Origin of the sequence: Helicobacter pylori, from assembly GCF_009689985.1 — a bacterium.
GTDB lineage: Bacteria > Campylobacterota > Campylobacteria > Campylobacterales > Helicobacteraceae > Helicobacter > Helicobacter pylori_CG.
In genome coordinates this window covers 115,344-164,713 of the sequence record NZ_QBAW01000005.1, presented here as the reverse complement: position 1 = coordinate 164,713, position 49,370 = coordinate 115,344, and the positions used below count along the sequence as shown (strand labels likewise).

Annotated in this window: 45 protein-coding genes, 1 tRNA gene and 3 pseudogenes (1 of these 49 only partly in view); 32 read left to right on the top strand and 17 right to left on the bottom strand. The window is 38.9% G+C overall.

Annotated elements, in window-relative coordinates:
* The first annotated feature begins 351 nt into the window (after positions 1 to 351).
* Positions 352 to 495 carry a hypothetical protein gene (locus DBU79_RS07795; protein ID WP_167599592.1) on the top strand — a complete coding sequence of 48 codons (144 nt, stop codon included), beginning with the start codon at positions 352 to 354 and terminating at the stop codon, positions 493 to 495.
* A gap of 321 nt (positions 496 to 816) precedes the next feature.
* Here the strand turns inward: DBU79_RS07795 and DBU79_RS05420 are convergent, their stop codons facing one another.
* The gene (locus DBU79_RS05420) at positions 817 to 1,548 is read right to left on the bottom strand and encodes an NYN domain-containing protein (RefSeq protein ID WP_064437453.1); all 732 of its coding nucleotides are present in this window, start codon (positions 1,546 to 1,548) and stop codon (positions 817 to 819) included.
* Between the two features lie 129 nt (positions 1,549 to 1,677).
* On the opposite strand from DBU79_RS05420, the gene ruvC reads away from it, so the two are divergent.
* Positions 1,678 to 2,151: a crossover junction endodeoxyribonuclease RuvC gene (ruvC, locus tag DBU79_RS05415; RefSeq protein ID WP_058338072.1), complete on the top strand. Its 474-nt coding sequence runs from the start codon at positions 1,678 to 1,680 to the stop codon at positions 2,149 to 2,151.
* On the opposite strand, the gene DBU79_RS05410 is transcribed toward ruvC, so the two are convergent.
* Positions 2,152 to 4,527, bottom strand: coding sequence for a TonB-dependent receptor (locus DBU79_RS05410; RefSeq protein ID WP_154411780.1), 2,376 nt, complete (start codon positions 4,525 to 4,527; stop codon positions 2,152 to 2,154).
* Positions 4,528 to 4,843: 316 nt separating this feature from the next.
* Here DBU79_RS05410 and DBU79_RS05405 point away from each other — a divergent pair, with 316 nt between their 5' ends.
* The 3 genes from DBU79_RS05405 to DBU79_RS05395 all read left to right on the top strand — a co-directional run bounded on the left by DBU79_RS05405 (position 4,844) and on the right by DBU79_RS05395 (position 7,687).
* Positions 4,844 to 6,361, top strand: coding sequence for a catalase (locus DBU79_RS05405; RefSeq protein WP_154411779.1), 1,518 nt, complete (start codon positions 4,844 to 4,846; stop codon positions 6,359 to 6,361).
* A 150-nt stretch (positions 6,362 to 6,511) separates the two neighbouring features.
* Positions 6,512 to 7,387: a twin-arginine translocation signal domain-containing protein gene (locus tag DBU79_RS05400; protein WP_154411778.1), complete on the top strand. Its 876-nt coding sequence runs from the start codon at positions 6,512 to 6,514 to the stop codon at positions 7,385 to 7,387.
* 84 nt (positions 7,388 to 7,471) lie between these two features.
* On the top strand, positions 7,472 to 7,687 hold the full coding sequence (locus tag DBU79_RS05395) for a hypothetical protein (protein ID WP_001206619.1): 216 nt from the start codon (positions 7,472 to 7,474) through the stop codon (positions 7,685 to 7,687).
* A gap of 57 nt (positions 7,688 to 7,744) precedes the next feature.
* Here DBU79_RS05395 and DBU79_RS05390 read toward each other — a convergent pair whose 3' ends face one another.
* The gene (locus DBU79_RS05390) at positions 7,745 to 8,074 is read right to left on the bottom strand and encodes a zinc ribbon domain-containing protein YjdM (RefSeq protein ID WP_154411777.1); all 330 of its coding nucleotides are present in this window, start codon (positions 8,072 to 8,074) and stop codon (positions 7,745 to 7,747) included.
* A 268-nt stretch (positions 8,075 to 8,342) separates the two neighbouring features.
* Here DBU79_RS05390 and cdh point away from each other — a divergent pair.
* The 15 genes and pseudogenes from cdh (at position 8,343) to gmhA (ending at position 21,643) form a co-directional block, all read left to right on the top strand.
* Positions 8,343 to 9,160, top strand: a pseudogene (gene cdh, locus DBU79_RS05385) (CDP-diacylglycerol diphosphatase).
* Positions 9,161 to 9,362: 202 nt separating this feature from the next.
* A complete protein-coding gene (flgE, locus tag DBU79_RS05380; RefSeq protein ID WP_079294914.1) occupies positions 9,363 to 11,519 on the top strand; it encodes a flagellar hook protein FlgE in 2,157 nt (718 codons plus the stop codon).
* 58 nt (positions 11,520 to 11,577) lie between these two features.
* The gene (gene hypA, locus DBU79_RS05375) at positions 11,578 to 11,931 is read left to right on the top strand and encodes a hydrogenase/urease nickel incorporation protein HypA (RefSeq protein ID WP_000545282.1); all 354 of its coding nucleotides are present in this window, start codon (positions 11,578 to 11,580) and stop codon (positions 11,929 to 11,931) included.
* Between the two features lie 3 nt (positions 11,932 to 11,934).
* Positions 11,935 to 12,396, top strand: coding sequence for a nickel-binding protein Mua (mua, locus tag DBU79_RS05370; RefSeq protein WP_154411775.1), 462 nt, complete (start codon positions 11,935 to 11,937; stop codon positions 12,394 to 12,396).
* Entirely contained in the window at positions 12,396 to 13,478 is a 1,083-nt protein-coding gene (gene lpxB / locus DBU79_RS05365; RefSeq protein ID WP_140477084.1) for a lipid-A-disaccharide synthase, read from the top strand. Before mua ends, lpxB begins: the two co-directional genes overlap by 1 nt.
* Positions 13,479 to 13,518: 40 nt before the next feature.
* Positions 13,519 to 14,013, top strand: a complete 495-nt coding sequence (greA, locus tag DBU79_RS05360) for a transcription elongation factor GreA (RefSeq protein ID WP_154411774.1) — start codon at positions 13,519 to 13,521, stop codon at positions 14,011 to 14,013.
* Positions 14,003 to 14,440, top strand: coding sequence for a dUTP diphosphatase (dut, locus tag DBU79_RS05355; RefSeq protein ID WP_000694155.1), 438 nt, complete (start codon positions 14,003 to 14,005; stop codon positions 14,438 to 14,440). The genes greA and dut overlap by 11 nt, the downstream gene beginning before the upstream one ends.
* The gene (locus DBU79_RS05350) at positions 14,437 to 15,093 is read left to right on the top strand and encodes a hypothetical protein (RefSeq protein ID WP_000022994.1); all 657 of its coding nucleotides are present in this window, start codon (positions 14,437 to 14,439) and stop codon (positions 15,091 to 15,093) included. Before dut ends, DBU79_RS05350 begins: the two co-directional genes overlap by 4 nt.
* 4 nt (positions 15,094 to 15,097) lie before the next feature.
* Complete coding sequence (pgbB, locus tag DBU79_RS05345; protein WP_154411773.1) at positions 15,098 to 16,774, top strand: plasminogen-binding protein PgbB; 1,677 nt, start codon at positions 15,098 to 15,100, stop codon at positions 16,772 to 16,774.
* 4 nt (positions 16,775 to 16,778) lie between these two features.
* Positions 16,779 to 17,450, top strand: a complete 672-nt coding sequence (locus DBU79_RS05340; protein ID WP_154411772.1) for a type III pantothenate kinase — start codon at positions 16,779 to 16,781, stop codon at positions 17,448 to 17,450.
* Positions 17,441 to 18,178: a sulfite exporter TauE/SafE family protein gene (locus DBU79_RS05335; protein WP_154411771.1), complete on the top strand. Its 738-nt coding sequence runs from the start codon at positions 17,441 to 17,443 to the stop codon at positions 18,176 to 18,178. The genes DBU79_RS05340 and DBU79_RS05335 overlap by 10 nt, the downstream gene beginning before the upstream one ends.
* Complete coding sequence (gene gmhB, locus DBU79_RS05330) at positions 18,165 to 18,689, top strand: D-glycero-beta-D-manno-heptose 1,7-bisphosphate 7-phosphatase (protein WP_154411770.1); 525 nt, start codon at positions 18,165 to 18,167, stop codon at positions 18,687 to 18,689. The genes DBU79_RS05335 and gmhB overlap by 14 nt, the downstream gene beginning before the upstream one ends.
* Positions 18,690 to 18,697: 8 nt before the next feature.
* Positions 18,698 to 19,690: an ADP-glyceromanno-heptose 6-epimerase gene (gene rfaD / locus DBU79_RS05325; protein WP_154411769.1), complete on the top strand. Its 993-nt coding sequence runs from the start codon at positions 18,698 to 18,700 to the stop codon at positions 19,688 to 19,690.
* A complete protein-coding gene (gene rfaE1, locus DBU79_RS05320; RefSeq protein WP_154411768.1) occupies positions 19,687 to 21,072 on the top strand; it encodes a D-glycero-beta-D-manno-heptose-7-phosphate kinase in 1,386 nt (461 codons plus the stop codon). Before rfaD ends, rfaE1 begins: the two co-directional genes overlap by 4 nt.
* Positions 21,065 to 21,643 carry a D-sedoheptulose 7-phosphate isomerase gene (gene gmhA / locus DBU79_RS05315; RefSeq protein ID WP_021303093.1) on the top strand — a complete coding sequence of 193 codons (579 nt, stop codon included), beginning with the start codon at positions 21,065 to 21,067 and terminating at the stop codon, positions 21,641 to 21,643. Before rfaE1 ends, gmhA begins: the two co-directional genes overlap by 8 nt.
* Before the next feature lie 2 nt (positions 21,644 to 21,645).
* Here gmhA and DBU79_RS05310 read toward each other — a convergent pair whose 3' ends face one another.
* From DBU79_RS05310 to guaC, 4 genes and pseudogenes are all read right to left on the bottom strand, one after another.
* The gene (locus tag DBU79_RS05310; protein WP_154411767.1) at positions 21,646 to 21,888 is read right to left on the bottom strand and encodes a hypothetical protein; all 243 of its coding nucleotides are present in this window, start codon (positions 21,886 to 21,888) and stop codon (positions 21,646 to 21,648) included.
* A 194-nt stretch (positions 21,889 to 22,082) separates the two neighbouring features.
* Positions 22,083 to 22,685 carry a hypothetical protein gene (locus DBU79_RS05305; protein ID WP_154411766.1) on the bottom strand — a complete coding sequence of 201 codons (603 nt, stop codon included), beginning with the start codon at positions 22,683 to 22,685 and terminating at the stop codon, positions 22,083 to 22,085.
* A 69-nt stretch (positions 22,686 to 22,754) separates the two neighbouring features.
* Positions 22,755 to 24,317, bottom strand: a pseudogene (locus tag DBU79_RS05300) (MBOAT family O-acyltransferase).
* 186 nt (positions 24,318 to 24,503) lie between these two features.
* On the bottom strand, positions 24,504 to 25,481 hold the full coding sequence (guaC, locus tag DBU79_RS05295; RefSeq protein WP_195834235.1) for a GMP reductase: 978 nt from the start codon (positions 25,479 to 25,481) through the stop codon (positions 24,504 to 24,506).
* A 248-nt stretch (positions 25,482 to 25,729) separates the two neighbouring features.
* Here guaC and DBU79_RS05290 point away from each other — a divergent pair, with 248 nt between their 5' ends.
* Together DBU79_RS05290 and DBU79_RS05285 are read left to right on the top strand one after the other, a co-directional pair.
* Entirely contained in the window at positions 25,730 to 27,331 is a 1,602-nt protein-coding gene (locus DBU79_RS05290) for an ABC-F family ATP-binding cassette domain-containing protein (RefSeq protein ID WP_154411764.1), read from the top strand.
* Positions 27,328 to 28,260 carry a COG2958 family protein gene (locus tag DBU79_RS05285; RefSeq protein ID WP_154411763.1) on the top strand — a complete coding sequence of 311 codons (933 nt, stop codon included), beginning with the start codon at positions 27,328 to 27,330 and terminating at the stop codon, positions 28,258 to 28,260. The genes DBU79_RS05290 and DBU79_RS05285 overlap by 4 nt, the downstream gene beginning before the upstream one ends.
* A 19-nt stretch (positions 28,261 to 28,279) precedes the next feature.
* On the opposite strand, the gene DBU79_RS05280 is transcribed toward DBU79_RS05285, so the two are convergent.
* Positions 28,280 to 28,966, bottom strand: a complete 687-nt coding sequence (locus DBU79_RS05280) for a phosphatase PAP2 family protein (protein WP_154411762.1) — start codon at positions 28,964 to 28,966, stop codon at positions 28,280 to 28,282.
* A gap of 164 nt (positions 28,967 to 29,130) precedes the next feature.
* On the opposite strand from DBU79_RS05280, the gene DBU79_RS05275 reads away from it, so the two are divergent.
* From DBU79_RS05275 to thiE, 6 genes and pseudogenes are all read left to right on the top strand, one after another.
* On the top strand, positions 29,131 to 30,720 hold the full coding sequence (locus DBU79_RS05275) for a type I restriction-modification system subunit M (protein WP_154411761.1): 1,590 nt from the start codon (positions 29,131 to 29,133) through the stop codon (positions 30,718 to 30,720).
* Positions 30,713 to 31,988 (top strand): annotated as a pseudogene (locus DBU79_RS05270) (restriction endonuclease subunit S). Before DBU79_RS05275 ends, DBU79_RS05270 begins: the two are co-directional and overlap by 8 nt.
* Before the next feature lie 3 nt (positions 31,989 to 31,991).
* On the top strand, positions 31,992 to 35,009 hold the full coding sequence (locus DBU79_RS05265) for an HsdR family type I site-specific deoxyribonuclease (RefSeq protein ID WP_195834234.1): 3,018 nt from the start codon (positions 31,992 to 31,994) through the stop codon (positions 35,007 to 35,009).
* A 92-nt stretch (positions 35,010 to 35,101) separates the two neighbouring features.
* Complete coding sequence (thiM, locus tag DBU79_RS05260; protein WP_154411760.1) at positions 35,102 to 35,881, top strand: hydroxyethylthiazole kinase; 780 nt, start codon at positions 35,102 to 35,104, stop codon at positions 35,879 to 35,881.
* The gene (thiD, locus tag DBU79_RS05255; protein WP_154411759.1) at positions 35,878 to 36,687 is read left to right on the top strand and encodes a bifunctional hydroxymethylpyrimidine kinase/phosphomethylpyrimidine kinase; all 810 of its coding nucleotides are present in this window, start codon (positions 35,878 to 35,880) and stop codon (positions 36,685 to 36,687) included. The genes thiM and thiD overlap by 4 nt, the downstream gene beginning before the upstream one ends.
* The gene (thiE, locus tag DBU79_RS05250) at positions 36,680 to 37,333 is read left to right on the top strand and encodes a thiamine phosphate synthase (RefSeq protein ID WP_154411758.1); all 654 of its coding nucleotides are present in this window, start codon (positions 36,680 to 36,682) and stop codon (positions 37,331 to 37,333) included. Before thiD ends, thiE begins: the two co-directional genes overlap by 8 nt.
* Before the next feature lie 107 nt (positions 37,334 to 37,440).
* On the opposite strand, the gene DBU79_RS05245 is transcribed toward thiE, so the two are convergent.
* The 9 genes from DBU79_RS05245 to der all read right to left on the bottom strand — a co-directional run bounded on the left by DBU79_RS05245 (position 37,441) and on the right by der (position 45,953).
* The gene (locus DBU79_RS05245; RefSeq protein WP_154411757.1) at positions 37,441 to 38,178 is read right to left on the bottom strand and encodes a hypothetical protein; all 738 of its coding nucleotides are present in this window, start codon (positions 38,176 to 38,178) and stop codon (positions 37,441 to 37,443) included.
* Positions 38,178 to 39,455 (bottom strand): bifunctional phosphopantothenoylcysteine decarboxylase/phosphopantothenate--cysteine ligase CoaBC, encoded by a 1,278-nt coding sequence (coaBC, locus tag DBU79_RS05240; protein ID WP_154411756.1) that lies wholly within the window; start codon positions 39,453 to 39,455, stop codon positions 38,178 to 38,180. Before coaBC ends, DBU79_RS05245 begins: the two co-directional genes overlap by 1 nt.
* The gene (pseB, locus tag DBU79_RS05235) at positions 39,452 to 40,435 is read right to left on the bottom strand and encodes a UDP-N-acetylglucosamine 4,6-dehydratase (inverting) (protein ID WP_167599634.1); all 984 of its coding nucleotides are present in this window, start codon (positions 40,433 to 40,435) and stop codon (positions 39,452 to 39,454) included. The genes coaBC and pseB overlap by 4 nt, the downstream gene beginning before the upstream one ends.
* A gap of 21 nt (positions 40,436 to 40,456) precedes the next feature.
* Positions 40,457 to 42,220, bottom strand: a complete 1,764-nt coding sequence (locus DBU79_RS05230; protein ID WP_154411754.1) for an OmpP1/FadL family transporter — start codon at positions 42,218 to 42,220, stop codon at positions 40,457 to 40,459.
* Entirely contained in the window at positions 42,217 to 42,834 is a 618-nt protein-coding gene (locus DBU79_RS05225; RefSeq protein WP_154411753.1) for an HP0838 family lipoprotein, read from the bottom strand. The genes DBU79_RS05230 and DBU79_RS05225 overlap by 4 nt, the downstream gene beginning before the upstream one ends.
* Before the next feature lie 19 nt (positions 42,835 to 42,853).
* Positions 42,854 to 43,459 (bottom strand): LPP20 family lipoprotein, encoded by a 606-nt coding sequence (locus DBU79_RS05220; protein WP_001236606.1) that lies wholly within the window; start codon positions 43,457 to 43,459, stop codon positions 42,854 to 42,856.
* Positions 43,460 to 44,004: 545 nt separating this feature from the next.
* Positions 44,005 to 44,081, bottom strand: a tRNA-Arg gene (locus DBU79_RS05215).
* A 57-nt stretch (positions 44,082 to 44,138) separates the two neighbouring features.
* Positions 44,139 to 44,423: an HU family DNA-binding protein gene (locus tag DBU79_RS05210; RefSeq protein WP_045004700.1), complete on the bottom strand. Its 285-nt coding sequence runs from the start codon at positions 44,421 to 44,423 to the stop codon at positions 44,139 to 44,141.
* A 141-nt stretch (positions 44,424 to 44,564) separates the two neighbouring features.
* On the bottom strand, positions 44,565 to 45,953 hold the full coding sequence (gene der / locus DBU79_RS05205; RefSeq protein WP_154411752.1) for a ribosome biogenesis GTPase Der: 1,389 nt from the start codon (positions 45,951 to 45,953) through the stop codon (positions 44,565 to 44,567).
* A 76-nt stretch (positions 45,954 to 46,029) separates the two neighbouring features.
* Between der and DBU79_RS05200 the strand changes: the two genes are divergently transcribed.
* The 4 genes from DBU79_RS05200 to gatA all read left to right on the top strand — a co-directional run.
* Positions 46,030 to 46,911, top strand: coding sequence for a hypothetical protein (locus tag DBU79_RS05200; protein ID WP_154411751.1), 882 nt, complete (start codon positions 46,030 to 46,032; stop codon positions 46,909 to 46,911).
* 86 nt (positions 46,912 to 46,997) lie between these two features.
* On the top strand, positions 46,998 to 47,786 hold the full coding sequence (locus tag DBU79_RS05195; RefSeq protein WP_154411750.1) for a spermidine synthase: 789 nt from the start codon (positions 46,998 to 47,000) through the stop codon (positions 47,784 to 47,786).
* Between the two features lies 1 nt (position 47,787).
* The gene (coaE, locus tag DBU79_RS05190; RefSeq protein ID WP_154411786.1) at positions 47,788 to 48,378 is read left to right on the top strand and encodes a dephospho-CoA kinase; all 591 of its coding nucleotides are present in this window, start codon (positions 47,788 to 47,790) and stop codon (positions 48,376 to 48,378) included.
* 58 nt (positions 48,379 to 48,436) lie between these two features.
* Positions 48,437 to 49,370: the 5' portion of an Asp-tRNA(Asn)/Glu-tRNA(Gln) amidotransferase subunit GatA gene (gene gatA / locus DBU79_RS05185; RefSeq protein WP_154411749.1), read on the top strand. The gene runs 428 nt beyond the window's last position; 934 of the gene's 1,362 nt are visible here — the first part of the coding sequence; the start codon lies at positions 48,437 to 48,439; its stop codon lies beyond the right edge, outside the window.

Genomic DNA, 49,370 nt, shown 5'->3' with positions numbered 1-49,370 from the left:
ACAAAACTTAATAACCTATACAAAAATTATAGTGTTTTATGGATTGTTATAGGATTTTAGTTGCTGTTTGTAGCCCTCTAAGGGGCAACCATAGGTTGAGTTCCTATAGCGATGTCTGTAAAGATGCTACCATAAAAACCTTAGCAAAGCCAAATAACGACCTAAATCTTTTCAAGGAGAACGCAAGGAGAATAAATGAAAAACAAAAAACGATGTTAAAGCAGAGATTGACAAGGCAGACATTATCCACTCTTTCATTCCGCAGGATAGCTGAAAATGCTAAAAAGCAATGAGTGGGCTACCATTGAAACTATAAAACAAAAAATTGAAAAAGTCAAGGAGTAAAGAAAGATGATTAAAAAGCCTCACCCACTCAGTCAAAAAGAGAAATCTTTTTCGTTAGGGACTTTTGGCACACATACGGCTAGCTTTAAGTGTTTTTATCAAGTTTATCAAGGTTTAGAGCAGAGGTTTTCTAAACCAAGGCTTGAATGATAGGAAAGGTGAGACCTTAAATAATAGGTGGGTTATTACAAGCTATGAAGCAGATAAATCAAGGAATGGGCTAATTGAGTCGCCTTTAGCACCAAATTACAAGGGGAAAGATACTAATCCCCTAAACCTTGATAACCCCAATCCTACCACAAAAGAATAAGCAAGGCAATAAACTACCCAGACTTACCCATTCAGTATGAGAAAAATAAGCCTAAAAACCCCTTTAAAAATTCTGGCTTTGTTCTGATCAAATGCCAATAATTGAGTTTTTAAAAAATGATTTTTTAAACTCTATAAAAATGAAATAACCCTTTTTATGGTTTAGTTTAAAGCCCAGTTGGTTTTAGTGAGATTTTCTCTGATTGAAAAAAGCTTGTCTTTAACTTCGTTGCTGCTCAATTTCCTCACTTTATCCGAATTGTATTTCAAATCCTGGCTAAGGAGAGACAATCGGTTAGACAAATCGGCAATATCCACCCTTAGCCCCTCATCTCTAGCTAATTTGAGCGCGGGGATTAAATCCGTATCTTTTGAAAATATAAGAATCCTATCGGCTATTTTTTTAAAGGCTATTCTTTGAATGTCAAGACCCATGAGCATATCCACCTGCTTTTGTTCTAATAACGCCCTATAACTCCCATCAAACTCCACTCTTATTGCGTTTAACTTAGTCCTCCCCAACCTCAATTCTACTTGATCCAATGAAGCTAGATCGTGTTGGAAATTTTCCACATCGCTATAAATCTTCTCCCATTTGGTCGCTTCACTGCTTTGTAAGATTTCTTCAATGTCGCTGCTGGTGAAGATTTTCATTTCTGTTCCCGGATTTTTTTCATTTTGGAGGGTGTCATTCCTCTTATCCCATAACGCATGTTCAAAATCAAAGGGTGGGGTGGTATAAAAGTAAATACGACTGATCTTCTCATCATCTAGTAAAAAAGCCCTAATGGTAACGATCACATCTAAAGCGATATTATAATTAACGCATTTTGTTTGTTTAATATCGCGCCTGAAATTCTCCCAATCCACTAGTATGATTGTGTTTGCTTTCATTTATTGCTCCCTTATTTACATGCTAAATTTTTAAAAGTTCTTAATGCAATCTTGTATTTTGCGCTAACAAGAAACATGGATATAATAATAGCGTTTTTTAAACCTTGCGATAAATAACAGGAATGGTTGATGCGTATTTTAGGAATAGATCCGGGCAGTAGGAAATGCGGGTATGCTATCATTTCTCACACTTCTAACAAGCTTTCTTTAATCACGGCCGGGTTCATTAACATCACCACGACACGCTTGCAAGAACAGATTTTAGACTTGATAGAAGCCTTAGATTGCTTATTGGATCGTTACGAAGTCCATGAAGTAGCGATTGAGGATATTTTCTTTGGGTATAACCCTAAAAGCGTGATCAAGCTCGCGCAATTCAGGGGGGCGTTGTCCTTAAAGATTTTAGAAAGGGTTGGTAATTTTAGCGAATACACACCCCTACAAGTCAAAAAAGCCCTAACCGGTAACGGGAAAGCCGCTAAAGAGCAAGTAGCCTTTATGGTCAAACGCTTGCTTAACATCACAAGCGAAATCAAGCCTTTGGATATTAGCGATGCGATAGCCGTCGCTATCACGCATGCACAACGCTTAAAGCTCCACTAACTACCATTTGTAAGCCACTTCAAAGCGCGCGTTAAACCCGGGTTCTGCGATCGCTCTTTTAATAGCGTCAGTGCCTGGCATATCCGGACTCATGATATAAGGGCTTGTTTGATCCACATAGAATTTGTTGAAAACATTATTAAACACGGCTGAAAGCAACAAACCTTTCCAGCGGCTTTTGGTTTTAGGACTCCAATTGATATAAAAATTACTCACGCCATAGCCCGGTTTATGCATATGCACTAACCCTAATTGGGATCCGCATTTGGCTAAATCGGTAGGGGTTTTGGGTTTTTCAGCCGTTCCGTAATCAGGCAAGTAAATATCAAACCCGCAATAATCTAAACCGGTAACAAAACGGCTAAGCCATGCAAGATTGATCCCTGTTTTGGGAATGGTGTAATCCAATTTAATGATAAAAACATTACCGGTGCTTGCGGCAAGCTCATAGCTGTCTGCCATTAAATACCCCCTAGTGGTGGGCCAAGTGCGTGAGATCCCCACATTCAAACTCACGCCCTTGTATTTGAAAGTCCCACCCACTTCATAGCCATAAATCCTAATCGCTTGACTCAAATTGGTTACAATCAAATTTTGCGCGTATTGTGAGATGAAATTATCCAAAGCTTGATAAAACGCCGCAGCCCTCCCGCTAAAATACTGGCTTGAATAATCAATATTAAATTCAGCGTTAGAGCCCACTTCAGGCTTGATATTTTTAGCGTATCTTAAATCGTTTTGGCGCATATACACGCCATCTCCTGGCATAACCCCCCTTGTAACTTGAGAATAAGTGATTTTTAACGATAAAGGCTCAATGGGGCTGATCACAAGAGCTGCACTAGGGCTAAAGCCTTGAGTGTAGCGGTGGTTCCAGTCTTTATCATAAAGCGTGTATGCGTCCCACCTTACCCCGGCTCCAAAAGTGATGATTTTATGAGGCGAGTAATTCGCTTGCACATAGCCTCCATAAATATTCCCGTTCGCTTTCCCTCTTTGGCATAAAGTAGGGTCATTGGGGTTATTATCCACAAGAGAGCAAGCGATTTGTTTTTGTCCTTTATCATCAGTATAAACTTGATTAGGCCTGTATAATTCTGATTTAGGGATGCGAGCGTCAAAAACGCTTAAATTTTGGTAGTTGAATCCATATTCAAAAAGGCTGTCTGTGGCTTCATCAATCACATGCGCGACTTTAAGGTTTAAGCCGGTGTTGTTTAAAAACAAATCCCTAGGCTGTGAACTTGGTTTATCCACATCTGAAAAGCTTGGGGTGCAATACCCGCCTTCAACGCATGGGTAATTTTCTCTTTCCCATGCGCTCGCTAAAGAAGTGGGGAATCTAGCATAAACGCCATTAGGATCAAATAGGGGATCAAACTTAGCGTTTCTAATGCTTGTATAAAGGGTAAAATCTAATCGTGGGTCGGCAAAAGAATTTCCCGCTTCTCTTTTATATTGTAAGGAAAGATTGTTGGCGGTATTGACGGAGTGATACATATATCTTGTGAAACTATCCAACACATTAGGACACCCTTGAGAACTATCAGGGCTAAAAGGGGCTTCACAAGGATAGGCTAACCCTATAGCGTTACTCCTTAAAGGGCGTGTAGCGTTATCTCGTGTCATGTTCCAGCTGAAAGTGAGCGTGTCTCTGTCGCTCAAATAACCATTCATTTTAACTAAAGCGTTGTTTTGCTCGCTGGGAGTTCCTGGCTCTTTATCGGCTTGTGTGGGTTTGAAAAGGTTTTTTGTCGCTGTAGCACCGCTTCTATAATAGAAAATGTTTTGGTGCGTGTAGTAAGCGATAATATCAAAATGCGCACTTTGATAAGCCGATCTGAAAGTCTCTCTGTCCCCAAAATTGGTATAAAAACTCACCGCCCCACTGGCTGCATAACTGCGCCCTTTTGGGATAAAATCAGCCGCTCCTTTAGTCTCCATTTTAATCACTCCTGCGATCGCTCCTGGCCCTGCACTCGCATTCGCCGCACCTTTGGTAACTTCAACGCTTTTGAGCATGCCAGGGTCAATCACGGTGTTACCTTGGTGGTGGTAGATATTGCCATTTTGAGCAGCCCCATCCACCGTAACCCTTAAAAGCCTGTCTTCAATGCCTCTCACATAGATTTTCTGCCCCATCACGCTCCCTCCGCCCACATTCACATCAGGGTTAGTCCTAAACAAGTCCTTGACTTCATTGCTTTGGCGTTGATCTAATTCTTTAGAAGTTACTTTAAACTCATTGTTGTAAGTGAAAATCCTTTTAGCTTGGGTGGTAACCTTGCCTAGAGTGTGATCCGCGCTATAGCAAGTATCAGCGAGTAGGGGGAAACATAAAGCGTATCTAAGCTTTGGGTATGATCTTAAAAACATCAAACAACTCTCCTTAATCTGAAAATTTAAAAAATAAAAATTAAAAAAAACAAAATCCATCAAATGCATTGAGATAGAATAATATGATAATTATTATTAAAACTAGATTAAAAATAAAATTTTGTTTTTAATCTTTCTTATTTTCATTAATTGTTACAAATAGAAATACTTAAGGGGGTTTTTTATTCTTAAAAAAAAGATTTTTTAAGGAAATTGAATCTTGTTAGTCTTTGTATAACAAATTATGTGATAATCACCACAAGTAATCGGCTTGGTGTCAGATTACGAAGATTTAAAATCAAATAAAGGAAAAAAGATGGTTAATAAAGATGTGAAACAAACCACTGCTTTTGGCGCTCCCGTTTGGGATGACAACAATGTGATTACGGCTGGTCCTAGAGGTCCTGTTTTATTACAAAGCACTTGGTTTTTGGAAAAGTTAGCGGCGTTTGATAGAGAAAGGATCCCTGAAAGGGTAGTGCATGCTAAAGGAAGCGGAGCTTATGGCACTTTCACTGTGACTAAAGACATCACTAAATACACTAAAGCGAAAATTTTCTCTAAAGTGGGCAAAAAAACAGAATGCTTTTTCAGATTTTCTACTGTGGCTGGTGAAAGAGGCAGTGCGGATGCGGTAAGAGACCCTAGAGGTTTTGCGATGAAGTATTACACTGAAGAAGGTAACTGGGATTTAGTAGGGAACAACACGCCTGTTTTCTTTATCCGTGATGCGATCAAATTCCCTGATTTCATCCACACTCAAAAACGAGACCCTCAAACCAATTTGCCTAACCACGACATGGTGTGGGATTTTTGGAGTAGTGTTCCTGAAAGCTTATACCAAGTAACATGGGTTATGAGCGATAGAGGGATCCCTAAATCTTTCCGCCACATGGATGGTTTTGGCAGCCACACTTTCAGTCTCATCAACGCTAAAGGCGAACGTTTTTGGGTGAAATTCCACTTTCACACCATGCAAGGCGTTAAGCACTTGACTAATGAAGAAGCCGCAGAAATCAGAAAATATGATCCTGATTCCAATCAAAGGGATTTATTCGATGCGATCGCTAGAGGGGATTACCCAAAATGGAAATTGAGCATTCAAGTGATGCCAGAAGAGGATGCTAAGAAGTATCGATTCCATCCGTTTGATGTAACTAAAATTTGGTATCTCCAAGATTATCCATTGATGGAAGTGGGCATTGTAGAGTTGAATAAAAATCCTGAAAACTATTTCGCAGAAGTGGAGCAAGCGGCATTCACTCCGGCTAATGTCGTTCCTGGAATTGGCTATAGCCCTGATAGGATGTTACAAGGACGCTTGTTCTCTTATGGGGACACACACCGCTACCGCTTAGGGGTTAATTATCCTCAGATACCGGTCAATAAACCAAGGTGCCCATTCCACTCTTCTAGCAGAGATGGTTACATGCAAAACGGATACTACGGCTCTTTACAAAACTATACGCCTAGCTCATTGCCAGGTTATAAAGAAGATAAGAGCGCGAGGGATCCTAAGTTCAACTTAGCTCATATTGAGAAAGAGTTTGAAGTGTGGAATTGGGATTACAGAGCTGATGATAGCGATTACTACACCCAACCAGGTGATTACTACCGCTCATTGCCAGCTGATGAAAAGGAAAGGTTGCATGACACTATTGGAGAATCTTTAGCTCATGTTACCCATAAAGAAATTGTGGATAAACAATTGGAGCATTTCAAGAAAGCTGACCCCAAATACGCTGAGGGAGTTAAAAAAGCTCTTGAAAAACACCAAAAAATGATGAAAGACATGCACGCAAAAGACATGCACCACACAAAAAAGAAAAAGTAACCCTTTTCTTTGAGCGTTCTTATTTTTTAGGAACGCTTTGTCTTTCAAAATTTAGGTTTTTGGATACTTATCAATCCTTTGGGGTTGGTGGTGTGTCCTACTTTTTCATTCATTTAACGAATTTAAAAATTACAATAAAGAGTTATAGTTATGAAACGAAGGGATTTTATTAAAACGACTGCTTTAGGCGCTACAAGTGCTGTTTTAGGAGCACAGATTTTGCAGGCAGAAGAAAGCAAAGGGAGTGTTGCAAAATATAAAATAGAAGCTCAATACAGCATTGATTTTGATTCTGCAGAACACACTTCACTTTTCATTCCCATGCCGAGTATTGTAGCGAGCAATGTGTATTTACAAGGCAATCATGCTAGCTATAAAAGCATGCTCAATTTTGGAGTGCCTTATTTGCAAGTGGATTTTTTAAAAAGCGCTCAAAAAAAACAAGCCCATTTGTCTTACGAGATCGCTAGCTATCAATTGAATGAGCGTTTGTTTGAAACGAGCGATTTTGTAGCAATGGGGCGTTATGAAAGAGACGATGCGAGCGTGGCTAACATTGCCAACCAGCTCAAGGGAACAACCCCCAAAGAAAGCGTCCGTAATTTTTATGCGTTCATCAAGCATGACATGCCCAAGAGACAAAAGGCTTTAGAGGGTAAAGAAAATTTGCCTAAACGCGAGAGTTTGCCTTGGTTTGCGACTATTTCACAAGAGAGCATGTTTGTGTCCTTATGCCATGCGTGTGGGATTAAAAGTGCTGAAGTGCAAGGCTTGAAATTGGCTCAAAACAGCGTGGTGGAAAACGCTTCTAGGGTAGAAGTATATTTGAAAGATTCATTTCTAGCGTTTGATTTTCAAAATAACCACAAGGGAGTCTTTATCCCGTTGAATCGTCATAAAGACATGCAGTTAGATTCTGCCTTATTGGCGACTTTTGGCGATGCCTTTGCCCTTGTAGATGGTAGGGATTTAGGCAATTACGAGAGCAAACTTTTTGAAAAAAGAGTGTCCTATACGATTGTCTAAAGGCATGAGATTTAGGAATATTCCTTGATAGCGGGCTTTCCTTTTTAGGGAGAGTTTGCGAAAAGGGTTTAAAGGGTTATCTTTATGCGAGAATTTCTTAAGAAACTTTGCGGAGAGTATAAATCCAAGCTTTTTGGGATTTATTGGCTTAGGTGGATGTTGAGTGCGTTGGTGATGTTGCCTTTTATGGAGATTTTCTATTATTTCAATTTTCCGTTGTGGCTCAATCTTTTCTTAGGGCAAACCATTGGAGCGGTGATTTTTTTCAAGCTGGATAAGTTGATTTTTTCTAAAAAATGATTTTTACAAGCTTAAAAAGTCGCTAAGCTTTTCTTACTCTTAAGTTTTTGTATTTTCCTAAGCTTTTTTGAGGAATTCAGATTTTAAAGACAAACTCTGCCCTTCCACTTTACAATCCACATTGTGATCGCTATTGACAAGCTTGATATTTTTGATTTTGGTGCCTTTTTTAAGCACTAAAGATGAACCTTTAACTTTTAAATCCTTAATGAGAATGACCGAGTCCCCATTTTGTAAAAGATTGTTATGGCAATCTTTAACGATCAATTTTTCATCATTAGCTTCATTTTCATTCCATTCATACAAACAGCTAGAGCAAACCAGTTGCGCGCCATCATGGTAGGTGTAGGCGTCGTTGCATTTAGGGCATGGGGGTAAATCTTGCATGATAGTTGTCCTTATTGTGGTATCAGTATAATGATATTACCTAAATCAAGGTTATAAAACGCTTTATTGTGATAAGTATCAATCCCATAAAATCGCATGACGAAAAATTATCACCTGCTTATCGCAAGCTATTTAATATTTTAAAAAATTCTTTTAGCATTTTTAATGCCATCAATTTAAGTTTTTTCTGGTTAGTGTTCAAAAAGCTCTTTTGAGAAATAGGTTACTAAAAGTTACTAATAAGTTAAAATTCGTTAAAATAATCATAATGATTAGAGCTTTTAACCACTATTGTAGAAAAATAACAAGAGGGTTTGTAAAAATTCCCATTAAAAACAAGGAGCAAAAAAAATGAAAAAAGCGGGCTTTCTTTTTTTAGCGATGATAGCTATCGTTGTTATGAGTTTAAACGCTAAAGATCCGAATGTGTTGCGTAAGATTGTTTTTGAGAAATGTTTGCCTAATTATGAGAAAAATCAGAATCCTTCGCCATGCATAGAAGTCAAACCCGATGCCGGCTATGTGGTTTTAAAAGATATTAACGGCCCGTTGCAATATTTGTTGATGCCAACAACTCACATTAGCGGTATTGAAAGCCCTTTGTTGCTTGATCTTTCAACGCCTAACTTTTTTTATTTATCCTGGCAAGCGCGGGATTTTATGAGTAAAAAATACGGCAAACCCATTCCTGATAGCGCGATTTCTTTGACGATTAACTCTCATAAGGGGCGATCGCAAAACCATTTTCACATCCACATCTCTTGCATTAGCCTTGAAGCGCGCAAACAGCTAGACAATAATCTAAAAAAAATCAACAGCCGTTGGTCGCCATTATCAGGTGGCTTGAATGGGCATAAATATTTGGCGCGTCGGGTAACAGAAAGCGAATTGGCGCAAAAAAGCCCCTTTATCATGCTTGCCAAAGAAGTGCCTAACGCGCGCAAACGCATGGGGGACTATGGCGTGGCGGTGGTGCAACAAAGCGATAACTCCTTTGTCTTATTAGCGACACGATTTAACCCATTAACTTCCAATCGCGCTTCAGCCGAAGAGATTCAAGATCATGAATGCGCGATTTTGCGTTAAGTTAGATTCTTAAGCTTGAGCGATAACTTTTAAAAAGCGTTATGGGGGTAGCGTTACAAAACCCCCTATTTACTTGTGAATTTGACTGATCTTTTTGATTAACAAAACTTAAAATCCGCAATCAATCATTCTAAAAAGCTATTTAGGAACAACTTTTGCTTTATTTTGCATAGATTGAATTTCTTTAAATTAAAGGATAACCATGCTTAGGTCTTTATGGTCTGGTGTCAATGGGATGCAAGCCCACCAAATCGCTTTGGATATTGAGAGTAATAATATTGCGAATGTGAATACCACTGGTTTTAAATATTCTAGGGCTTCTTTTGTGGATATGCTCTCTCAAGTCAAACTCATCGCTACCGCACCCTATAAAAACGGGTTAGCAGGGCAGAATGACTTTTCTGTGGGGCTTGGGGTAGGCGTGGATGCGACGACTAAAATCTTTTCACAAGGCAATATCCAAAACACAGATGTCAAAACCGATCTAGCGATTCAAGGCGATGGCTTTTTTATCATTAGCCCTGATAGGGGGATCACGCGCAATTTCACTAGAGATGGGGAGTTTCTTTTTGACTCGCAAGGGAGTTTGGTTACCACCGGCGGTCTTGTGGTGCAAGGGTGGGTGCGAAACGGGAGCGATACCGGCAATAAAGGGAGCGATACGGACGCTTTAAAAGTGGATAACACCGGCCCTTTAGAAAACATTAGAATTGATCCTGGAATGGTGATGCCAGCCAGAGCGAGTAACCGCATTTCTATGAGGGCGAATTTAAACGCTGGAAGGCATGCCGATCAAACAGCGGCGATATTTGCTTTGGATTCTTCAGCTAAAACCCCTTCAGATGGCATTAATCCGGTGTATGATTCAAGCACGAATCTAACTCAAGTCGCCGAAGACATGGGATCTTTATACAATGAAGATGGCGACGCTCTTTTATTGAATGAAAATCAAGGGATTTGGGTGAGCTATAAGAGCGCAAAAATGGTCAAAGACATCCTCCCTTCTGCAGAAAACAGCACGCTTGAATTGAATGGGGTTAAGATTTCTTTCACCAACGATTCAGCGGTGAGCAGGACTTCAAGCCTAGTAGCGGCCAAAAATGCGATCAACGCAGTCAAAAGCCAAACAGGCATTGAAGCCTATTTGGACGGCAAGCAATTGCGTTTGGAAAACACCAATGAATTAGACGGCGATGAAAAGCTTAAAAACATTGTGGTTACTCAAGCTGGGACCGGAGCGTTCGCTAACTTTTTAGACGGCGACAAAGATGTAACGGCTTTCAAATACAGCTACACGCATTCTATTAGCCCTAATGCGGATATTGGGCAGTTTAGGACCACTGAAGACTTGCGCGCCTTAATCCAGCATGACGCTAATATCGTTAAAGATCCTAGTTTAGCGGACAATTACCAAGACTCAGCCGCTTCTATAGGGGTTACAATCAACCAATACGGCATGTTTGAAATCAATAATAAAGACAATAAAAATGTCATTAAAGAAAATCTCAATATTTTTGTGAGCGGGTATTCTTCAGACAGCGTAACGAACAATGTTTTGTTTAAAAACGCCATGAAAGGGCTTAATACCGCTTCTTTAATTGAAGGGGGAGCGTCAGCGAGCAGTTCTAAATTCACCCACGCTACGCATGCGACAAGCATTGATGTGATAGACAGCTTAGGCACTAAACACGCCATGCGCATTGAGTTTTATAGGAGTGGGGGAGCGGAATGGAATTTTAGAGTGATCGTGCCTGAGCCTGGGGAATTAGTAGGGGGGTCAGCGGCTAGGCCTAATGTGTTTGAGGGAGGCCGTTTGCATTTTAATAATGACGGATCGCTTGCAGGCATGAACCCGCCTCTTTTGCAATTTGACCCTAAAAATGGCGCTGATGCCCCCCAACGCATCAATTTAGCCTTTGGTTCCTCAGGGAGTTTTGATGGGCTAACGAGCGTGGATAAGATTTCTGAAACTTATGCGATTGAGCAAAACGGCTATCAAGCGGGCGATTTGATGGATGTCCGCTTTGATTCAGACGGGGTGCTTTTAGGGGCGTTCAGTAATGGCAGGACTTTAGCACTCGCACAAGTGGCTTTAGCGAATTTCGCTAACGATGCGGGCTTACAGGCTTTAGGCGGGAATGTCTTTTCTCAAACCGGAAACTCAGGGCAGGCCTTAATCGGTGCGGCTAATACGGGGCGTAGGGGTTCGATTTCAGGATCTAAACTGGAGTCTAGTAATGTGGATTTGAGCCGGAGCTTAACGAATTTGATTGTGGTTCAAAGGGGGTTTCAAGCGAACTCTAAAGCGGTAACCACATCCGATCAAATCCTTAACACCCTATTGAATCTGAAGCAATAAACTAAAAGATTACTCTAATACAATATAATAGGGGCTAATTTAAAGATTAAGGTTTAGTATGCATGAATACTCGGTTGTTTCTTCTTTAATCGCTCTTTGCGAAGAGCATGCGAAGAAAAATCAAGCCCATAAGATTGAAAGAGTTGTGGTTGGTATTGGTGAAAGAAGCGCTATGGATAAGAGCTTGTTTGTGAGCGCGTTTGAGACTTTTAGAGAAGAATCTTTGGTGTGTAAAGACGCTATTTTAGACATTGTAGATGAAAAGGTTGAATTAGAATGCAAGGATTGTTCGCATGTTTTTAAGCCTAATGCGCTAGATTATGGGGTGTGTGAGAAATGCCACAGCAAGAATGTCGTTATCACTCAAGGCAATGAAATGCGTTTGTTGTCTTTGGAAATGTTAGCGGAATAACCGATGCAAGAAGAATTGAACGCTTACCAGCAAGAAATTAAAGACACTAGAGAAGTTTTAAAAAAAATCCGTTTGGAATTGAAGCAAGTCCAAGAAATCTTGCGTAAGAAAAAGAGCACCTTAAAAGGTTTGAAGCAAGAAATCTATCAAAAAAAATTAGAAAAAGAAAACTCCCGCTTAAACAAAGAAACACAAAATACACAAGAGGATGTGATTTTCCCTAAAGCCCTTGAAGAAGTGGAGATTTACACTAATGATAATCAGGTTATAATGGCAAAACCAAGCAAGCGCGTGTTTGATGAAGGGTTTTATTTGCAATACCGCAGCGTTTTGCGCGAAAACAGGCTTTTAAAAAACCATCTCTCTAAAAAAGATTTTGAAAATTCGTTACTCAAAATTGAATTAAGGGATTTGCATAAAGAAATCAAGCTCTATCAAGTCCAAAACCTTTTGAAAGACAAATAATGCCCACGATTTTAGTGAGCGCTTTAGAAGCGAGCTCTAATGCGCATTTAGAGGAATTACGCCGCAATTTGCCTAAAGATTATCGTTTTATTGGGGTGTTTGAAGGCAAAGAAGCGCTCTATAGCCCTAGAGAATTTTCTATCATGGGTTTTAGAGATGTGATAGGCCGTTTAGGGTTTTTACTCAAAGCCCACAAAGAAATGGTCCAATTAGCCAAACAAGCGGATATGGTGCTTTTAATGGATTCTTCTTCTTTCAATATCCCCCTAGCCAAAAAAATCAAAAAACAAGATCCGCATAAAAAAATCATGTATTATATTTTACCGCAAGTTTGGGCATGGAAAAAATGGCGTGCTAAAAGCCTTGAAAAATACTGCGATTTTTTGGGAGCGATTTTGCCTTTTGAAGTGGGCTATTACCAAAAAAAAGCCCAATATGTAGGACACCCTTTATTAGATGAAATTAAATACTATAAAAAAGATATTAAGGGCGAAACTTTAGTGTTCATGCCAGGAAGCCGAAAAAGTGAAATCGCTAAAATATTCCCTTTATTTGTCAAAGCGGCTCAAATTTTAGAACAAAACGAAGGGTTTAAAAGGCGTGTGTTGGTCGTGCCGAGTTTCTTTAAGGGGTTGGATTTGAAAGCCCTTTATGGAGAAGACATTAAATTATTTGAAATTTCTTATGATGCGCATAAGAGTTTGTTTGAAGCGGAGTTTGCGTTCATTTGCAGCGGCACAGCGACTTTAGAGGCCGCTCTGATTGGCACGCCTTTTGTGTTAGCGTATAGGGCTAAAACGATGGATTTTTTGATCGCTAGAATGCTTGTCAATTTGCATTATATAGGTTTAGCGAACATCTTTTATAACGCTTTAAATAATGAAACTCCAGGGCTTGGGGAGAGCCAATTACATCCGGAATTGATCCAGCATTTTTTGAGCGTAGAGGGCTTGTTAAAAGCGTATGAAGAAATGGATAGAGAACGCTATTTTAAAGAAAGTTTGAGATTAAGGGAATATTTAGCCAGTGGGAGCGCGAGAAAAATCGCTAATGAAATGGCTTTTTTGCTGAATTTAACTTAATTTTTACTATAATCTCTACTGAATAAGCTTAGGAGATTAAATGAATAAAGAACCTATGAGTATGCATGGATACAATAAAATTTGTGCGGAATTGAAGCAATTAAAAGAGGTGGAACGGCCTAATATTGTGAAAGAAATTGATATTGCTAGAGGGCATGGGGATTTGAAAGAAAACGCTGAATACCATGCCGCTAAAGAAAAACAACGCTTCATTGAAGCAAGAATCGTGGATTTAAGCGAAATTATCGCTAACGCTCAAGTGATTGATCCGAGCGTTTTATCCCATAATAAAGTGAGTTTTGGCAGCACGATTAAAATCCTTAATTTAGACAACGATAAAGAGTTTTCTTATACGATAGTAGGGAGCGTAGAGAGCGATCCGGCTAAAGGGTTAATCTCTTTTGGTTCGCCGATCGCTAAGAGCTTGATAGGTAAGAGTAAGGGCGATGCGGTGAGTATTCAATTGCCTAATGGCGAGAGCGATTTTGAAATTTTAGACATTTATTATAAAGAGATTTGTTTTGATGAAAATTAAAATCCAAAAAATCCACCCAAACGCCCTTATCCCTAAATACCAAACCGAGGGTTCTTCAGGCTTTGATTTGCATGCTGTAGAAGAAGTAATGATCAAACCTCATAGCGTGGGGTTGGTGAAAATAGGGATTTGTCTGTCTTTAGAAGTGGGGTATGAATTGCAAGTGCGCACTCGTAGCGGTTTGGCTTTGAATCATCAGGTGATGGTGTTAAATTCTCCTGGCACGGTGGATAATGATTATAGGGGCGAAATTAAGGTCATTTTAGCGAATTTGAGCGATAAAGATTTTAAAGTTCAAGTAGGGGATAGGATCGCTCAAGGGGTGGTTCAAAAAACTTATAAGGCCGAATTTATAGAATGCGAACAATTAGATGAAACTTCAAGGGGTAGCGGGGGGTTTGGTAGCACAGGAGTGAGTAAGGCATGAGCATTAAGGAAAATTTAGAGCAGGTTAAAAACGAATTTAAAAGCGATGAAAAGCTTTTAGAAGGGGCGTTTAGATTAGAAAAGTTTTTCAAACGCTACAAGTGGGTGTTGTTGTTTATCGTGGTGGCTTTCATCGCTTATTTAGGGGATACAAAATTGCAAGATTATAAGCATGAGCAGACTAGAGAGCGGATCACTCAAATTTATAATGAAGTGCTAGAGAGTCCTAATAATATAGCCTTGCAAAAAAGATTGAAAGAAGTCGCCCCAGAGTTGTATGACTTGTATCAGTTCGCCAGAGCGAGTGAGAGAAATGATGCAAATGAGTTTAAAAGGCTTTCACAATCTTCTAATGGAATCGTTAAAACATTTGCCAAATATTCTTACGCATCGCTCTCTAGAGATAAAAACTTGCTTGAAAAAAGCCCCATTCTCAAAGAAATGAGCGCTTTACAAGAAGTGAATTTGTTGTATGAAGAAAATTCTAAAGACGCAATTAAAAAAGCGCATCAAAGTTTATCAACTATCCCTCTAAGTTCTTCACTCTATGCTATAATCTCTGTTTTAAAACATTATGGAATGTTAGAAGATATTCAACAAAACCCTTCCAAACCAACTAATCTAAAAAAAGAAACCATTCAAGGAACGCATTGATTTAATGAACAAACCATTTTTAATCTTACTCATAGCCCTAATTGTTTTTAGCGGCTGTAACATGAGAAAATACTTCAAACCCGCTAAACACCAAATTAAAGGCGAAGCGTATTTCCCTAACCATTTGCAAGAAAGCATCGTTTCGTCTAATCGTTATGGAGCCATTTTGAAAAATGGAGCAGTTATAGGCGATAAAGGTTTAACGCAGTTAAGAATCGGTAAGAATTTCAATTATGAAAGCAGTTTTTTAAATGAGAGTCAAGGGTTTTTCATCCTTGCGCAAGATTGTTTGAACAAGATTGATAAAAAAACAAGCAAAAGCAAGGTGGCTAAGACTGAAGAAACGGAATTGAAATTAAAGGGCGTTGAAGCAGAAGTCCAAGATAAAGTCTGTCATCAAGTGGAATTGATTAGCAATAACCCTAACGCCAGCCAAAAATCCATTATTATTCCTTTGGAGACTTTTGCCTTGAGTGCGAGCGTTAAAGGGAATCTTTTAGCGGTGGTGTTAGCGGACAATTCAGCGAATTTATACGACATCACTTCTCAAAAATTGCTTTTTAGTGAGAAAGGTTCCCCAAGCACCACGATCAATTCTTTAATGGCGATGCCTATTTTTATGGATACGGTCGTGGTATTTCCTATGCTAGATGGGCGCTTGTTAGTCGTGGATTATGTGCATGGAAACCCTACGCCCATTAGAAACATTGTTATCAGCAGCGATAAGTTTTTTAACAATATCACTTACCTTATCGTAGATGGCAATAACATGATCGCTTCCACAGGGAAAAGAATACTCTCAGTAGTGAGCGGTCAAGAGTTCAACTATGATGGGGATATTGTGGATTTGCTTTATGATAAGGGGACTTTATACGTGCTCACGCTAGATGGGCAGATTTTGCAAATGGATAAGAGTTTGAGGGAATTAAACAGCGTGAAACTGCCCTTTGCTTCGCTCAATACCATTGTGTTAAACCATAATAAATTGTATTCTTTAGAAAAACGAGGGTATGTGATAGAGGTGGATTTGAATGATTTTAATTCGTATAATGTCTATAAAACGCCAACTATAGGCAGTTTTAAGTTTTTTTCATCCAATCGTTTGGATAAAGGGGTGTTTTATGATAAAAATCGGGTGTATTATGATCGCTATTATTTAGATTATAATAATTTTAAGCCCAAGCTTTATCCCGTTGTGGAAAAACCTGCATCTGAAAAATCTCAAAAAGGCGAAAAAGGGAACGCTCCTATTTATTTGCAAGAAAGGCATAAAGTCAAAGAAAACAAACAGCCTTTAGAAGAAAACAAAGTTAAGCCAAGAAATAGCGGGTTTGAAGAGGATGAAGTTAAAGCCAATCAACGCGGTATGGAGCCTATTAACAATCAAAATAACGCTAACAACGAAAACAAAGTAGGCAACGAAAACAAAGTAGGCAACGAAAATAACGCTACCCAACAAGGCGAAAACAAAAACGCTCCTGTTTCAAAAGAGAGTAACGCTTTTAAAGAAGCGCCAAAACTCAGCCCTAAAGAAGAAAAACGCCGCTTGAAAGAAGAAAAGAAAAAAGCCAAAGCCGAACAAAGAGCGAGAGAATTTGAACAAAGAGCGAAAGAGCAACAAGAAAGAGATGAAAAAGAGCTTGAAGAAAGAAGAAAAGCTTTAGAAATGAATAAGAAGTAAGCCTATGTCAGCTAGGCAATCTTTTACAGATTTGAAAAATTTGATTTTATGCGATATAGGCAACACGCGCATCCATTTTGCAAAAAACCATCAGCTCTTTTCAAGCGCTAAAGAAGATTTAAAGCGTTTGGGTATTCAAAAGGAAATTTTTTACATTAGCGTGAATGAAGAAAATGAAAAAGCCCTTTTAAATTGTTACCCTAACGCTAAAAATATTGCAGGATTTTTTCATTTAGAAACCGACTATGTGGGGCTTGGGATAGACCGGCAAATGGCGTGTTTAGCGGTAAATAATGGTGTGATCGTGGATGCGGGGAGCGCGATTACGATTGATTTAGTCAAAGAGGGCAAGCATTTAGGAGGGTGTATTTTGCCCGGTTTAGCCCAATATATCCATGCGTATCAAAAAAGCGCTAAAATTTTAGAGCAACCTTTCAAAGCCTTAGATTCTTTAGAAGTTTTGCCTAAAAACACTAGGGATGCTGTGAATTACGGCATGATTTTAAGCGTCATCTCTTGTATCCAACATTTAGCCAAAAATCAAAAAATCTATCTTTGTGGGGGCGATGCGAAGTATTTGAGCGCGTTTTTACCTCATTCTGTTTGCAAGGAGCGTTTGGTTTTTGACGGGATGGAAATCGCTCTTAAAAAAGCAGGGATATTAGAATGCAAATGATGCACAATTTGAGTTTTTTGGGCATGTTTTTAGCCGCTTTGAGCATGTCTTTAGGGCATTGTGTGGGCATGTGTGGGGGGATTGTGAGCGCGTTTAGTCAAATAAGATTTTCTAAAGTTACAAGCTTTTCTTACCAGCTCGCTTGCCATGCCCTTTATAATTTAGGGAGAATCAGCACCTACATGCTTTTAGGGGCTATAGTGGCAGGTTTAGGGCATAGTCTTAGCGTGAGCATGGGTTTTAGAGGTGTTTTATTCATCAGCATGGGGATTATTTTGATCGGTTTGGCGCTCTTGGGGGCTAAAGTGGAAAAATTAAGCTTTCAAATCCCTTTCATCTCTTTTTTGATGAAAAAAACCTTGCAATCTCAAAACATTCTAGGGCTGTATTTTTTGGGCGTGTTGAACGGGTTTTTACCTTGCATGATGGTGTATTCGTTTTTAGCGAGCGTGATTCTTGGTCATAGTGCGTTTATGGGAGCGATGCTAGGCCTTTCTTTTGGGCTTGGCACCAGCGTGCCGTTGTTTTTAATGGGGGTTTTTTTAAGCAAAATTTCTGTTTCTTATAGGAAATTTTTCAATCTTTTGTCTAAAGGTTTAATGGGGGTTTTTGGGCTTTATATTCTTTATATGGGAATCATGCTCATTAACCACCAAAACCCCCATGCGATGCATCATTCAAGCGAAACCACCCAACATGATCACAAGCGAATGCATGAGCACCACTAACAAAGCCCTTTTTTTGGACAGAGACGGCATTATCAATATTGATAAAGGCTATGTGAGTCAAAAAGAAGATTTTGAGTTTCAAAAAGGGATTTTTGAATTACTAAACCATGCGAAATCTTTAGGTTACAAACTGCTTTTAATCACCAACCAATCCGGGATCAACCGGGGCTATTACACCCTTAAGGATTTTGAAACACTCACTGAATACCTCCAAGAAAGCTTGCTTAAAGAATTAGGTTTTAATTTGGATGGCATCTATTTTTGCAGGCACGCTCCAGAAGAAAATTGCGCTTGCAGAAAGCCAAAGCCCTTTTTGATTTTGCAAGCCGCTAGAGAGCATCAAATTTGCTTGGAGCAATCTTTTATGATAGGCGATAAAGAGAGCGACATGTTAGCCGGCTTGAACGCTAAAGTTAAAAACAATCTTTTATTGGCCACAAATTTTTTAAAAACTTCTCATTCTTGGATACAATGCAAAGATCTTAAAGAGATGATCCATTGGATTAAATAAGGATAATAATGCGTTATATTGATGATGAATTAGAAAATCAAACGATTTTAATCACCGGTGGGGCTGGCTTTGTGGGTAGCAATTTGGCCTTTTATTTTCAAGAGAACTACCCTAAAGCTAAAGTGGTAATTTTGGATAAGTTTCGCAGTAACACACTCTCTAGTAATAAGCGCCCCAGTTCCTTAGGGCATTTTAAGAATTTAATCGGTTTTAAGGGTGAGGTGGTTATCGCTGATATTAATAACCCCTTAGATTTAAGGCGTTTAGAAAAATTGCATTTTGATTATTTGTTCCACCAAGCCGCTGTCTCTGATACGACCATGCTGGATCAAGAATTAGTGATGAAAACCAATTATCAGGCTTTTTTAAACCTTTTAGAAATCGCTCGCTCAAAAAAAGCTAAAGTGATTTACGCTTCTTCAGCGGGCGTTTATGGCAACACCAAAGCCCCCAATGTGGTAGGCAAAAACGAAAGCCCTGAAAATGTTTATGGCTTTTCCAAGCTTTGCATGGACGAATTTGTCCTCTCCCATTCAAATGACAATATTCAAGTGGGCTTAAGGTATTTTAATGTCTATGGGCCTAGGGAATTTTATAAAGAAAAAACCGCTTCTATGGTTTTGCAACTCGCCTTAGGCATAATGGCGTTTAAGGAAGTCAAGCTTTTTGAATTTGGCGAGCAATTAAGGGATTTTGTCTATATTGAAGATGTGATCCAAGCGAATGTGAAAGCGATGAAGGCTCAAAAAAGCGGGGTTTATAATGTGGGTTATTCCCAAGCCAGAAGTTATAATGAAATAGTTAGCATTTTAAAAGAGCATTTAGGGGATTTTAAAGTAACTTACATCAAAAACCCTTACGCTTTCTTCCAAAATCACACCCAAGCGCATATTGAACCCACTATTTTGGATTTGGATTACACCCCTTTATACGATTTAGAAAGCGGCATTAAAGATTATTTGCCCCATATCCATGCGATTTTTAAAGAACAGCATGCATGAAAAAAATCCTAGTCATAGGGGATCTGATCGCTGATTATTACCTGTGGGGGAAGAGCGAACGCCTTTCGCCTGAAGCCCCTGTGCCTGTTTTAGAAGTCCAAAGGGAGAGCAAGAATTTAGGCGGAGCGGCTAATGTGGCTAATAATCTCATTTCTTTAAAAGCTAAAGTTTTTTTATGTGGGGTTGTGGGCGATGATTTAGAGGGCGAGCATTTTATTAACGCTCTCAAAGCCAAGAATATTGACACTTCAGGAATTTTAACAGATAAAACCCGTTGCACCACGCTCAAAACGCGCATCATCGCACAAAACCAGCAAATCGCACGCGTGGATAAGGAAATCAAAGACCCTTTAAACGCTGATTTAAGAAAAAAACTTTTAGATTTTTTCACAGAAAAAATCCAAGAAATAGATGGCGTTATCCTTTCAGATTACAATAAGGGCGTGTTGGATTTTGAACTCACTCAAAAAATGATCGCTCTAGCCAACAAACACCACAAGCTCATTTTATGCGACCCTAAAGGGAAGGATTATAGCAAATATTCTCATGCGAGTTTGATCACGCCTAATCGCATTGAATTAGAGCAAGCGCTCCATTTGAAGTTAGACAGCCATGCGAATTTATCAAAAGCACTCCAAATCTTAAAAGAAACTTATCATATCGCCATGCCTTTAGTAACTTTGAGCGAACAAGGCATCGCTTTTTTAGAAAAAGGCGAGCTAGTCAATTGCCCCACTATCGCTAAAGAGGTTTATGATGTAACCGGGGCAGGCGATACGGTGATCGCGTCTTTAACGCTCTCTTTATTAGAATCGATGAGCCTAAAAGAAGCTTGCGAGTTTGCCAATGCGGCTGCGGCTGTGGTGGTAGGTAAAATGGGGAGCGCGTTAGCGAGTTTAGAAGAAATCGCTTTGATTTTAAACCAAACGCACCCTAAAATCCTCCCTTTAGAAAAGCTGTTAGAAACTTTAGATCAGCAAAAAATCGTTTTCACCAATGGCTGTTTTGACATCCTCCATAAAGGGCATGCGAGTTATTTGCAAAAGGCTAAAGCTTTAGGGGACATTCTCATTGTAGGGTTAAATAGCGACGCTTCCATTAAAAGGCTTAAGGGGGATAAACGCCCCATAGTGAGCGAAAAAGACAGAGCGTTTCTTTTAGCGAGTCTGTCTTGCGTGGATTATGTCGTGGTGTTTGAAGAAGACACGCCAATCAAATTGATTCAAGCCCTAAAGCCTGATATTTTAGTCAAGGGAGCGGACTATCTCAATAAAGAAGTCATAGGGAGCGAGTTTGCTAAAGAAACCCGTTTGATGGAGTTTGAAGAAGGTTATTCCACAAGCGCTATCATAGAAAAAATTAAAAGGACATGCAATGATTGATGGTTTGATTAAAAAAGAATTTTTAGCCCATAAGGAAGCGTTAGAAAAAAGTTTAGAGAGTTTGCAAGAAGCACTAAAACAAAGCGTTCATCTTTTGATAGAAACTTTAGAAAACCAAGGGAAAATCCTTATTTGTGGTAACGGGGGGAGTGCTAGCGATGCGCAGCATTTTGCCGCTGAATTGACCGGGCGTTATAAATTGGAAAGGAAAGGCTTGAGCGCAATAAGTTTAAGCACGGATACCTCAGCCCTCACCGCCATTGCAAACGATTATGGTTATGAAGAAGTGTTTGCCAGACAAGTAGAAGCGTTGGGGGTAAAAAACGATGTTTTGATAGGGATTTCTACAAGCGGTAATTCCAAAAATGTCCTAAAAGCTTATGAAAAAGCCAAAGATTTAGGGGTAAAAACGCTTAGTTTAGTGGGGCGTGATGGGGGGAAAATGAAGCCTTTAAGCGATATGGCTTTGATTGTCCCTAGCGATGATACCCCACGAATCCAAGAAATGCACATTCTTATGATCCACATCTTATGCGATTGCATTGAAAGGCATTTCGCTAATAAAAATTAGCCCTAATTTTGAATTTCTTTAGGGATTTGATAGTCTTCTATCATTTTGATAAGTTTTTGGTTGAATTTTGTTAAATTAGTTTTATCTAGGCGATATTTTTGGCTTTTGATAGCTAATAGGATTTCATGTTGAGCATGTTGGTCAAAGTGAGTTAAATCTGTGTAGCGATTTAAATCTGTTGTAAAGTTTAGGGTGCGTAAATCATGTATTTCTACATTGCTGTATTGTAATAATTTAATATTCATTAAACTTGTTAGGTCTTTTTGATTGTTGATTTCTTGTAGATTTTTAGTTACTAATACATCACTTTTGTATCTTAAGAGTGGGTAGGGGGCTAACCACAGAATAAAATGGATATTTGGGTTTTGTTTAATCAAGGGAATAAGGTGAGTCAAATGGTCTTTTGCTGTTTGTTCAATATCTTTTTTATGTTGTTTTTCTAAAAAGTGTAGTTTATGGGCTTATGAATGGAATTTAGGTATTCCAAATACGCATTTTTAACGCTATCAAGGTTGTATACATTTGGGCGAAACCAATTATACATCCACTCATAATCCCTAAAGGCAAAAAATAGCTTGACAAAAATCTTACCCCCTAAGTAGTAAAGGGATTTGCTAGAAACTTTAGGGTTAAATAAATATTTTATAGCGTTAACTAACTTAGGTTTGTCATTAAACAAGAATGGAGGAATGCGACCACTATTATTGCAATTTCCAAGACTCAAATCTAGTAAAATTGTAGAAACTTCTTGCTTGTTTATCCCTAACTTTAGATAAGGAAAAAGCTCACATAAAGATGCGCCCGGCATAGTTAATTTAATGGGGTTTTGAAGACCTAAAATTTTTGCGCTATGCTCAAGATTGAAGTTAGCACTTACAGATGAGCCTAGGATAATGCTGTTGAAAGGATAATGTGTCATAAGTCCGTAGCTTAGAAAGAAAGTATCATTAAAGTTGTAGTCTCTTTTGTAAAATGAATTTTTTCTAAAATAAGCAAAAGGATCTATAATAAAGTTTAATAGCCCCACAAATATTAATGGCAAAAAGCAAATATTAATGGCAAAAAGATGGCTATGCAGATATTGTTTAGATTTTTCATAACAATCTAGTCCTTAGAAATTGAAGTAAATAAATTCTTGTTCTATAGATGAGCTAAATAACAAACAAGCACTAAAACAAAAAGCACTATAGAATCCGTAATGTAATTTTGGTGTGTATTTTTCGGTATAGTTAATGCTATTAGGAGTTAATAGAGATATAAGAATAGCTAGAAAGAGTACTGTAGTATTAAAAACGAGGGTAGGACCAAGTAGGACTCCATCATTGACGAAGCGTTCAAATTTAACATGAAAATGGGTTAAATAAGCCCATTTTCCTTGCAAGAAATGAGGCAGTGCAAAACCATATCCTCCAACCATCCCCTTTAAAACCTTCAAAGCACTATTCAAATCCTTCGCTCTAAAAAACACCCATGCAAGATTGATAAAATTAAAGGTGATGAGCCACGCTAAAATCTTTGGCATAGTGAAATGAAATTTTTTAGCGATATGGGAATACGCTCTATGAACGCTCAAAGCAATCCCATGCAATAGCCCCCAAATGATAAAAGTCCAACCAGCCCCATGCCAAAACCCCCCAATCAAAAACACTAAAATTAAATTCCTATACACGATTAATTCTTTCACCCTATTACCCCCTAAAGGGATATACAAATACTCTTTTAAGAAGCGGCTCAAAGTGATATGCCACCTCCTCCAAAAATCTTGGATATTTAAAGCCTTATAGGGGCTATTAAAATTGATAGGGAGTCTGACATTAAAAAAGAGGGCAATGCCTATAGCCATATCGCAATAACCGCTAAAATCAAAATACAGCTGGAACGAATAAGATAAAGACGCCATCCATGCTTGAATAAAACTTAAGCTAGCCGCATTATCAAATCCAAAATCAGCAAAATGAGCGATATTATCCGCAATAACAGCCTTTTTAAACAAACCTATAGAAAAGATAAACAAGCCTAAAGCGATATTTCTGTAATTCAAAAATTGATTATTTTTATCTTTAAATTGAGGCATCATCTCACTATGATGCACAATGGGTCCTGCAATGAGTTGAGGGAAGAAACTCACAAATAAAGCGTAATCTAAAAAATGCGAAAGTGAAAAAAATGAAAGAGGGGGATTTAATGAAATAGGAGCGTTTTCACTCTCTCTCTCTCTCTCTCGTTTTGGACTGCATGATTTGATTTTGCTTGTAAGTGTCCATCAAGTAAGCGATTTGTTGCAAAGTGAAAAAGCTGATCGCTAAAGGCAAGATTAAATGCAAGGTTTCAAAATGGCTCTTCAATATTAGATTGAAATTGGTTAAGAAAAAATCAGTGTATTTGAAAAATCCTAAAAGTGAAACATTAGCGATCAAGCCCAAAATAAGCCATAATCTTTTATAAGCATTTGGCTGGGTTTGATAGATCTTTAAAGACACAAGATAATTCAACACAATAGAACCAACCAATAAGGGCAAATACTTCACATTCCAAAAAGCATAAAAAACAAACTAGCCAATACGAGCCATAGTTTAGGGAATAGGGGATTTTTAGCATAAGCTTGCAAGATAAAATACCCTAAAAAGACAATAGGCAAAAAAGCAAAGATGAATAATGGCGTGTTGAATAACAAAACAAAAACCCTTAAGATTGAGATGATGGAATCTAACATTATAACATTATATGAAAAAAAATGATCCAACAAGATGCAATGAAAATAAAAAAAGGATCAAAAAACAACAAAAACCCAAGTCAAAGCAAATCGCTTGAAAAAGAGATTGAAGACTATTTTTTCTGTCTTCGCTTTCATTGATTTTCTTTAGATTGTGTCCCCATTGAAAATTGAATTTTTCACAATGACATAATCAACTTTTCGAATCGCTTCAAGGTCTCTCCCACCTGCATAGGAGATTGAAGATTGTAGATCTTGATGCATTTCAATCAGCGTATCTTTTAATGATCCTTTATGCTGGATCCAAATTTTCTTACCTTCAATATTTTTCTTTTCACCTTTTTGGAACTCTGAAGCTGAACCGAAATATTCTTTATATGCGATACCATTTTCTATTTTTGTTTCTCCAGATGATTCTTCATGCCCTGCAAAAAGCGAGCCAATCATTACCATTGTCGCGCCAAAGCGTATTGATTTTGCAATATCGCCATGCGTGCGAATACCACCATCTGCAATAATCGGTTTTCTTGCTGCTTTAGAGCACCATCTAAGAGCTGCCAGTTGCCAACCACCCGTGCCAAAGCCTGTTTTGATTTTAGTGATACACACTTTCCCAGGTCCAATGCCAACTTTTGTAGCGTCAGCACCGGCGTTCTCTAATTCACGGACTGCTTCTGGTGTGCCAACATTCCCGGCAATCACAAAAGTTTCTGGCAAATGCGTTTTGATGTGTTGGATCATTTCAATGACGGAATTTGAATGGCCATGCGCAATATCGATCGTGATATAGTCTGACGCTAATTTTTGTTTGGCCAACTCTTCTATAAAAAGATATTCTTCCTTTTTCACCCCAACGCTGATGGAGCTGATCCATTGGCGTTCCTTCATTTTTTTGACAAACGGGATTCTTGCCGCTCCATCAAAACGGTGCATGATGTAGAAATAGCCATTTTCTGCTAGAAATTCTGCGATCGAGTCGTTGATGATTGTTTGCATGTTTGCTGGGACTACGGGCATTTTAAATGCGTGTTTGCCTAAGGTAACGGTCGTATCACACTCTGAACGGCTACTCACAATACATTTATTAGGGATGAGTTGGATGTCTTCGTAATCAAATATTTTCAATGACACGATCCTTTTGATGTTCATATAGAGTAAAACACGAACATTATTTGATTTTAAGCATTATTTTTAAGCACCTTCTGTAATTTATCTTAATTTGAATAAAAAATCAAGAGAAAAAATTAAATAAACTTGGATAAGATTTGGGCGTCAAAGATCTTACAGATAACCATAATAAGCAAGGGATACAATATTGTAAAGAAAACGCTACAATAAACTTTCTCTAATCACAAAAATAAGGAAATCATAAGATGCTACAAACCATCAACTTAACGCAACGCTATGCGACTAAAAAATTGTTTGAGAATGTGAATATCAAGCTGGATAAAAACAAGCGCTACGGGCTGATTGGGGCTAATGGTGCAGGAAAATCCACTTTTTTAAAGATTTTGAGCAAGAGCATTGATTGTAGCAGTGGGGAAGTCATCATCACAAGCGGGATGAGAATGGGGGTTTTAGGGCAGGATCAATACGCTTTTGAAGATTTGAGCCTTAAAGATGCGGTTTTGATAGGCAATAAGCGTTTGTATGACGCTATCAAAGAAAAAGAGCGCTTATACACTGAAGGCGATTTGAGCGATGATAAAGTGAATGCTAGGCTAGGGGAGTTAGAAACCATTTGCGTAGAAGAAGATCCCATGTATGAATGCGAAGTGGTGATTGAAAAAATCCTAGAAGATTTAGGCATTCCTAGCTCTAAGCACAATGATTTGATGAAAACCTTGCCAAGCAGCGATAAATTTAAAATCCTTCTCGCTCAAGTTTTATTCCCTAAACCGGATATTTTGCTTTTAGATGAGCCTACGAACAACCTGGATTTAAACGCCATTGAATGGTTAGAAAACAACCTCAAACGCCATGAAGGCACGATGGTAGTCATTAGCCATGACAGGCATTTTTTAAACGCAGTATGCACGCATATTTTGGATTTGGATTTTCACAGCGTGTGCGAATTTAGCGGGAATTATGACGATTGGTATATCGCTTCTACCTTGATCGCTAAACAGCAAGAGGCCGAACGCAATAAAAAACTCAAAGAAAAAGAAGAGCTAGAAAAATTTATCGCTCGTTTCAGCGCTAACGCTTCTAAAGCCAAGCAAGCCACCAGCCGCCAAAAACAACTGGATAAATTAGACATTCAAAGCTTAGCGGTATCTAGCAGGAGGGATCCTAGCATTATTTTTAAACCCAAACGCACCATTGGTAATGAAGCTTTAGAATGCGAAAACATCTCTAAAAGTTATGATGGGCAAATTATTTTAAATCAAGTGAGCTTGAAAGTGATGCCTAAAGATAAAATCGCTCTCATAGGGCCAAACGGCGTGGGTAAATCCACGCTTTGTAAAATTTTAGTAGAAGAGTTAAAGCCGGATACGGGCGTGGTGAAATGGGGAGCGACCGTTTCAAAAGGCTATTTCCCTCAAAATGTGAGCGAAGAAATCAGCGGTGAGGAGACCTTGTATCAATGGCTCTTTAATTTCAATAAAAAGATTGAAAGCGCAGAGGTTAGGAACGCTTTAGGGAGGATGCTTTTTAATGGCGAAGAGCAAGAAAAGTGCGTGAACGCTTTAAGCGGAGGCGAAAAACACCGAATGGTTTTATCCAAGCTCATGCTAGAGGGGGGGAATTTCTTAGTCTTAGATGAGCCAACCAACCACCTGGATTTAGAGGCCATTATCGCGCTAGGTGAAGCGCTCTTTAAATTTGATGGGGCGCTGATTTGCGTAAGCCATGACAGAGAGCTCATTGATGCGTATGCTAATCGGATCATTGAACTAGTCCCAAGCCCTAAAGGCGCTTCAATTATTGATTTTAAAGGCAGTTATGAAGAGTATTTAGCGAGCAAAAAATGAAACCACGAGATATTAAAATCATTCAAAGCGTTTTAGAAATTATCAAAGAGCCTATTAAGGTTACTGAGATTTATCATAAAGCCAAAGAGCTTTTTGAAAAAGGCGAGATTGAAAGCATGTTTGATTATGGGGGCAACACTCCCGATCAGAGTGTTAGCGCTGCTATTTATACAGCCTTAAATAAGGGCGAAGAGTTGCCTTTTTTGAAAACGCAAGAAAAACCCGTTTTAATCGCTTTAAAAAGCGCATCTAAAGAGCCGGTTTTAAACGCTCAAAAATCAAGTGCTCCAAGCGTTAAAATCGCGCATGAAAGAAATTTGAACCCCTTTTTAACTTACATGGCTTGCCACAATGAAAATTTGAAATGCTACACGAAAACCATTTTTCATGAAGGGAGTGCAAGATCGCCAAGAGGCATGGACAGGTGGCTTTATCCGGACATGGTGGGGGTTAGATTTTTGCACGCTGAATTGTCTAATGAAAATTTAATCGCTTTTTCTAAGAAATTTGACACTTTACCCGTTAAACTGGTGAGCTTTGAATTGAAAAAAGAAATCAGCGTGAATAATTGCAGGAAGTGTTATTTTCAAGCGATTTCTAACAGCTCGTGGGCTAATGAGGGGTATTTAGTGGGTCATCATATTGCTACGCATGATCTTAAACTCATGGATTTGTTGAAGCGTTTGCATGCGAGTTTTGGGATTGGCGTGATTGATTTGAGGACTGATGAGAACAAAAGCGCTATTTTATTGAACGCTAAATACAAAGAAAAAATTGATTACACCGTGGCTTTAGAGCTTAGCGAAAAAAATGAAGAATTCAGCGGTTTTTTAAAGAGCGTTGTGGATTATGACCCAAAGAACCAAAACCGCTATAAAGATGAATTTGATGAGATCAAAAAGAAAGAGGAGTTATACCCTAACTCATAACTTTCTTTTTAAAAACGCTTTAAGCGGTTTTGTAGGGGCGTTTCAAAAACCCTAAATAAAGCGCTAAAGAGCAGCATGACCAGGCAACCCCTAATAAAAACCCTCCTAAAACATCGCTAGGGTAATGCACCCCTAAATAAACCCTATCATACGACATTAAAACAATCCAAAAAAGCAAAACCACAGCAATAATCGTTTTAATGCGATTGTTGGCGTTAGAATAGCATAACAACAACGCCAAAGAGCCGTAAAAAAGCGCTGAAGCTAAAGCATGCCCGCTAGGGAAACTAAAGCCATGCGCAAAAACCAATTCGCCATTGGTTACAGGCCGTGGGCGCGCCACTAAAAGCTTAAGGGATTTTAAGGTGAATTCACCTAATAAGATGCTAAAGAAAAACCACACCCCCAAAGCGATTCGTTTTTGAAACCCAAACCACAAGCCAATGAGTAAAGCGATAGAAGTGGTGAGCTTGCTTTGCGCAAACCATGTGCTAAAAAACACGAAAGAAAGCCACGCGCTCCCTTGAATGGGGGCAGGGTTGCGGATCAAGTCTATAAAAAATAAATCCAATTGTTGCACCCACTCTTTTTGAAAAGCCACCCCGCTTATCACAATGCCAAACAAAATGAAAAAGACCACCCCCACAATCCCAAGCGTTTTAGCCGCTTTTTTTTCTCTTACGCTTATTGTTCTGTCAAATACCATTCAAACCCCTTAAAAATGAACTTTAAAAGGGCGATTATAGCTTATTTACCACACAAATGCATGGGAAATACAGGGAATAAAAAAATAATATTCTTTGCTATAATGAAACCTTTAAGTGGTGCACTAAAAACGCCAATCAAAACACAAAAAAGGGGCTTATTATCATGGAAAACAAAAACACTCAAGCGGATAAATCTTCTTCATTAGAGCGCAACGAATTGCACAACACCATTTGGAAAGTGGCTAATGAATTGAGAGGCTCAGTGGATGGCTGGGATTTTAAGCAATATGTTTTAGGCATTCTTTTTTACCGCTACATTTCAGAAAACATGACTCATTACATCAATAAAGAAGAGCGAGAGAGCGATCTGAGTTTTGATTACGCTTTATTGAGCGATGAAGAAGCTGAAAGCGCAAAAGAAGGCCTGATTGAAGAAAAAGGCTTTTTCATCCCGCCAAGCGCTTTATTTTGTAATGTGTTAAAAAACGCACGCACTAACGAAGATCTCAATGTAACCTTACAAAATATTTTTAACGAAATAGAAAAATCCAGCCTTGGGTTTAAATCAGAAGAAAATGTCAAAGGCTTGTTTGCGGATTTAGATGTCAACAGCAATAAATTAGGGAGCTCTCATAAAAATAGGGTTGAAAAACTGACTAAAATCCTTCAAGCCATAGGGGATATGCAATTAGGCGACTACCAAAAAAGCGGGATTGATGTTTTTGGCGACGCTTATGAATATTTAATGACCATGTATGCGAGCAATGCCGGCAAAAGCGGAGGGGAATTTTTCACCCCCCAAGAAGTGAGCGAACTGCTCGCTAAGATCGCCCTGCACAACCAAGAAAGCGTCAATAAAGTTTATGACCCATGCTGTGGGAGCGGATCGTTACTCTTACAATTTTCTAAAGTGTTAGGCGATAAAAATGTTTCAAAAGGGTATTTTGGGCAAGAAATCAACCTGACCACTTACAACCTTTGCCGAATCAATATGTTTTTGCATGACATCAATTACTCTAAATTCCACATCGCGCTAGGGGACACGCTTTTAGACCCAAAACACAAAGACGATGAGCCTTTTGATGCGATCGTTTCCAACCCTCCTTATTCCACTAAATGGGTGGGCGATAAAGACCCCATTTTAATCAGCGATGAGCGCTTTAGCAAAGCCGGTGTGCTAGCACCCAAAAACGCCGCCGATCTCGCTTTCACCATGCACATGCTTTCTTATCTGTCCAATAGCGGCACTGCTGCGATCGTGGAATTCCCGGGGGTGCTTTATAGAGGGAATGCTGAAGCAAAAATCAGAGAATATTTAGTTAAAGAAAATTTCATTGACTGCGTGATCGCTTTACCAGACAACCTCTTTTTTGGAACGAGTATCGCTACTTGTATTTTAGTGCTTAAGAAAAACAAACAAGACGACACCACGCTTTTTATTGATGCGAGTAAGGAATTTGTCAAAGAAGGCAAGAAAAACAAGCTCAAAGAACACAACCGAGAAAAGATTTTAAAAACCTATACGGAAAGGAAAGCAATCAAGCATTTTTGCGCCCTAGCAAGTATTGAAAAAATCAAAGAAAACGATTACAACCTATCCGTGAATCGCTATGTGGAGCAAGAAGACACTAAAGAAGCCATTGACATTGAAGCGCTCAATGCTGAGATTTCTCAAATCGTAGAAAAACAAAGCGCTTTAAGGAACAGCCTTGAATCCATCATCAAAGAGTTAGAAGAAGGGCAAAATGCATAAAATAGAGCGCTTACTCCAAACTTTAGCGCCTAAAGGGGTGGAGTTTAGGAAATTGGGGGAGGTGTGTGAAATCATTAGAGGTAAAAGGGTTACAAAAAAAGAAATATTAGATAAAGGAAAATATCCCGTTGTATCTGGTGGAATAGGATTTATGGGATATTTAAATGAATATAACAGAGAGGAAAATACAATTACTATAGCTCAATATGGAACAGCCGGATTTGTCAATTGGCAAAATCAAAAGTTTTGGGCAAATGATGTTTGTTTTTCTGTCATTCCAAACGAAACCCTAATCAATAGATACCTTTATTATGTATTAACAAACATGCAAAATTATTTATATTCTATTTCAAATAGAAGCGCTATACCTTATAGCATTTCTAGTAATAATATTATGCAAATAACCATCCCCATCCCACCCCTAGAAATCCAACAAGAGATCGTTAAGATTTTGGACGCTTTCACAGAATTAAACACAGAATTAAACACAGAATTAAAAGCGCGAAAAAAGCAATATGAGTATTACCAAAACATGCTTTTAGACTTTAAGGACATTAAACAAAACCACAAAGACGCAAAAATGAGCGCAAAAAACCTACCCCAAACCCTTAAAAACCCTACTCCAAACTTTAGCGCCTAAGGGGGTGGAGTTTAGGAAGTTGGGGGATATTGGGGGATTTTATAGCGGACTTGTTGGAAAAAGTAAAAAATCTTTCTCTCAAGGGAATAAATTTTATGTTCCTTATGTCAATGTTTTTAATAATCCACAATTAGATCTAAATGCTTTAGAAAGTGTTCAAATAGGGGATAAAGAAAAACAAAATACAATTCAATTAGGCGATGTGCTTTTTACTGGTTCATCTGAAAATTTAGAGGATTGTGCGATGTCTTGCGTAGTTACTCAAAAGATTGAAAAAGATATTTATCTTAATAGTTTTTGTTTTGGTTTTAGATTTTTTGATGAGAATTTATTTAATCCATCGTTTCTTAAACATTTTTTAAGAGATTACAATTTTAGGAAAAATATTTCAAAAGTTGCTAATGGTGTAACACGCTTCAATGTTTCAAAGAAATTACTTTCAAAAATAACAATCCCCATCCCACCCCTAGAAATCCAACAAGAGATCGTTAAGATTTTGGATCAATTTTCAATCCTAACCACCGATTTATTAGCCGGTATACCAGCTGAAATAGAAGCCCGAAAAAAGCAATACGAATATTACAGAGAAAAACTATTGACTTTTAAACCTCTCCAAAACAAGGCATAAACCATGATCTATGAGATTATCGCAGAAAGCAATGAAAGCACCGTGATGGCCGAGTATCATAGCGATAATGAAAAGAAAAGCGCTTATGAGAGCGAAGCAGAGCTAGAAAGGGCGTTTATTGGGCTTTTACAAAAACAAGGCTATGAATTTAAAAAAATCTACAAAGAACAAGAATTAAAAGACAATTTAAAAGAGCAGTTAGAAAAGCTTAACGATTATCATTTCACGCCTAAAGAATGGGAGATTCTTTATTCTCAATTCATCGCTAATAAAAACGATGACTATAAGGCTAAAACGAGAAAAATCCAAGAAGATCCGATTTTTAACCTAACCCTTGAGGATGGAAAAACCAAAAACATTAAAATCATTGATAAGAAAAATATCCATAAAAACGCCTTGCAAGTGATCCACCAATACAGCGCTAAAGGGGGGAAGTATGAGAACCGCTATGATGTGAGTGTCCTTGTGAATGGATTGCCTTTAGTGCATGTGGAATTGAAAAGAAGGGGCGTGGCGATTAGAGAGGCGTTCAATCAAATCAAGCGCTATCAAAGGGATAGTTTTAGTGCTGAAGACGGGCTTTTTGATTTCGTGCAGATTTTTGTTATCAGTAACGGCACGAGCTCTAAATACTATTCAAACACCACAAGAATAGCCCAGCTGGAAAAAAACCATAAAGCCGATACTTTTGAATTCACGAATTATTGGGCGGATAGCAAGAACAACAATATTGAAGATTTAATGGATTTTGCCCGATCGTTTTTTGCAAAGCATAGCCTTTTGAATGTTTTAACGCGCTATTGCGTTTTTACGAGCGATGAGGTTTTATTGGTGATGCGGCCTTATCAAATCGTGGCGGCCGAAAGGATTTTAGAAAAAATCAAAGCCGCACAAAATAGTAAAACTTATGGAAAAAATCAAAGCAAAGGCTATATCTGGCACACGACAGGGAGCGGTAAAACCTTAACGAGCTTTAAAAGCGCGGCGTTGGCTAAAGAATTAGAGAGCGTTTCAAAAGTTTTGTTTGTGGTGGATAGAAAGGATTTGGACTATCAAACCATGAAAGAATACGATAAATTCCAAAAAGATTGCGCTAATTCCAACACAAGCACCAAGATTTTAAAAGAACAGCTTGAAAACCCTAACGCTAAAATCATTATCACCACGATCCAAAAATTAGACAAATTCGTTAAATCCCACCTTAAAGGGCATGCGATCTTTAATGAAGAAGTGGTGATGATTTTTGATGAATGCCACAGGAGTCAGTTAGGCTCAATGCACCAAGTTATCACTAAAGCGTTTAAAAAATACCACCTTTTTGGGTTCACAGGCACGCCCATTTTTGCACAAAATTGCGATAAAAACAACCCTTTAGGCACGACAAAGCAGAAATTTGGGGAATGCCTCCACCAATACACCATTATTGATGCGATCAGGGATAAAAATGTTTTGCCTTTTAGAGTGGAATACCACAACACCATTAAAGCTAAAGAGGACATTATAGATAATAAGGTTAGAGCGGTTGATGAAAAAAACGCCCTTTTGGATATTAGGAGGATCAAAGAAATCGCTAAATGCATTTTAGAGCGTTTCAATCAAGCCACTAAAAATAAAAAATTCAATTCCATTCTGGCATGCTCTAGTATAGAAGCGCTGAAAAAATACTACCTAGCTTTTAAAGAAGAAAAACACGACCTTAAAATCGCTACCATTTTTAGCTATAGCACTAATGAAGAACTTGATGCGCTAGAAGATGAAAACAATGAAAGCGCTAACGGGCTAGATAAAAGCTCAAGGGATTTTTTAGAGGGCGCGATTGCGGATTATAATGGGATGTTTAAAACTTCTTTTGACACTTCGGATCAAAAATTCCAAAGTTATTATAAGGATCTTTCTCAAAAAGTAAAGGATCGTGAAATCGATCTTTTAATGGTGGTGAACATGTTTTTGACCGGGTTTGACGCTACAAGGCTCAACACCCTTTGGGTGGATAAAAACCTAAAACACCATGGGCTAATTCAGGCTTTTTCACGCACAAACCGCATTTTAGATAGCGTTAAAACGCATGGGAATATCGTGTGTTTTAGGGATTTAGAGCAGGATTTAAATGACGCTCTCATGCTTTTTGGCAACAAGGACGCTAAAACTATTGCGCTATTAAGGAAATATGAAGATTATTTGAAAGGCTACACGGACAATAATAAGGAATACGAGGGCTATGAGGGTTTGATTGAAAGGCTTTTAAGAGAATTTCCCTTAAAAGAGCCGATTATTTCAGAAAGCCAGAAAAAGGATTTCATTAAGCTTTTTGGCAAGATTTTGAAATTAGAAAATATTTTAAACAGCTTTGAAAGTTTTAAAAAAGACGATTACATCAACCCAAGGGATTTTCAAGACTATCAAAGCAAATACCTTGATTTTTACGATGAAATGAGGCCAGAAAAAGGGAGGGATAAAGAAGAGATTAACGACGATTTGATTTTTGAAATTGAACTCATTAAGCAAGTGGAAGTCAATATTGACTATATTTTGAATTTGATTGAAGAATTCGCTAAAGAGCATGATCTAGAAATTCAAGACGTTAAAACCAAAATAGAGCCAATCATCAACTCCAGCATAGAGTTAAGGAATAAAAAAGATTTGATCATGGATTTCATTGACAAATACAACAAAGACCAAGAAGTCCATGCGTATTTTCAAGATTACATCCACCAAAAAAGAGAAGAGGAATTCCAAAATATCATAGAAGAAAACCGCTTGAATGAAGAAAAAGCCTATTCGTTCATGCAGCATGCCTTTAGCGGGGGCGAAATTAGCTTCAGCGGGACGGAATTCCCTAAAATCATTAAAGAAAAACCCTCCAGGTTTGACAAAAATTCGCGCTATCAAGAGGTGAAAGAAAAAGTCGCTGCAAGCCTTTCTCGTTTTTTCCACCGCTTTTGTGATCTCACTAGTTCTATATTTAAAAAAAATGAGGTTAAAAAAAATGGGGTTAAACAAGATGAGATTAATGAAAAATAGTTCATTTTTGAACGCTTTCACATTAAAACTCAAAGACAGCGCCGCTTAATGGATTTTTTTGTAAAATAAAAGAAAGTTTAAGGAGGCTCATAATGTTAAAAGAGTTACGCCAAAAACGCCCCTTAGTGCATAATATCACCAATTATGTGGTGGCGCAATTCGTGGCTAATGGTTTGTTAGCCTTAGGGGCATCACCTTTAATGAGTGATGCCATTGCTGAAATGCAAGATTTGGCAAAAATTTCTGACGCGCTCGCTATCAATATTGGCACTCTCAATGAACGCACCATTTTATGCGCTAAAGAGGCGATCAAACATTATAAGGCTTTGAATAAACCCATTGTGTTAGATCCTGTGGGGTGCTCAGCGAGCGCTTTGCGCCATGGCACCAGTTTAGAGCTTTTAGAAAGCGAAGGGATTAGCGTTCTTAGGGGTAATGCTGCAGAATTAGGCTCTTTAGTGGGAATTTCTTGCGAAAGTAAGGGGTTAGATTCCAAGCATTCCGCCACGCCTATAGAAATTGTCAAACGAGTGGCTCAAAAATATTCTGTGATAGCGGTAATGACGGGTAAAATAGATTTCGTGAGCGATGGGAAAAAAGTTTTTAGTATTACTGGGGGGAGCGAGTATTTGGCTGTGATTACTGGGGCTGGGTGTTTGCACACCGCAGCGTGCGCGAGCTTTTTGAGTTTGAAAAAAGACCCCTTAGATTCTATGGCGCAACTTTGCGCGCTCTATAAACAAGCCGCTTTTAGTGCGCAAAAAAAAGTGTTAGAAAATAACGGCTCTAATGGTTCGTTCTTGTTTTATTTTTTAGACGCTCTAAGCTTGCCCACAAAGTTAGAAAACAGCCTTATTAAGGAAGAGTTGTGAAAGTTTATCCGCAAGTTTTAAGCATTGCTGGTAGCGATAGCGGTGGGGGCGCTGGGATACAGGCCGATTTGAAAGCGTTTCAAACTTTGGGCGTGTTTGGGACAAGCGTGATCACTTGTATAACCGCCCAAAACACACAGGGCGTGCATGGGGTTTATCCATTGAGTGTAGAGAGCGTGAAAGCGCAAATCTTAGCCATTAGAGATGATTTTTCTATCAAAGCGTTCAAAATGGGAGCGTTATGCAACGCTCAAATCATTGAATGCGTAGCAGACACTTTAGAAACTTGTGATTTTGGGTTGTGCGTTTTAGATCCGGTGATGGTGGCAAAAAATGGGGCTTTGCTTTTAGAAGAAGAGGCGATTTTAAGCTTAAAAAAACGCCTTTTACCTAAAACCAATTTACTAACCCCTAACCTCCCTGAAGTCTATGCGCTCACAGGCGTTCAAGTGCGAGACGATAAAAGCGCTTCAAAAGCGATGGGTATTTTAAGGGATTTAGGCGTCAAAAACGCCGTGATTAAAGGGGGGCATACAGAGCATTTTCAAGGGGAGTTTAGCAACGACTGGGTGTTTTTAGAAGACATTGAATTTGTCCTAAACGCCAAGCGCTTTAACACCAAAAACACGCATGGCACGGGTTGTGTTCTGTCTAGCTTGATTGTGGGCTTACTCGCTCAAGGGCTGGATTTAAAAAACGCTATCACAAAGGCTAAAGAGCTTTTAACTATCATCATTCAAAACCCCTTAAACATTGGGCATGGGCATGGGCCTTTGAATTTATGGAGCGTTAAAAAGCATGTTTGATGCGAATTGTTTGAAACTCATGTTTGTGGCTGGTTCGCAAGATTTCTACCATATAAAAGGCGATAGGATAAACGCGCTTTTAGACACTTTAGAATTAGCTTTAAAATCTAAAATCACAGCGTTTCAATTCCGTCAAAAAGGCGATTTAGCCCTACAAGATCCTATTGAAATCAAACAATTAGCTCTAAAGTGTCAAAAATTATGCCAAAAATACGGCGCGCCTTTTATTGTCAATGATGAGGTAAAACTCGCGCTAGAATTAAAGGCTGATGGCGTGCATGTGGGGCAAGAAGACATGGCTATAGAAGAGGTAATAACTTTATGCAAAAAGCGCCAATTTATAGGTTTGAGCGTCAATACTTTAGAGCAAGCCCTAAAAGCGTGCCATTTAGACGGCGTAGCCTATTTAGGGGTAGGCCCTATTTTCCCCACACCATCTAAAAAAGACGCTAAAGAAGCTGTAGGCGTCAATCTTTTAAAAAAAATACACGATAGTGAGGTAAAAAAACCCCTTATAGCGATTGGGGGCATCACGACAGATAACGCTTCAAAATTGCAAAAATTCAGCGGTATCGCAGTCATTAGCGCGATCACGCAAGCCAAAGATAAAGCCTTAGCGGTTGAAACACTTTTAAAAAATGCGTGAGGAATTCTAAAATTTTGCATGGATTAAAGTAAAAAGAGGGTCTCGCTTTTTATTGGATTTAAAAGCGCTTAAATCCATCATAAAAGCGTTTTTAAAACGCTAAAATCCTACCCCAGCGTGTCCAATAAGCGCTCTTCAAAGGCAAAAAGCATGGGGGTTTTTTCGCACACAATTTCCACAAAAGAAAAGCCTAAAAGGGTGTTTTGAGCCTCTTTTAAAACCTTTTGAGTCCTTTGGAGAGTGGTTTTTAAAAAAAGCTGTTTTTCTTTTTCCTTCAAATAAATAACGCCGCCAATTTCGCCCAAGTTAGGATACAGAGCGTAAAAATCAACGCTTTGTTTTTTGGCTTTCATCTGTAAAAAGGCTTTTTTGCGTTCGTTTTCAACCACAAAGCTTAAAACCTGCGATTGCAAGCTTAAAAGCATGTTGGCTGTATTCAAAAACTCTTGCGGATTTTTAGCATGGACTAATTTTTCGCTCAAAAGTTCTTTGTATTCTTTTAAAGGGGTGTTGTCTTTGGCGCTTAAGATTTCTTTTAATTTATGCATTTCAATAGTGGGCAAATCGTCTAATGCGTCTAAGATTTTTGGGGCAGGCACTAAGTTTTTAAGCACAATATCGCCCAGCTGATTCCTTTGCATAGTCGCAAAATAAGGCTGATTGATTTTTAATTCCTGTTCGCTTTTGGTGGGGATAATTTTATTACCCACTTGCAAAAGAAAAAGATCTTTATCTTGTTTTTCTAGCACTTTTAAAAGAATGGGTAAAGTGGCGTTAAAATGGTGTGCGGCGTTTTTGGAATGAAGAGCGTTAAGCTGGTTTAGGGCGTTTAGGGCTTCTAGCATTAAAGGGCGTTGTCTTTGATAAAATCAAGGATTTTAAAACTCGCTTCTAATTTATTCATAGAAGGGATTTTTTGGGTTTTTTTATGGCTAAAGAGCCACAATTCATTCTCTAATGAGCCAAAAGGGCGTGAATCTTTAATGAGGTTCAAAGCGGCCACAGAGCAACCCTTGCCGTTATCTTGAGAAGGTTTTAAAAGATTTTGAGCGTTTTTAATGGCGTTTTGTTGATCGTCTTCGGCTTTAAAACCGATTTTAACGAATTGATTAGGATTGACAGAAGCCAGTAAATCCTTATTTTGAACGCATTCAATGTTTAGGGTTTCACCGATTTCGCTTTTTTTAAGCTTATGGTTAAAAGAAATCTTAGGCACATAATCGCTAATGGCGGCTAAATTGAAGAGTAGGGGTTTTAAGGCATGTTTTTGCAAGTTTTTAGCGGCGTTATTTAAGGCGTTTTCATAAGAAGCGGTGTCGCTAACTAAAACGCTTGTGATTTCTTTAGGCAAAGGGGTAGGGAAGCTTGATGCAATCAAAATAACTTTCGCTCCCTTAAAATATAACGCTAGGGCTAAAGCGCTCGCTTGAATCCCGCTAGAAAGATTGCTAATGACTCTAACGCTGTCAATCTTTTCCATACTCGCGCCGCCCATGACTATGACTTCTCTGTTTTCAAAATAAGCGTCTTTTAAGAGCGTTTGAGCGGCTTTAAAAAGGATTTCTAAAGGCTCAGCCATCGCCCCATCGCCTTTAGTATCGCATGCCAAAAGGGCGTTTTGCGTGTCTAAAATAATATGGTTGGAATCTTTCAAGCGTTTTAAATTACTTTGAATGATAGGGGAATTAAGCATGTTAGTGTTCATGCTAGGGGCTAGGATTTTAGGGGAAGCGCAAGCTAAAAAAGTCGCGCTGATGGTATTATCCGCTAAAGCGTGAGCGATTTTAGACAAGCTGTTAGCGCTTAAAGGGGCAAAGATGAGTAAATCAGAATTAGTAGCGCATGCGATGTGGTTATGGTGCAATTTGTTTTGGTGGTTGTAATACCATTTTTCATTACGATCATGCAGGACTTTATGGTGGCTCAAAGCTTCAAAACTTAAGGGTTTGATGAATTTTTTCGCGCCCTTACTCATCACCACTTGGATACTAGCCCCACTTTTAAACAACAAGCGCGTTAATTCTAGGGATTTATATGCTGCAATAGAGCCGCTTACGAGCAATAAAACGCGCTTGTTTTCTAACAATCTTAAGGGGTAAAATAAATCTTCTAAAAAATTCATAATAATTTTAACAAATCATCAGGCTCTAGCCATTGGTTATTATTATGGCTGCTGTATTCAAAATCAGGGGCGACTTTTTGGCCTTTTTCGTGGAGTTTGGTGAGCGTGTAATCTTTAGGCGTTTGGAAGCTTATGGTGGGCTGAATGATAAAAAAGTCTTCAAATTCTAGGGCTAAATGGCTTTCATCTTTAGGGATCATCACTTCATGGAGTTTTTCGCCCGGGCGAATCCCTATGATTTTAGTAGGAATATTGGGGGCTAGGGCTTTAGCGAGATCAGTCATTTTCATGCTAGGGATTTTAGGCACAAAAATTTCACCCCCATGCATTCTTTTCAAGCTTTTAAGCACAAAAGAAACCCCCTCATCTAAGGTGATCCAAAATCGTGTCATGCGAGTATCGGTAATGGGGATTTCACTCGCTTTGTTTTGGACTAATTTTTTAAAAAATGGCACCACGCTCCCACGGCTCCCCACCACATTACCATAACGCACCACGCTAAATTGCGTTTGAGAAGAGCCTTTAAAGTTGTTCGCGCTCACAAAGAGCTTGTCGCTGCACAATTTGGTTGCGCCGTAGAGGTTAATGGGGTTAGCGGCTTTATCGGTGCTTAGGGCGATGACCTGGCTGATTTCATTTTTTAAGCATGCGTTAATCACATTGCTCGCTCCCATGATATTGGTTTTAATGCATTCTAGAGGGTTATATTCAGCGATAGGCACATGCTTGAGTGCGGCCGCATGGATACAAATATCCACGCCCTCTAAAGCGTAATTCAAGCGCTCTAAATCCCTGACATCGCCGATAAAAAAACGCATCCTAGGATCGTTAAATTCCATGGCCATTTCGCTTTGTTTCAATTCGTCTCGGCTATAAACGATGATTTTTTTAGCGTTGGTGGTGTCTAAAACTTTACGAACAAAGCATTTGCCAAAACTCCCAGTGCCTCCGGTGATTAAAATCGTTTGGTTATCTAGTATGTTTTGATGATTTGGCATGTTTTACCAGCGATAGCCTAAAGAGGCGCTAAAGATTCTCAATTGCCCAATGGTTGGGGATTGATACAAGCTGGAGCGGTTGCTCTTAAAAGTGAAACTCCCCGCTACGCCTAAATCAAAGCCCCTAAAATTGTATTTAGTCCCAAAAGCTACGGTATAGCCATTAGAATCCGGGATACCTATCGCGTCTTGAGGGCTTGGGGCTTGGTCATAATCAATAGCGCCCATCAAACGCAAGCTTTTCCCCATGTAAGTTACCCCTAATCTAAAGGTGTTGGTGTCCCTCCAGCCAGCCCCCATGTTCATCACGCTTTTAAAATTCGCTAAGCCTACCATTTTTTTAAGCGTTTCAGAGTCTAGTGAAGCCACTGTCCCACTCAAGCCCTTGTAAGTAGCGTTCGCAAAATCAGGGGTTACTAAGAATTTATTCCCTTGACTCCAAAAGGTGCGCTCAAACACCCCCTCAATCCTTAGGCGATCTTTAAAAAATTGGTGGGCGTAGGCTAGGCTTAGGGTTTGGGGGAGTGAAACATTGATATTCAAACTGCCTTTAGTCAAAACGCTCCCTAAAGAAGGGCCAAGCTCTGTGATAGCCACTAAACCGCCTTTCATATTGAAAGTAACTGAAGAATTATACACCACCGAAAACATCCCATGATCAAACACACGCAAACTCGAACCCACTCTATAGCCCCCCGATACGCCTTGCCCGTTAGATTTTTGCACGACTTGAGTCGTGCCATAAAGATTCGCGCTCGCTTTGATTAAACCGCTATAACCCATGATTTTTTTCAAGCCGTTATAAAACTCTTGACAGCTTTGATCGCTCATATCCCCACCGGCTTTTTGGCAATTAAGCGCCGGCTGGTAGCCAATATTGCCTAATAAAGTCATCATATTGCTTGGCACTTGATCGGCAAAAACATTGTTGGGTAAATTTAAAATCTGTTCCGCGCTCAAAACCGAAGCGCCCTCTAAAGGCACATAAACGGTGTTATTAAAGCTCCCGGTCGCATAAAGCCCCCTTAAACCCACCCCCACAGAAAAGCGCTTATTAACAGTATAGCTCATGCTAGGGGCAAGCTCTACCATCATGATAAACACATCATGTAAAAATTCCCCCCCCTTACCATTCCATTTCATGCCTAGTCCGCTAGGAGCGGTGAAACTCCCCCCAAAAGTGAAGCCGTTATGCGTGCGCGTTTTATAAAAGAATTTGGGTAAAACGAAATTAGTCGTGCCCGTCCAGCCATTCACGATTTGAGTATCAGGATTTGAAGCGAGGGTTACGACTTTTTGATTGGTTAGATTCATAAGCCCTTGAACACGATTGATTGCTTGTTGTAAGCCATTGGTAGCAGCCGTATTGCCAAGCGCTTTAAGGATATTGCCAAGCCCTATAGTGTTGATGATGCCTAAAATATTTTGTTGGCTTTTATCAATTTCTAAACTCGTAACCGAATACAAGCCTTGATTAGTCGTAGGGACTTTAAAGCTAAAGGCCGGGATATTGATCACGGTGGTGGTCATTTCAAATTCGCTTCTGTTTTCACCCCAATCGTTAGTAAAGCCCATATTCGCCGGGTTGTAAAAGGAAGCGTCAGCGCCCCTAGCCCCAGCGACATACGCCGAGCCTAAAGCCGTGCCATTTAGGCTTTGCTCTTGGATTTTAAAGCCATTGGCATAAGAAAGCAAGGGCAGGCTCAGAGCGATTAAATGGCGTTTTTTGAGCTTTTTAAAGTAATAAAGTGGGGAAAAGTTTTTCATTGAAGCTCGCTATCAGCGTTTTCATTATCTTCTAAATCTTGTAAAGAAGGCTCATAGGGTTCAATCCTAATAGCAATTTTTTGCGTCAAATTCTGGAAAGAAATCAGGCCATTTTTTCTTTCATAAAGGATAATTTCCCCGCTTTTTTGAAACCTTTGGATCACGTATTCAGGGGTTAAGTGGCGCTTGCCTAAACCTTTAAAAATATCCCTCCCTAAAACAATGTCATCAAACAAATCCCCATAGCTCACGTTACCAAACAAATCCCTTGCAGCAATCCATTTAGCCGAACATTTTTGGCTAAAACAAATGTTTCGTTTAGTCATATAAATATCGCCCACTCTTTGGCTGAGCTTGTAAAGGGTTACTTCAATATTATGGTCTTTATCGGTTTTAATCGTGCCGTAATCATAAAAGCGAAAAACCGGCGTGTTAATATAAATGAGCCTGAATTGGCGCAAGGCATTCAAAGTCTCTTCTCTTTTTTTATTGGCTTCTTCTTGTCTGATTTGCTCCCTAGTTTTGGGGGTTTGCTTAGAAAAAGGGTGCTTGGAGCAAGAGACAAAAAAAAGCGTCATGAAAAATAATAAAAAAGCGCTTCTAAAATACCGCATGGTTATAGAGTAAGAGGGTTTATCCTCTCGCTCCGCTCAAAATACGATACCAAATCCTGCCGTCTAATTTAAGCTCCATGCTCACTTGACACAAGCCGTCTTTATAGATGGTCTCAGTGATTTCAGCGTTACGAATGAGAGCGTTGACTCTGGTTTTAATCACGGAATTTTGTAAAACCATGTCTTTGACGGTGTCTTGAGCGTTCACTCTAATACCATACATTTTTTCACCCAATTGGCGGTAGCCATCAACAATAGCCGCTCGCTTGGCCAAAGCCAAGGCTTGAGAGGGCGAAATGGTGGATTCTGGAGCCACACCCATGCCCACTGCGTTCAATTCAATGACATTATTAGGCGTGAGAATGGGGGTGTTAGGGATAGCGTTAGTGGGGTTAGAGCTGATGATAGGCTGATTGTTATTTTCAAAGCGTGGGCTTGGGAGAGGCTGAATGCTCTTTCTGGGGGTGAAATTGGTTGGAGGATAAATGGGGGCTTGCAAGCCATTAGCTGAAGGGGGGATTAGCTGGGCGTTAGTGTTACGCTTTTTAAAGAGACTGCAACCGCTTATCAAAAGAGTGGCAACGAGCAACGAATTAATACCAAAAAAGGCAGTGTGCAAACGCATGGGCATTTCCTTAAAATGAGTTGATCAAGTCTATTATATCATTTTTGAATGGATTTGTCATGCGGATATTCTTAACTAATCTTATAAGGCTAGTGAGCTTTAAGTTTAAAGTCTAGGGGGTTATGATTTATTTTTTGGCTTTCCTAAAATTTTTAATAGGGATAACTCAATTTTTAAAAAAAGGGGATTTTAATGGCTTTGTTTTATTGTTTTAAGATTTTATTTTATGATAAAACTCATTTTTTAAGTTTGATTTTTAAACCCATTTTCTTAAAAGGATAGGGGGCATTTTGAAAAATCCTCCCCTACAACCCACAACTAAAACCCCCCTAAAAAGCGCTTTTTTAAGAGATTATCGCTTGTTTTTTGAAAGATCTTTTTAATTGTAAAAAATGCTTTGAATATTTTTTAAATAAGATAAGAAATAAAATATTTTTTTGAGTGCTTTTTAAGGATAAGGTTAAATTTTTAATTCCTTTTAACTACCTTTTTCACAAACAACACAAACAACGACTAAATCCCTATGGTAGTGAAAATAGCACGAATGGTGTCCTTGGCGGGATTCGAACCCACGACCTTACGATTAGGAATCATACGCTCTATCCAGCTGAGCTACAAGGACATTTTATTAAGAAAGCAAGAAACTCTATTGATAAGCCCCTTGCTGAGTGGATCAAATTTACTTGCCTTCTCCAACTTTTTGTTTAAGGATTTTGCCGGGTTTGAATTTAGGCACTCGTTTGTCTTCAGTTTTATAAGTTTTATCGCTTCCTGGCACTTTACCTTCTTTGCCTTTTTGCTCTGCGGTTTCAAATTTGCCAAAACCAATCAACTCCACGCTCTCACCCTTGCTTAAAGCTGTTTCTACCGCTAGAGTAAAGGCGTTGATCGCTTCTTCAGCTTCTCTTTTGCTGTTGTATTTACCCGCTTCTTTAACCAAATCAATAAATTCCGCTTTGTTCATGTGGATAACCCCTTTTCTAATAGATGCCAAAACCAAGCGATTTAGTTGCTTAGCCTGACTGATTGAGCGGTAATTATAATCAAATCCTAAAGATAAATCAAGCAAAAACGCTTTTTTAAGGGGGTTTAATGCATAAAAAATTTAATTCTGTTGAGCGCTCTTTTTATCTTTAGCGTTAAGGATTAAGGGCGTGCCTAAAAAATTAAATTCTTTCCTTAAGGTGTTAATCAAATAGCGTTTGTAACTGAAATGCAAGGCTTTAGGGCGATTCATTACAAGAGAGATTTGAGGGGGTTTGGTGGCAAATTGCGTGGCGTAATACACTTTCACTAATTTACCGCCATCGCTTGGCAAGGGGTGTTTTTGGGTGGCTTGAAAAATCACGCTATTGAGCAAGCTTGTGGGAATGCGTTTGGAAAAACACCCATAGACTTCTATGATTTTATGCTTGATTTCATCTATATGGCGTGCTTTTAAGCAGCTGGTTGTGATCACAGGAGCGTATTCTAAAAAGCGGAATTTCCTTTTTAAGGTCGCCATGATCTCTTCATAAGGGGCATAGCGGATGTCCCATTTGTTTAAAATAAGAATGATGCCTAAAGAGTGTTTATCTGCTAAGGAGCTGATCTTTTCGTCTAATTCCACAAAAGGAGCGCTCACATCTAAAACTAAAAGCGCGATGTGGGATTTTTCTAAGGCTTTTTGCGTGCGTTCTAGCGCGTATTTTTCAATGCCTAAAATTTTACCCCTATGCCTGATGCCAGCGGTATCCACAAAGCAAATTTTTTGATCGCCTATTAGAATGGTTTCATCTATGGGGTCAATGGTCGTGCCAGCCACGCTAGAGACAAGACTCCTTTCTTTTTTTGTGAGCGCGTTTAAAAGCGAGCTTTTGCCCACATTCACCCTCCCAATGATGCCTACTTGAATGATCTCTTCTTCTTTAGTTTCTTCTAAAGCGTCATTAGGGGTTTCTAAGCTTTCTAAAATATCCGCATCCAGATCTTGCTCTATGATTTGGTTTAAATTCAATGCGTTCAATACCGCATCAATCAATGCGCTAATGCCCCTATTGTGCGAAACGGAGATGTTAAAACTCTTGGGAATGCCAAAAGAAGAAAACGCATAAGCTCGCTCTTTTTCTTTGTCGTTGTCAATTTTATTGATCACTAAAAAGCAGTTAGGGTTGGTTTTAAAAACCTCTCTAAAAAGTTTGAGATCTTCATCGCTAGGGATAGACTTGCCATCCACAACATATAAAATCAAATCGCTTATTTGAGCGGCTTTTAAATTAAGGGCTTTGATTTCTTTAGACAAAAGAGCGTCTTTAGCCATGCCCCCTGTATCCAGCAATTCCACTTCATGGCCATTCAATGCGATTTTTCGTTTGTTAATGTCTCGTGTAGTGCCTGCAAAATCTGAAGTGATAGCGATCCTTTCTCTAGCCAGGCGGTTAAATAGTGAACTTTTCCCCACATTAGGCTGGCCTAAAATCGCAATGGTTTTTAAAGTTTTATGGCTTGTATTCATCTTTTTTATCGCTTCAATTTAATCAAAATTAGATTACAATATTATAGTTATTTAAAGCTTAAATAAGGGTCTAGCATTGTTTTTAGTCAAAAAAATAGGCGTGGTAATAATGATTTTAATATGCTTTTTAGCTTGCTCGCAAGAGAGGTTTATTAAGTTGCAAAAAAAAGCCCAAGAGCAAGAAAATGACGGTTCTAAACGCCCTAGCTATGTGGATTCGGATTATGAAGTCTTTAGCGAAACGATTTTTTTACAAAACATGGTGTATCAGCCTATAAAGGAAACAAACGCTTTTTTCCAACTGACTAACGACGAAGACAATGACCCTAAAGAAACTCCTGTGATTTTGTTGAATGAGCCAAGCGATAATAATGAAAAAAACCCGCCCTTATACCAAAATGATCCCCATAACAACACTAATAATGCCAATAATGATACAAAAAACCCATTCCTTTACAAGCCTAAAAGAAAAGCCAAAAATCCAAAACTCATTGAATACTCCCAACAAGATTTCTACCCCTTAAAGAACGGGGATATTATCATGAGTAAAGAAGGGGATCAATGGTTAATAGAAATCAAATCCAAAGCCTTGAAGCGTTTTTTAAAAGATCAAAACGATAAAGATCGCCAGATCCAAACTTTCACTTTTAATGACACTAAAACGCAAATCGCGCAATTTAAGGGCAAAATTTCTTCGTATGTTTATACCACCAATGACAGCGATTTGAGTTTAAGGCCTTTTTATGAATCGTTTTTGTTAGAAAAAAAGAGCGATGATCTTTATACGATAGGGGATAAGGCTTTAGACGCCATTGAGATTTCAAAGTGTCAAATGGTGTTAAAAAAGCATTCAACCGATAAATTAGACAGTCAGCATAAAGCCATCAGTATTGATTTGGATTTTAAAAAAGAGCACTTTAAGAGCGATACGGAACTTTTTTTAGAATGCCAAAGTTAGGGCGTTTATTGCGACAATTTAGATTTTTTTGGGTAGCATGTTAGCGTTTCAAAGGCATGGATATTATTAAAAAGTAAGGAATGTTTATGTGGATCACCCAAGAAATCACGCCGTATTTGCGTAAAGAATACACCATAGAAGCGAAATTATTAGATGTTAGAAGCGAGCATAATATCTTAGAGATTTTTAAATCTAAGGATTTTGGTGAAATTGCGATGCTTAACCGCCAGTTATTATTCAAGAATTTTTTGCATATTGAAAGCGAGTTGCTCGCTCATATAGGGGGTTGCACCAAGAAAGAGCTTAAAGAAGTTTTGATTGTGGATGGGTTTGATTTGGAATTAGCCCACCAGCTTTTTAAATACGACACGCATATAGATTTTGTGCAAGCGGATGAAAAGATTTTGGACAGCTTCATTAGTTTTTTCCCCCATTTCCATGAAGTGAAAAACAACAAGAATTTCACGCACGCTAAACAACTTTTAGATTTAGACATTAAAAAATACGATTTGATTCTTTGCTTGCAAGAGCCGGATGTTCATAAAGTGGATGGTTTAAAAAGAATGCTTAAAGAAGATGGGGTGTTTATTTCGGTAGCCAAACACCCGTTATTAGAGCATGTGAGCATGCAAAACGCCCTTAAAAACATGGGCGACTTTTTTCCTGTTGCCATGCCTTTTGTAGTGCCTTTAAGGATTTTAAGCAATAAGGGTTATATTTACGCTTCTTTTAAAACCCACCCCTTAAAAGATCTAATGACGCCAAAAATAGAAGCGCTAAAAAGCGTGAGGTATTATAACGAAGACATTCATAGGGCCGCATTCGCTTTGCCTAAAAATTTACAAGAAGTCTTTGAAGACAATATCAAATCTTAAAATGATCTTAAAAAACGCTATCGCTCTCACAGGGGGGATAGGCACCGGTAAAAGCACCACCATTAAAATATTAGAATCGCAAGGCTATGAAATTTTAGATGCGGATAAGATCGCCCACCAATTATTGCAAGAGCATCGGTTAGAAATCGCCCAACATTTTGGATCAGATATTTTAGAAAAAGATATTTTAAACAGGAAAAAACTTGGCGCGATCGTGTTTAAAGACCCTAATAAATTAAAATGGCTAGAGGATTTTTTACACCCCTTAATCCGTGAATGCATGCTTAAAAAAGCCTATGAATTAGAAAAGAATTATCAAGCGTATTTTTTAGACATCCCTTTGTTTTTTGAAGTGGGGGGTAAAAAACGCTATCCTGTGAGTAGGGTGGTTTTAATCTATGCGCCTAGGGCTTTACAAATTGAGCGCCTTTTAGAGCGAGACAAACTCAAAGAATCTGAGATTTTGCAGCGCTTATCTTGTCAAATGGATATAGAGCAAAAACGCGCCATGAGCGATTACATTATAGACAACAGCTCCAGTTTAAAAGATTTAAATAAGCAGGTTGAACGCTTTTTAAAAACGCTCTTATAAGCTCGTTTTGTCTCTAAGCATGTTAAACTACCATTAAATTTTTTGTAAGGCTAAAAACATGATCACTTTAAAACAAGCCCTTTCTTTATCCCAAGATGAATTAGAAACCCTTAAAAACGAAATTGACGCTAAGGTTAGAGCTTCAGATTTGAACGCTTATATTAAAGCCCCTAGCCTTAATGGCGCTAGCGCTAAGGGTGTGCCAATCCTTATTAAAGACAATATCAGCGTTAAGGGGTGGGAAGTTACTTGCTCCAGTAAGATTTTAGAAGGCTATATCGCTCCCTATCATGCGAGCGTGATTGAAAACTTGCACCAAAACAGCATGGCAGGGTTTGGGCTTTCTAACATGGACGAGTTTGCGATGGGAAGCACCACGGAGTCTAGTTGCCATGGGATCACTAAAAACCCACGAGATAAAAACAGAGTGCCTGGAGGGAGTAGCGGAGGAAGTGCAGCAGCTGTGGCTGGTGGCTTAGCGGTGGCGGCTTTAGGGAGCGATACGGGCGGGTCTATCAGGCAGCCGGCGAGTTATTGCGGGTGCGTGGGGTTAAAACCCACTTATGGGAGGGTGAGCCGTTATGGTTTGATTGCGTATTGTTCTAGTTTTGATCAAATCGGGCCTATCACGCAAAATGTGGAAGACGCTTCTATTTTATTTGACGCCATTAGCGGGCATGATAGCAAGGACTCCACGAGCGCGAATCTCAAACCCACGCAAACCTTTAAAAACCTTAATAGAGAAAAACGCTTTAAAATCGCTATTTTAAGAGATCACATTAAAGATGCGAGCAATGAAGTGCAACTCGCTTATGAAAACACCCTTAAAGCCTTGAAAGAAATGGGGCATGAGATTGTGGAAAAAAAGATGTTGGATTCGCATTATCAAATCTCTATTTATTATATTATCAGCATGGCTGAAGCGAGTTCGAATCTGGCCAGATTTGATGGGGTTCGTTACGGGAGGAGGGCTCAAAACATTAAAGATTTGA

What these genes read in the sequence shown, in the direction of transcription:
- DBU79_RS05275 (WP_154411761.1), top strand. Translation starts at nt 29,131, where the DNA reads ATGGAAAACAAAAACACTCAAGCGGATAAATCTTCTTCATTAGAGCGC.
- DBU79_RS05220 (WP_001236606.1), bottom strand. Translation starts at nt 43,459, where the DNA reads ATGCGTTTGCACACTGCCTTTTTTGGTATTAATTCGTTGCTCGTTGCC.
- DBU79_RS05290 (WP_154411764.1), top strand. Translation starts at nt 25,730, where the DNA reads ATGCTACAAACCATCAACTTAACGCAACGCTATGCGACTAAAAAATTG.
- DBU79_RS05230 (WP_154411754.1), bottom strand. Translation starts at nt 42,220, where the DNA reads ATGAAAAACTTTTCCCCACTTTATTACTTTAAAAAGCTCAAAAAACGC.
- DBU79_RS05390 (WP_154411777.1), bottom strand. Translation starts at nt 8,074, where the DNA reads ATGCAAGATTTACCCCCATGCCCTAAATGCAACGACGCCTACACCTAC.
- thiE (WP_154411758.1), top strand. Translation starts at nt 36,680, where the DNA reads ATGTTTGATGCGAATTGTTTGAAACTCATGTTTGTGGCTGGTTCGCAA.
- rfaE1 (WP_154411768.1), top strand. Translation starts at nt 19,687, where the DNA reads ATGAAAAAAATCCTAGTCATAGGGGATCTGATCGCTGATTATTACCTG.
- DBU79_RS05265 (WP_195834234.1), top strand. Translation starts at nt 31,992, where the DNA reads ATGATCTATGAGATTATCGCAGAAAGCAATGAAAGCACCGTGATGGCC.
- DBU79_RS05420 (WP_064437453.1), bottom strand. Translation starts at nt 1,548, where the DNA reads ATGAAAGCAAACACAATCATACTAGTGGATTGGGAGAATTTCAGGCGC.
- DBU79_RS05340 (WP_154411772.1), top strand. Translation starts at nt 16,779, where the DNA reads ATGTCAGCTAGGCAATCTTTTACAGATTTGAAAAATTTGATTTTATGC.
- DBU79_RS05245 (WP_154411757.1), bottom strand. Translation starts at nt 38,178, where the DNA reads ATGCTAGAAGCCCTAAACGCCCTAAACCAGCTTAACGCTCTTCATTCC.
- thiM (WP_154411760.1), top strand. Translation starts at nt 35,102, where the DNA reads ATGTTAAAAGAGTTACGCCAAAAACGCCCCTTAGTGCATAATATCACC.
- der (WP_154411752.1), bottom strand. Translation starts at nt 45,953, where the DNA reads ATGAATACAAGCCATAAAACTTTAAAAACCATTGCGATTTTAGGCCAG.
- flgE (WP_079294914.1), top strand. Translation starts at nt 9,363, where the DNA reads ATGCTTAGGTCTTTATGGTCTGGTGTCAATGGGATGCAAGCCCACCAA.
- lpxB (WP_140477084.1), top strand. Translation starts at nt 12,396, where the DNA reads ATGCCCACGATTTTAGTGAGCGCTTTAGAAGCGAGCTCTAATGCGCAT.
- pgbB (WP_154411773.1), top strand. Translation starts at nt 15,098, where the DNA reads ATGAACAAACCATTTTTAATCTTACTCATAGCCCTAATTGTTTTTAGC.
- gmhA (WP_021303093.1), top strand. Translation starts at nt 21,065, where the DNA reads ATGATTGATGGTTTGATTAAAAAAGAATTTTTAGCCCATAAGGAAGCG.
- dut (WP_000694155.1), top strand. Translation starts at nt 14,003, where the DNA reads ATGAAAATTAAAATCCAAAAAATCCACCCAAACGCCCTTATCCCTAAA.
- DBU79_RS05350 (WP_000022994.1), top strand. Translation starts at nt 14,437, where the DNA reads ATGAGCATTAAGGAAAATTTAGAGCAGGTTAAAAACGAATTTAAAAGC.
- coaE (WP_154411786.1), top strand. Translation starts at nt 47,788, where the DNA reads ATGATCTTAAAAAACGCTATCGCTCTCACAGGGGGGATAGGCACCGGT.
- DBU79_RS05225 (WP_154411753.1), bottom strand. Translation starts at nt 42,834, where the DNA reads ATGCGGTATTTTAGAAGCGCTTTTTTATTATTTTTCATGACGCTTTTT.
- coaBC (WP_154411756.1), bottom strand. Translation starts at nt 39,455, where the DNA reads ATGAATTTTTTAGAAGATTTATTTTACCCCTTAAGATTGTTAGAAAAC.
- DBU79_RS05210 (WP_045004700.1), bottom strand. Translation starts at nt 44,423, where the DNA reads ATGAACAAAGCGGAATTTATTGATTTGGTTAAAGAAGCGGGTAAATAC.
- DBU79_RS05285 (WP_154411763.1), top strand. Translation starts at nt 27,328, where the DNA reads ATGAAACCACGAGATATTAAAATCATTCAAAGCGTTTTAGAAATTATC.
- DBU79_RS07795 (WP_167599592.1), top strand. Translation starts at nt 352, where the DNA reads ATGATTAAAAAGCCTCACCCACTCAGTCAAAAAGAGAAATCTTTTTCG.
- gmhB (WP_154411770.1), top strand. Translation starts at nt 18,165, where the DNA reads ATGAGCACCACTAACAAAGCCCTTTTTTTGGACAGAGACGGCATTATC.
- mua (WP_154411775.1), top strand. Translation starts at nt 11,935, where the DNA reads ATGCAAGAAGAATTGAACGCTTACCAGCAAGAAATTAAAGACACTAGA.
- ruvC (WP_058338072.1), top strand. Translation starts at nt 1,678, where the DNA reads ATGCGTATTTTAGGAATAGATCCGGGCAGTAGGAAATGCGGGTATGCT.
- rfaD (WP_154411769.1), top strand. Translation starts at nt 18,698, where the DNA reads ATGCGTTATATTGATGATGAATTAGAAAATCAAACGATTTTAATCACC.
- DBU79_RS05410 (WP_154411780.1), bottom strand. Translation starts at nt 4,527, where the DNA reads ATGTTTTTAAGATCATACCCAAAGCTTAGATACGCTTTATGTTTCCCC.
- DBU79_RS05310 (WP_154411767.1), bottom strand. Translation starts at nt 21,888, where the DNA reads ATGAATATTAAATTATTACAATACAGCAATGTAGAAATACATGATTTA.
- DBU79_RS05400 (WP_154411778.1), top strand. Translation starts at nt 6,512, where the DNA reads ATGAAACGAAGGGATTTTATTAAAACGACTGCTTTAGGCGCTACAAGT.
- greA (WP_154411774.1), top strand. Translation starts at nt 13,519, where the DNA reads ATGAATAAAGAACCTATGAGTATGCATGGATACAATAAAATTTGTGCG.
- DBU79_RS05405 (WP_154411779.1), top strand. Translation starts at nt 4,844, where the DNA reads ATGGTTAATAAAGATGTGAAACAAACCACTGCTTTTGGCGCTCCCGTT.
- hypA (WP_000545282.1), top strand. Translation starts at nt 11,578, where the DNA reads ATGCATGAATACTCGGTTGTTTCTTCTTTAATCGCTCTTTGCGAAGAG.
- DBU79_RS05280 (WP_154411762.1), bottom strand. Translation starts at nt 28,966, where the DNA reads ATGGTATTTGACAGAACAATAAGCGTAAGAGAAAAAAAAGCGGCTAAA.
- DBU79_RS05335 (WP_154411771.1), top strand. Translation starts at nt 17,441, where the DNA reads ATGCAAATGATGCACAATTTGAGTTTTTTGGGCATGTTTTTAGCCGCT.
- DBU79_RS05195 (WP_154411750.1), top strand. Translation starts at nt 46,998, where the DNA reads ATGTGGATCACCCAAGAAATCACGCCGTATTTGCGTAAAGAATACACC.
- DBU79_RS05395 (WP_001206619.1), top strand. Translation starts at nt 7,472, where the DNA reads ATGCGAGAATTTCTTAAGAAACTTTGCGGAGAGTATAAATCCAAGCTT.